Here is a 57671-nt window from a genome sequence, read left to right as displayed (position 1 = left end):
TATGGATTTGATCGCATCACCATGCTGCAGGGCCAAGGTGATCTTCAGTATAAAGATGTATCTGACAGCCTGTTTAAATTCGACAACAAAATAAACGACGTCACCTCCATTGCAGAGATTGATTTCGACAATGATGGCGATTTGGACCTTTATGTCACGCGTGCAAAAGACATCCCTCATGGCGCAACATTCTACGATAGTGAGAATAAGACATTGGCCTTTTATGCGCGCCGTGCACCTTTGCGTTTGGAAGATTTAGAATTGGGCGAAGTGCTCGATATTGAAAACTATCAAGCTGCTTGGCCAGACCTTCCTGTGTGGGTTGGCGAATCTGGGTATCAGCTTAAATTCGAGGGAGAAACTCATAGCGGTCAGGACATTCACATTGTCAGTAGTGACGCGCTTGGTTGGCCTGATAAACAAGACAAACAAGGTCTACACTTTGGCTATATCGGTAATAACAAATGGCGCATAGAAACGCGCTCAAATCCTATCATGACAGGTGTAATCCACAACGTACCTTCTTATCCTGAGTATGAATTTGAAGCAGGTCCACAAGATTTGCTTTTGGAAAACACAGGAACAGGGTTTGTCGATATTACCCAGAAAAGCAATCTTGCCCGCAATGAACACACACGCAGCGTCGCTGTGGGGGATTATAATAATGATGGGTATCAAGATTTATTGATTGTACGCCAAGGAAACCCAGCCCAAGCAAACAAGTCATTGCTGTATTTCAACCAAGGCGATGGAACATTCAAAGAGAGTGACCACCACGGTGTTATATCCAATGAACTAGGTGCGACGGGCATCGGCGTCGAAACTTTTGACTATAATCAAGACGGCAAACTAGACCTAGTAATCAACAATGAACGCGGCAAATGGCACTTGTTTAAAAACAAATCTGCTCCTTCAAAAAATGCACATTTCATCACATTGAACATTGGTTCCTCCCCCAAAGGTAAAGCAAGCGCTCTTGGTGCTTCAGTCGTGGTACAAGCCTGTGGCCAAACGCGTATTCAGCGCGTTGGCGGCTCTTCATCCCCTTACTCTCAAAGCTTCAACACCCAATTACACTTTGGTTTGGGAAGTTGCACTCAAGACATATCTGCAAGTGTAAACTGGTCTGACGGCGCAGCAGAAACGCAGACTATATCTAAAGTCGACATGTCCCATTCAATTGGAATAATTACCCATAACTAACCCAAACAAAAACGGGCAGCGCTTTATAGCCCTGCCCGTTTTTATCACTTTGAATTGGAGAATTAAGAAGCGGCTTCTACGCTTATATTGTCGATAAACACTTTTGCCTGCTGCCCCTCTAGATCAACGTTTGAGGCTGAAATTGAAAAACCCGCCTTGGAACCAATCGTACCATCTGCTGAAAATGCATGTGAGACAGTCGTCCACTCTCCTTTTTCCAATTGCGTTAGATCAAACGCAATTGCTTTATCAAAACCAGCATAAAGCCTCTTCAATGTGTTTGAATCATCGACGCGGACATCCATTTTCAACACATAATCACCTGCTCCCAAAACAGCATCTCCTTTATGTGAGGAGGCACGCACATCTCCTGACTTAGAATTAGCCGGCACATTAATTAGCAAACTGCTTTTTCCACCCCGATATATATCATCTTGAATAGTGACATATTTTGAGGCTTCGTCACTTATCTTCCAAAAACGCTGTTTAGGTTTCACCAGCATATTCCCGCGCACATCTTGCGGCGGCTGCGGAAATGTTTTGTCCGTTATAGGCCCTTCAAATCCAAAGAATGCACGATCAAGTAAGTTCGCATTGGGCTTTTGCCAGACCCGCACATAATCAACTTCATAATCTGCTGGTAATTCTTCTGCATGCGGATAGCCCAGCCAATTGAAAATTTCTGAATCAAACCAAATTTCCAGAGGATTGGTTATTACCCACCCGTCTCCGATAGTCTCTCGCGAAGTTTCGTGGATAAGTTTGCCATCAAGATAGAATTTCAATCCCGCTTCACTCCATTCACATCCATAAACGTGAAAAGCATCAGCAGTTCGTGTTTTCATATCGTAGGCATTATGAAAGCTCTTATTATTGGCAAACTCGCCAGCTTGCGACCGTCCTGGTCGCCAATCATGAATGGCCGATGTATAATGGTCTTCACGAAAGCTACCATTCTTTACTTTCGGATTCCCAATTTGCTCATAAATATCAAGTTCAGATTGATACCCCAAAGTCCAAAATGCACTTGTCATGGCTGCATTCATGCTTTTAGAGCGCACTTCCATATAGCCGTGTAAAAACCGATTTTTACTGATAACAGCAGCTGCCGTCACGGGCGCGATATCATCTCCAAATTTACCACTCTTCGTCGTCTCATCGACAAATTCATAATCTGGTTCCCAACGTGAAGTCAGCTTCATCATCCCGTCTTCAACCCGCACATTGTGCGGCGCAAATTGAGAGGGTGCCCGCCCTTTCCAATGATAAAAATAGCCGTCTGTGCCATTCACATACCATTTTGACTCATCCAATTTATCCCCATTGAATTCGTCACTCAGCTTTGCATTCAGCACCCATCCTTCTGAATTTTCAGGATCATAACTTGGCGAAAATTGGTTTGGCTTTTCCGACCAAGTAGAGGCAACAGTTTCGGGCATATGCGAGGATGAATTTTGGGCACATCCTGCTGCCAAAGCAATTGCGATACACACCGTTGAAGCTGTCAATTTACAACTCGTTTTTAAGAATGCTGTCATGATAATTAGCCCTGAAATGATGATATTCTTGCTGGATATATGCACGTCTAAAGCGGGAAACACTCAGGCTGTACCTTCCCCGTTTGCAGAACATAAGCACTGCAATACCAAGTCAGAAGCATGGGCAATTCAGGTAGATACCAGACAGCCAGCAGACCTCTTGAATGTGTGTTGGAAAGTAGAATTTAGCGACCCAATTCATCCTATCAGGTCGCTAAATACCGTTCTAAATTGGCCTAAGAATTAAGCTCAATCAGTCTTTGAAGACGCGTCACAGAAGAGTCTTCAACTTCCACCAGACGCAACTCTAATCGCTTGCGCAATGACAATAATTTAGCTTTGTAATCAGGGTTATCAATCTGATTGACGATCTCACCTGGATCATTTTTCAAATCATATAGCTCATCGCGCTCATCACCCGGATTCCACACATATTTATAATCCTGTGTACGGATGGCACGCAGCCCAAACCATGCGCCATTATACCATTCATAGGCATATAGAGCATCATCTTCCGCATCAGTAATCGCCGAATCTCCCTTTAACATCAAGGGTGTAAGGCTATCGCCATCCACAGCACCATCTGGCTTAAGGTCCATCCATTCTGCCATAGTAACAGGGACATCCATCAACGAAACAATACGATTAACAACACGTGGCTCAACGTCAGGATCACGCACAAGCAGCGGGATACGCATCAATTCATCATACGCATAGGCAGATTTGTCATAAAGACCATGCTCACCAATCATACTGCCCTGATCACCAATGAAAACAATGTGTAAGTCATCCCACATGCCTTCATCTTTCGCCGTTTGGATTATTTCACCTACAGCGCGGTCAAGCATCGCAATCGCACCATAATAATGCGCCCGTGACTCTCTCCAGTCATTGTCCGTCATGTGAGACACTTCATGCCAAGGCCACCAAGGAATCTCTTGGCTCAAAGGCTTATTCACCCTTTTCGCCATGTAGTTTGCCGGTTCATCAATTTCATCGACAGGAAACATGCTCGCATAAGGCTCTGGTACGCGGTAAGGTGGGTGCGGCTGACTGAAACTAATCACACCGAAGAATGGACGATCTTCTTTAGCAGCTGACTTGATCATTTCTTGACCAGCACGCACTTTTTGCGCGGCTTGAGTGTCATCATAATCACCTTTAAGTGTCAGGTAATATTGATTTTTTTCGCCATTCTCGTCTCGTTCACCTGCAAGATATCTCTTAGTTTGAGCCATACGCCCATAGGGGGCCCCTTGGCGCTCATGTTCTTCAAGTTCTTTCTTGTATGTGTCCACAAATTCAGCACCGCGCTTAGCCATCCCATTGGGGCCAAGATGCCATTTACCGACATACCCAACATAATATCCCGCATCAGATGCGCGCTTTATGATACCGCCTTCTTCATCTTTAAGGCCGGTTTGCCGTGAATGCCAAAGCGCCACATTGTCGTCTAGACCAGTCCTGTGCCCCCAACGTCCCGTAAAAAACGCCGCACGTGAAGGCGAACACAAACCTGTTGTCGTCATAGCCATATCAAAGCGAGTGGATTGTGCCGCCAACGCATCAATGTTTGGTGTTGGAACAGGCCCGCCCCGATAAGAGAATGTATCAAAGCGCATGTCATCAAACATCAGCACAAGCACATTTGGCTTATCAGCCACATTTTGCGTTGATGCTGAAGTTGCAGCTTCTTTCAGCGCCACAGGCTGCAATCCACCCTCTTCTACACTCTGACTAGAGCAAGCAGCCCCCAATAGACAGGTTACCGCGAGAATAGCCCCAAAACCTTTTTTCACGACGAAAGCTCCTGCACTACTGGCATTGGTAATGTCATTTATTTTTAGCATGACTATTTTTCTCCACTTTCTTTTTTGGGCCACTCATTCCACAACGAAATGCTAAGCTCCCCCATTTCGTCATTCCAAGCCTTAAACTCTTCTTCTAACGCTTTGGCCTCACGTGGATTTTTTTCTAGAAGATTAGATTGTTCGCCCTTATCTGAGGCAAGATCAAACAACATTTCTTCTTCTTTTACGGTTACGCGTTTGTCTTTCCCGTCCAGAATAGCCGTCTTCCAATTGTCATTTCCATGATCATACACATACCGCCAAAACAGCTTATCATGTGGCATTTGAGAGAAAGCCTCATCTTGTAGATAAGGAATTAAGTTCACGCCGTCTAAAGGCTTGTTTTCACTCACATCCATCTCGTTGACACCCACAATCGTCGACAAAATATCAAGCGAACTAACAGGGTGTGGATAGTCAATACCAGCCGGTATTATGCCTGGCCAACGGATCGCATACGGGACACGGACGCCGCCTTCAAACAAATCCCCTTTACCGCCACGCAACGGCAAATTCACAGACCCATTTTTAGCGCGCACCAAAGGCCCACCATTATCAGATAAGAAGAATACAATCGTGTTGTCCGCCAAATCCAGCTCATCCAGCGTATCAAGTACGCGCCCCACACCGTCATCTACAGCTTTCACCATTCCAGCGTAGACTTGGCGTTTTTTATCTTTGATATGCGGGAAGCTATCCTTGTAGCGCTCAGGCGCCTGAATGGGATAATGAGGTGCGTTGTAAGCTAAATATAAGAAAAATGGCGTATCTTTCTTACGTTGAATAAAATCAACAGCATCTTCAGACAGAAGGTCCGTAAGATACCCGCTTGTCTTCACCTTCTCATGATCACGCAATAATAAGGTCTGATATAATTGTGCGGAGGTTTTCACACTGCTCATATCCAAATCACGATATTGATCAGCATAGTAATTATGACCACCGTTTAAAAAACCGAAAAACTCATCAAACCCACGTTCAAGCGGGTGAAATGATGGATGGTTTCCCATATGCCACTTGCCAATAATTTTACTCGTATACCCTGCTGGTTTGAGCACTTCGGCAATCATTTTTTCTGAAAGAGGCAAACCAGCATTGGGATCATCTGGATTTTCGCTCGCGTTGAGATCATAGCCAAAACGAGATTGGTATCGACCAGTCAAAAGCCCTGCACGGCTAGGCCCACAAACAGGAAATGACACATACCCCTGATCAAAACGTGCGCCCTCATGTGCTATTCGGTCGATATGAGGCGTGAGAATATCTTCGCTGCCATTGAAACTCACATCCGAATAACCTTGGTCATCCGTAAGAATAACTATGACATTGGGAGTTGATTGCTCAACCCTCTCAATCACCGCATTGGATGCTTGCTTGCCAGCAATCTCCTTTGCGGATATTTTTTGCGCCTGCTCTTGTTCGGGCGCATTCACACATGCCGCCAGCAGAAACGACAATGTTAAACAAGACAGCATGTTGAGCTTCATATTTTACACCTAAATCAATGAATTAGCAGACCAAAATACAAAGTTGAGCAGAACGAGACCCCGTTCTGCTCAACTCATTTTTCCAGCTCTAAAGCTTAGAATTCATAACGCAGACCTACACGGAAAATACGGCCTGTGTTGTGAAGGTGTTGAGTACGCCCCGTCGGTGCATCTCCCAAACCAAGAGCTTCTCCCGGCAAGGCGTTTGGAACATCTGCATCCACCTCAAGTACAGCATAGTTACGTGTCACTGTATCTAGGAGGTTTACCGCTTGGAAACTCAAACGAAGGTTGTCGGTAATATCGAAGCCACCAGAAGCATCCAGTGTATCGAAGCCTTCACCGTAGACCCGCGTTCCACCTTGCAAGGTTGCAGAAGAAATCAAGAAATCAGAACGGTTGTTATATGCCAAACGGAGCAATGTTCCGTCTTTTTCATAAAACACTGTCGTGTTGAATGTGTGCAATGAAGTATTTGGCAGAGGAGCCGCACGGAATTTAGTTTCATCTCCAAGCACATCCACAATTGTTTGCGCTTCAACTTCTGAATCTGAGTAAGTGTAGTTGGCAGTAAAACCAAATCCACTCCAAATACCAGGCAAATTGTCAAAGTTGTGTTGAACACCAATTTCCATACCACGCACATATGCGCTTGCAGCATTAATTGGCTGATTCACCTGAACAACTTCACACTCACGCACACCATCGATCAACGTTAGATCCAGAACGCGATTAGGCAAACAGATATCCAAGGGCTGAGCACCCGGCGTTAACGGCAACAACAAGCTTGCCTGAGACGGTACAAACCCTGGCTCTCCAATTGCGGATCCAAATTGAGATGGATCTTGAATAGCTAGACCATTTTCATCGAAGAGAATGTCACGGAAGTCTCTTAGGTAGAATGACTGCGACACCTGACGTACAGAATCTTTTAGCTGTTTATCAAATAGTGCAAATGAGAAGAGCGACCCCTCATCAAAATACCACTCATATGAAAGGTCCAAATTGTTGGACAAGAATGGGTTCAGTCTTGGGTTTCCACCTACAGCAAACGAATTAGAAAATGTATTCTCTGTCAAAGTGAAGTTTGGACGCGTGAAGTCAATATTTGGACGCGCCATTGTTTGCGACGCGGCGAAACGCAAAATCATGTCATCTTGAATTTGGTAATTTACGTTCAAAGACGGCAAGAAGTTATCATAGCTGTAAGTATCAGCTACAGGCGACCCAATTGGCTGCAAGAAGGCTGGGTCAATACGGGCAACCAAATCATCTCCAAATATGGCGTTGATTTGAGCGGTTGCCTCCGCAAGCGTCGCTGTATTTGTAGGGTCACCTACCCCATTATAACCGAAAAACGCTAAATTTTCAGGACGCGCATTAAATTGCTCGAAACTCGGCGTTGCAACAGCTCCACCACCCACAGAAACGTCTGTGGAAGCATACCGGCCACCGATATCACCGCGGATGCGACCATCCATGAATTCAAAATTCGCTTTTAGATATGCACCATAAACAGTGTTCTCTAAGTCACGGAAGTCCCGAATTGCAGGTGTCGTCGTTCCAACATTTGGATTTACTGATTGGGCCAATTCACGCATGGCCACAGGGTCCCAAGCAACAATACCGTCAGTAATGCTGTCTCTTGGCAAACCAATACCTTCACCAAAACCATTTGAAAGGCCCTGCTCAGCCACAGCAAAATCAACTATGTTTCGACGCTCAAGGCCAGGAAATCCGAAACGCGAAATGAATGAGTTTGTTTGGCGTTGAATCTTTTGACGTTTTGAGTATTTTGCACCCACTTCAATCTTTGTAATTGGGCCAAATTGGTGATCCCAATCGACATCAAAAAATAGACTTGAGGATTTGTCATCAACCTTACGGTCACGGGATGCAATGCTTCCGATATCAAACTCAAAATGATCATCAACGATAGCTAAGTTTGGATTTGCTCCATTTGTGCCACCTGCTGTTCTGTTTGGAACAGTGTCGCTGAAGAAGATCGAACAAATGCCATCATTTTCACAATCATACCCTTGAACCAATCCAGGACGGTTATCAAATCCACCGAAACCATTATCGTGATTGAGCGGACCACCAAGAGATTGGTTTTCAATCTGAGCTGTTGAATCGATAAATTCATCATCTTTAGCAGTACTTCGTGACGTTCCACCACTTAAGTTGAATGTAAATTCACCCGCTACGTGCTCCAAATCCATACCAAGGATGATGGTTTTCTCTTTTATCCCCTGCAACCCTTGTGACGGGCGCACATAAGCGATGTTTGCATGACTTCCAGGCACGCCAGGAATACCATTTCCTGCGAGTGCTGGGTCATTTGTAGGGTTGGCGCTCGCATTAGCATTCAGCACTTCTTTTCTGAAACTGGTGATAGTTCCAGTTGCTGGGTCAATGAAGATGTCATTCCCCTGATGGAATGGGAAGAATTGCGGCACAGGACGCACTGAGAACGCAGATCGGCGCTGACGACGATCAACCTCTGTATATGTACCATCAAACTGCAGGTCCGTGTTATCTGTCGGACGCCATTGAATTGTAGCCGACAAATTATCACGCTTTAATTCGTTTTGCGTCTGCTCATAGGTCACCTCAAATGGGGACAATCCACGCAGTCTTTGCTCTGGAATTACAGCGCCTGTTTCATCGCGTGGGTTGGAAATTAGTTCGCCTGTGTTTACATCTGTAAATCCGCCAGGAAGAAGTCCGTTCACCGTCGGGTTTGTAACCACACCCAAATTAGTAATACCTGCACCATTGGATGCATTTGCCGCTTCCCAACGCTGAATATTCATTGCGTCTCGGCGCGTGCTAGTCTCCTCACTCGTCGCAACAAAACCAACACCAAGCGTGTCATTTAGAAACTTCTCAGACAACGACACATTGAAACGGGAATCACCGCCAAATATATCATTTAGCCCTAATTCATTTTCATCCGCCAGGTCATTATAGCGCGTTTGCACTTCAAAGATACGGCGATCTTTACGGGCATCTAGTGGCTTGAAAGAATTCAATATAATTGAAGCACCCAAGCTACCTTCATCATGGTCGGCACTTGGTGTTTTCACCACTTCAATTTGAGACAAAATATCAGAGGAAAAAGCACTAAAGTCTACAGCACTGCTGGAGTCACCACCACGCACATCACCACTTGCAGTCGTGACAGTCACACCATTTAGAGTAACATTGTTCAAGTTCGCGTTTATACCGCGCACTGTAACACTCGTACCCTCACCATTTTGACGATTGATTGAAACACCAGTCACACGCTGCAGTGCTTCAGCAATATTGGAGTCAGCAGATTTACCGATATCTTCCGCAGAAATACCGTCTGTCACATTGCCTGAATCACGCTTGGATGCGATCGCATCAGCAAGAGATTTTTTAAACCCTGTCACAACAATTGTGTCGAGAGTCTTGGTGCTATCTTCATTCGCCGCAGCATCACTTTGCGTTGTTGCGACTGTCTCTTGCGCCACTGCTACTTGCGCAAATGACAACATCCCGACAACCGACGCGGCCCCCAATAGCGATTGGGTAAAACCTACCTTCTTGAATCCACTCATAAATCGTCCTCCCTATTGTCGAATTCCGGCGTTCTGATCGCTCTATCTGGAAATCGACACTCTCCTGCTTTGAACCGCTGAACGGCCCGGCTTTCACTGTTTAAACAGTCTTTATTCAGATCGATCGTTATCCCTTGATCGAACTGGAATACTTCGTTGGTGAGTAACCCTTCTGGGAACTCATAATTTCTAACAAAACATCATATGTTTGTTTGGGGCTTAAAAAAAAAGGCATCGCCTTCGACATGCAAAATGTGCGCATTTGCAGTTTATCTCGGCTGTAAGTTTTAGAAACACATACAAAACTGTGCCCCAACACATATTTAGACCAGCGAGATAGTATTGAATTTAAATAAGATATTCTCATTCTACGCCTCCCAAGTCGTATGATTTACAGTCGAGCTTCTTAAATTGAGCTCTTATTGCCCATTAAAACTATGATATCAAACATCATATGTAAACGAAAACCTATGTTTTTTTTGCTATCTTCATGACAATCTTAAATTTTTGAAACAAAAACAAGGTATTGTAGCGAGACACGCTATGCGTGCATCTCAAGTATGACATTCATTCGACCCATCATTACAGCTAAGGTGTGTAAATTTCACACACTAAAAAGGCCATCGAGAATATCTCGATGGCCTTTTTTAAGATATGCTTTCGCTCTGCATGTGGACAGCTCTCATGCTGTTACCCCGTCGCTTTAGCAAAGCTTGCGCACTGCTTAGGGACTGATGGTCACCAGAGTTAAAGCTGCCCTGCCTGTATTAAATCAGCAGCATAATTTGCAGCCCTTGCCGAAAACGCCATATAGGTCAGCGATGGATTTTGACACCCAGCAGAAGTCATGAATGACCCATCTGTGACAAACAGATTCGGGATATCATGCGCCTGACACCACCCATTGAGAACAGACGTTTTAGGGTCTCTTCCCATACGGGCAGTTCCCATTTCGTGAATTCTGTTACCCATTGGTGTAAGCTCTACTTCAGGTGCAGAAATAGACGTACACCCAGCAGCCTCAAGCATCGCAATTCCGTCCTTGCGAGCCTCTTCCATCATGATACGTTCATTTTCGCCCATTTTGGCGTCGAAGACAGCAATCGGAAGTCCCCACTTATCCTTTTTAGTTGGGTGTAGATACATTTTGTTAGATGCATTTGGAAGAACTTCACCGAAGGAATAGAGACCAATATGCCATGCACTTTGCGCCTTATGTCCTTCCTTAAATGATTCCCCAATGCCGGCACCATTCATAAATCCGTGAGACAGCGGGTTTGATCCACCTTGGAATCCAAATCCACGAATATAAGGTTTGTCATTCTCCGTCACATTTGCGTAACGCGGTATGTAAATACCACCCGGACGACGCCCATAAACGGTCTTGTTCTCAAAATCATGTAAGACACCCGAAATTGGCGGGCCACTAACATGATCCATAAGGTTCAAACCAAGCTGTCCAGAAGAGTTTGCAAGCCCATTGGGGAAGGCTTCAGATTGGGATTGCAACATTATCATTGTTGACCCAATCGTTGAGGCATTCAGGAAAATAACTTTCGCAGTATACCGTGATTTTTGTTTCGTGTTTTGATCAATCACATTGACCGCAGAAATACGTTTTTCTTTCGGGTCATACTCAAGTGACTCCACTATGGCGTCATTTTTTATCGTGCAGTTATTTGTATTCATTGCAGCAGGCAAAGTTGCATGCAGCGACGAGAAATAAGCTTTAAAACTACACCCTTGCGCACACTGATTGCGGACCTGACACGGCCCTCTCCCAAGCTCCATTTGCTCTTCTGTTGGGTCTGTAAGGTGCGCCACGCGTGCATTGATGACATTCCGGCCTGGGAATTTATCTGCCACCGACGATTTTAGGTGTTTTTCAGGACATGTCAGCTCAAAAGGAGGCTGAAATATTCCATCTGGAAGCTGAGGCAAATTCTCTTTTGCGCCCGAAATACCAGCAAATTTTTCAACATGATCATACCATGGAGCGATATCTTCATAACGCACTGGCCAGTCTACACCGTGACCATCTTTGGCATTCGCCTCAAAATCCATCGGAGATAATCGATAAGATTGGCGTCCCCATGTCACTGAGCGCCCACCCGTGTGATATCCACGCAGCCAGTGAAAGTCAGTCCCCTCCGCCTTCTCGTATGGATGCTCATCATCGCGCACCCAATATTGATTACCAGCTGCATTTCTTGGGTGTGGAACACCTTTGATCTGTTGGTAATAGTGTTTTTCAATTTCCTCTTCAGGAACGCGATCCAAGTTTGGTCTCTCCCACGGAGCCGCCAAATCTTTATAATCGCGCGCAGGATCAATCTCTTTCCCGCGCTCCAAGACCAAAACCTTCAATCCGCGCTCTGCCAATTCTTTTGCAGACCACCCACCGCTCATTCCAGAGCCTATAACAATCGCGTCAAAATCCGCCATATCTCAAGCTCCTTCTATATTGTTTCTTTTTCAGCGCACGGGTCCCAATATCCGGGCACGGGCTGATAATCGAGCTCTAGAGTCGCACCATCTTCGGTTTGAAAATAAATAGTCGCGATCATTTTTTTCAATCCGCGATAACCGGGCACGCCTTTGCCTTCTCCAAAGCTTGCCGCATCCACAGCGCTCAGTGCCGCAACAGCCTTTTCCTCGGTCGCTTTCACAAACTCACCTTCAACCAATTCATCGAGCGCAAGCTGGAGCGCCGCAATTGTATTGCGGTGCTGCTCTTTCGTCTTGGCACTTGCCCAATCAGCCATTAGCCCATCAAAATAAGCCGGAACTTTAACATCCAGCGCGCCGGGCGTATGTGTGCGAGGAATGATAAGGTCACTTACGCGGCTTAGGAGTTGAATTTCAGATGCATTAAAAAAACGTCCATCTGTATTCTCAACCAACGGGGTAACAGCAATTTCAGGATCATGCCCACATGCAGCTAAGAGGGATGCCCCACCAACGGAGACAATCATTCCCTGCAGGAACTTACGACGGTCTGTACTCATCTCTATTTCCTCTATCTACTAGCTCAAAGCAGGCATTTTAATTTTCGCATTCTTCAGGAATGTGAAACTTTCCGAAATTGAAGCAATTGGGTCTGTGGCTCTGTCATGCTCAACATAAGCGTGGCGCAAACCAGCCGTTCCAGCCGCAGCAAACACAGCCGCAAAATCGACTGTTCCCTGTCCTACTGGAACTAGCGTTCCGTCCGCTGTGATGTCTTTCACATGAAAGAGCGGGAAACGGCCTGGATTTGCATTTATGTATTCAACCGCACTTTTGCCTGCTGCATGAACCCAACAAAGATCCAATTCCATCTTCACAAGGTCAGCATCCGTTTGAGTTAGCAAAATATCATAGGGAATTTCTCCCTCTAACTCTATGAATTCAAACTCATGATTGTGATAAGCAAACCCAATTCCGGCGGCGCGGCATGTCTCAGCTATCTTAGATAAATTAGCTGCAACTTCCCGATAATCATCAAGGCTTTGACGGTCACCTTCCACAAGGTAGGGTACAACAAGATATTTATGATTTAGGATTTGAGCAGCATTAATGCCTTCTTCCAGTTTATCTTGCTGCAAGCACTCCTGATAACTCAAATGAAAGCTAGGTGCTTTGAGCCCTTCTCCGTTTAGAATGGACTTATATTCTTGCGGTGTCTTGTCAAAATAACCTGCAAACTCAACCTCACGATATCCCGCGGCCGCGACACTTTTTAGAGACAATGTCGGATTTTCCGCCATCATTTCTTTCAGTGTATATAACTGCACTCCACCTCGGCTAGACCAGTTTTGATCAGACTTTGTCTGGCTTGAATGTGTTGAACACGCACTTGCTAAACCGCTTGTGGCGAGCGCACCCACTAAAAACTCTCTACGTCCTAAAAACATATCTTAATGCCCTCCCGCATTATCGGTATCTAGTCTCATAAGCTGAATGTTGCGAAACTCTACTGGTGCGCTTTCTGCTTGTAGCGCGATATATCCATCGGAGATCGCCAAACCATTCTCCATCATGGCATTTGCATTTTTAAGGTCTGTGAGACGCTTATCAGAGGGGTCATATTGTGCACCGCTGAATTCAAATGTCGGTTGACCATTTACCAATTGCTTGATTGTGCCATTGCCTAAAACTTCGACTTCATATTGCACCCACTCCCCTAAAGGGCGAACAGGTATTGCGGTCTGTATGCAATGCTCCGTTTCAATCTTTCCATCCACCACAACATTGGTACCTGGTGTACAAACATTTGCTGTTGTGCGCGGAGAATTATCTGGCAACACGCCAAGAAATTGACCTTCGACTGAAATCGGGAATTTTTGATCTAGCTCAATACTTTCAGGCGATTGAGAATGAAGCATCACGCCTGAATTTACATTGGCCCAACTGGCTCCACCAACCAACTGCTCACCAAAAAAGCGGTATTCCAGCTTTAGGCGGTAATGCGACAGCTTATCTTTATAGAATAAGTGGCCAAAGCGGTCGCCAAATTCATCATACCCCTCATATGAAACACGGATCGTGCCATCGACGACTTCAAACGTTTTATCCTTGTCTTGGCCTACTGGTTCCATACTTATTTTCGGTGTCCACCCATTTAAGGTTTTGCCGTCAAAAATGGATTCCCATTCTGGCTCTGCACCTGCTGTTGCGGATACGTCAGTCTTTCCCTGACACCCAGCAATCATGAGAAGCGCAACACCTCCCACAAGCCACGTTTTATGCGATACTCTCATTCCTTACCTCCCAGCAGAATGCGATAATCGCTTTGTCTGTACGATTATAAATACAGACAAAGCGACCTTAAATTAGACCTCGGATGGTTTTTTGCTCTCTTTAAATGTCAGCATGAAAATGACAGCCACCACGACAGACAATCCAGCAGGTATGAGCCACAAGTTTTGCCAATCTATTTGCCCTGCGACAGTGTTTGTATTGGCAACCCAGTTGGACAACTCTCCCCCAATGAATGTTCCCAAACCAAGAGTTACAAAAGACAAAAAGGACTGCGCACGACTACGCGCTTCTTTAGGTAATTTTGTGTCGACAAAGATTTGTCCTGCGACGAAAAACAAGTCGTAACAAAGCCCATGAAGTAAAATACCCACAAGCGCCATTGTGAAAATAATGCTTCCATCTTCAAACCCGTAGGCAAACATCACATAGCGAATTGCCCAACATACCATCCCTACAAGGAGGGTGATTTTGAAGCCCACGCGTACAAGGATAAGGGGCAATAAAAGCATAAATACAATCTCGGACATTTGCCCCAGAGATTGTAGCGCAACCGCATTCGGTGCCTTCATTTCGACGAGGAATGCATTCGTATACCCGTAGTAAAACGCAAGTGGGATACAGATGAGCAAGGAACATGCGATAAAGACCCAGAAGGATGGCTCTTTTACTTTGCCCATCACATCAAGACCAAGCAGCGCAAACAAGCCTTGAACCTTTTGCCCCTTTGCTGCTGGTGGTGTGCTTGGCAAGAAAAAGCCCCCCACTCCCAAAATCAACGCACCAATGGCAGCGAGCTTCATTGGGAAAGCTGTTTGCTCAACAGTAAGACCCGCACCTTCTGGTATGAACATTTTCGCGATGATGAAACTCAAAGCTAAACCAGCGGCAATCCATCCAATCGTGCCAAACACACGGATACCCGCAAACTGCTTCTGCGTATCCGTCACGGCGTTCATCGCGATGGAATTTGATAGCGCCAAGGTCGGCATATATGAAAGCATATAAGCGAGCGTAACGATGTAGAATAATGATTTATCACCCGTGATTGTCGATAGAAACCACATCAGCGCCGCACCGATTAAGTGCAAAATAGCATAGACTTTTTGCGCGGAGAAAAACCGATCTGCGATCATCCCCACAAAGAGCGGTGCTATAATCGCCGCCAAGCCCTGCGTAGAGAACGCACGACCGATAATGTCACCAAAACCAAGCTTCGCCATGTATGACCCTAGAGTCACGAACCACGCTCCCCAGACGAAATACTGGAGAAACATCATGGCAGATAATTGTATCCGTAGAACCGAATTCATGGACGTTTCCTCTAATTATTATTTTAGGCCGCCCTTATTTGGACAGTCCTAAGATTTTTCTGTTCATACTCAAATCACTGTCACCGCCAGCAAAATCATCAAAGGCTTTATCTGCCGGTTTGATAATGTGTTTAGCGACAAATTCTGCACCTTCACGTGCGCCATCAGCGGAATTTTTAATACAACATTCCCACTCAACAACGGCCCAGCCGTCGAAGTTTGCACATGTCAATTTGCTGAAAATACCACCAAAATCGATCTGCCCATCGCCAAGCGATCTAAATCGGCCCGGACGATCCGCCCAAGACTGATATCCGCCATACACGCCCGAGCGCCCATTGGGTCTAAACTCGGCATCTTTAACGTGGAACATTTTGATGCGGTCGCCATAATGATCAATGAAGCTCAAATAGTCTAAAAGCTGCAAATGCAAATGGCTCGGGTCATACAAAATATTTGCACGCGTATGCCCATCGACGGCCTCAAGGAAACGTTCAAATGTAACACCATCATGCAGATCTTCGCCCGGGTGCAATTCATAACAAACATCTACACCAGAGGCGTCAAACGCGTTCAAAATTGGCTTCCAACGCCGTGCTAATTCAGCAAATCCTTCTTCAACCAATCCCGCAGGACGTTGAGGCCAAGGATACATTGTGTGCCACATAAGCGCGCCAGAAAAACTCGCATGTGCATTCAAACCTAAATGCTCACTAGCTTTCGCGGCCATCAATAATTGTTGGTGCGCCCATTCATGATATGCTTTGACATCGCCCTTTATGCCTTCAGGCGCAAAGCCCGCAAACATATCAGCATAGGCAGGATGTACAGCTAATAATTGCCCCTGAAGATGTGTTGAAAGCTCGGTGATCTCTACGCCATGCTTGGCACATACGCCTTTGATCTCATCACAATACGTCTTGCTTTCAGCAGCCTGCTTTAGATCAAAATATTTGCTATCCCACGTCGGGATCTGCACGCCTTTATATCCAAGACTTGCAGCCCAACCGACAATATTATCAAGCGTATCAAAAGGTGCTTCATCACCCAAAAATTGGGCTAAAAACAAAGCTGGGCCTTTAATCATTTTCATTTCAGAAACCTTTTCTCTGCGATCTCGTTGAGCAGTTCTCACCGCCTAAGCAGCCTATTTGACTCTAAACGAGCGGGGTCCATTTTTGATCTGATTTCGCACTTGCCAAAACTGTCTCGATAAACCGCATCGAGCGTACACCGTCGGCTACGCCAAACCCTTCATCCACTTGCGTGTGCGCCAAATCTACAAGCTCAGAAAAACGCTGATAAATATTGGCAAAGGCCTCAAGATATCCTTCTGGATGTCCTGCTGGCGTCCGGCACATATTCAATGTTGATGGGTGAAGATACGCATTATTAGATCCTGCGCGCAGCACTTTATCTGGACCGTTCTGATCTAACTCAATCAGTGTATTTGGCGTCACATGACTCCAGCGATAGCCGCCCTTTTCGCCATAAACGGAAATCGTAATTCCATTCTCTTCTCCAGCGGAGATTTGACTCGCCATCAAAACGCCATTGGCACCCTGATCAAATTTTAAAAGCACAGACACATCATCATCAAGACGACGATGTTCCACAGCTGTATTCAGATCGGCACATACATGCGTCACACGCTGACCACTAATATATTCTGCAAGGGAATGAGCGTGCGAACCAATATCCCCTAAACATCCCGCTGGGCCGGATTTTTCAGGGTCTGTACGCCATGAAGCCTGCTTGTTTCCACTCTCTTCAATGGGTTGTGACAACCATCCTTGTGGATAATTCACGACCACTTTGCGCACTTTACCTATCGCACCAGAAGCCACACGTTGACGCGCTTCATTGACCATTGGATACCCAAGATAGGTAAATGTCAGCGCGTATAATAATCCTGACTGAGCCGCCAATTGTTGAAGCGTTTCAACTTCCGCTAAAGATAAAGTTGGCGGCTTATCACACACAACATGAAAGCCATTTTTCAAAGCATCACTTGCTGCACCAAAATGTTGGTAATTGGGCGTTACGATAGACGCAAACTGCATCCGCTCTTCAACTGGCAAACGCTTTTCTGCCTCAAACATTTCCTCGTGTGAGCGGTAAGCCCTTGAGGCTGGAATACCCAATTGAGCCGCCATAGTCTGGGTACGCTCCCAATCACGACTAAAAACACCACAGACGAGTTGGACATCGCCATCAAGATTTGCTGCTAGGCGATGAATTTCTCCAATGAAAGCCCCTGGGCCTCCACCAATCATCCCCATACGAATAGCACGATGAGTACTGATAATCTTTCCTCCAAATCATATGGCGCTAAGCTTGGTGATGAATGCCAGCCTGCTTATCCTATTTATTACATTCTCTTCACTGTAAACGATTACAAAGTTATTGGCAATATTGAACTTCCCCCATTATTGACCGGAGAATTTATCTGGATACGATCACGCACTATTCAAAAAAACAATCTGAGAAACGGGGCCTAAATGGCGGGTATAAAAGACGTAGCCACTCTAGCAGGCGTATCAGTGGCCACGGTTTCCAGAACCATAAATGAACCTGATAAAGTCACGGAACAGACCAGAATAACTGTTCAAAAGGCGATCAAAAAGCTCAATTACCATCCCAACGTCCTCGCGCGTGATTTTCGCACTCGTCGAACCTCTCGGATAATTGTATTGGTTCCTGATATTTCAAATACGTTTTTCTCTAACGTTATCAGAGGCATACAAAGACAGGCGAAGGGGCTAAAATACGCCGTTCTCCTCGGAGAAACGCGCAATGACAAAGGCATAGAGCGCGAATACGCCTCAATGGTGCTGTCTCGTCAAGCAGACGGAATCATCCAATTTAGCCCCAGTAATCCATTCCTAGATCTTGCCAAAGACAATGATCCGCTAACTGACTTTTGGGTCAATGCATGTGAATGCATATCCGACACGACGACCCCAAAAATCAGAATAGACAATACCAAAGCGATGGAAACAATTGCGAATCAAGTCTTGGAGATGGGACATAAAAAAATCAGTGTACTGCTGGGTCCAGCTGATAGCCCCCTCACAATATCACGCCTTTCTGGTGTATATGCCGCCTTAGAAAAAAAGAAAATCGACCCTAAATCCCTCACTAAAATAGAAGGCGACTTCTCTGCTCGCTCGGGCACACAAGCGGCTCTTGATTTGCTTAAAATAAAAACAAAACCAACTGCTGTATTATGCTTCAATGATGAAATGGCATTTGGCTTAATTCACGGCCTTAAACAATCGGGTTTATCCATTCCAGAAGATATGTCTGTTACTGGGTTTGACGATATTGAGCTTGCTCAATATTGCGATCCACCTCTCTCAACAATTTCTCAACCCGCAATGCAAATTGGCTCAACTGCGATGACGGCCTTGCATAAAAAAATCAACGGGAAATTCAATTCAGACTTAGAGCATATTCTACCTGCGGACCTGATCGTGCGCAGCAGTATTGCAGCCCCTCGTCAGCGTCAGATCAGTTAGGCATCATCGCTAAAGCAGGCTGATACCACACACCGACCTGCCCGCATGATTAAGCAGACATAGGAGCATCTAGCTCCATACAGGTTTGAATACTTTTCATCGCAGACGCTTTGGAGCGTTGAGTTGGAGCATTTGTATTTTGACCCGAGAAATGACTTAGCCCGATAATCGCATCAGGATTAGCCTGCCTCATCGCCTCAACAATCTTGCCATAGCTCAACTCAACACTCCCCAATGAGCCATCTAAAGACGGCCCACCAATTTGATAATATCCTGTGTGAACCTTCGCCTGCTCTATATTCGCAATGATATTACCGCCCGCTGCTTGCTGGTGGTTCACATCAAAAAGCACTGCACAAGCGGGATGATCAACAGCGGCACAAATTTCATACGCTTCAGGAATGGACTTTAGAAAAACAGCTTGAGATTGGCGAGCAAGCGGCTGAATAAGAAGCGTTTTTCCTTTCGCCGCAGCAATGTCCGATGCTTTGCGCAAAGCATCTACAGCATATGCTTTTTGGTAATTGAGATGCAGATTCCCAGTTTTTGTACCCGAAACAAGAGATATAAACTCTCCATCGCCACGTTGGGCCACATCGACTGCTTGGGATATTTTTGCAAGATAAGATGCAATCCCCTCTCCGCTCGTCAAAGTGTTTTGAGTTGCATCACCGATACCTACAAACACACCCATTCTCATGCCTAGGCCGTTTATATGCTGCCCGTATTTTTCTTGGTCCTGCGCTGTATGCTGCGCAAATTCAGCATCTTCCCAAACCCTAAAACCATTGGCATGGGCAAAATTTAACTGCGCTATGTAATCAGCCCCTACAATTGGCTCAAACAAACCAGGAAAGGCTGCAAAATTTGAATTAAAAGCAGATGCTTGTGTTGATTGCTTCATACCCAAACTCTGGCATCCCACCGTGCTTACAATTGCAGTTCCCGCCGACATAACGATCATGGATCTTCTGGACATTTCAAAATTACGAACAACCATATCAGCCAGCCACTTTCCTAGTAAAAATCATCAACGGGTGGCGGCGCAAGGCTCAACACGCCCCACACAATCAGAACTGAGACAGCAACCACACACAACGCAATGAACAAGCGAGAGCTTTTTATAGCCTCATCATCAGGCACGACATCTTTGGACTTACGCCCTGTAATCATTGGTAAGATCAGGTTTTGCTTTTTCTTAAATAGATAGATTAGCACCGCAGAGATGTGCGCAAAAATCAGAAACAAAATCACATCAAAATTGAAGTTATGCAGTCGCGTTATCGTTTCAGATAATTTCCCGTCAACAAGGCTGTTAAACGGACCACTGAACAAAATATCATCGGATGCAAAAAGTCCCGTCACCACCTGCGCACCGACAATCGCCAAAATGGCAAACACCATCAAGGCACCCATGGGATTGTGACCAACAGCTTGTTTTCCATGGCCTTTTAAAAATCCGCGCAAGTACAAAAACACAGATTTCACAGATGGGATGAAACTAGCAAAACGCGCATGCTTTGGCCCAACAAAGCCCCAGATAAGTCTAAATACCAAGAGCCCCGCAGTCCAATAGCCAAGCAAAAAATGTATTTCCGTCCACTCAACGCCAGCCTTCGCCGTCGCCCAAGAGGCTGCAATACTTAACACCAATAACCAATGGAATAAGCGCAATGGCAAATCCCAAACGAGCCGTTTAGAGCCCTTCTTGTTGGTTACTTCTTCTGTGCTTTTTTGCTTGTCTATTTGGTCATGCATCGCGTTTTATCTACTCAGTTCTGTATTCAGTGTGACAAGACTTACAAGTTTGTCCCACACCCACGATAGCTTTCTTGATGCCGCCAGCGTCACCAGCAACTCCAGCCGCCTCAAGCACACCAGAAGCTTGCGTCAAAGCATCTATTTTTGCAGTAAAGTCATCCATGGAAGACCAAATTTTAGCATCAGAGCGGTTCTCAATATCAAAGCCAGATGTGTCTACTTCAAACATCTCATGTAAGCTTGCAGATACAGTAGCCATTTGAGCGGCATTTTTAGCAACAAGACCTGCATCCATATCGACTTTACCACGCGCCATTCCGCCCAGCGGTGCCATTAAGTCTTTCAGCTCTTCAAACGCATCTTGGCGAGCTGTTACAACAGCTTTTGCCTGCGCTTTATCAAGGCTAGTTTCGTCAGCCATCGCTCCCATAGCGCCAGCAGAAAGCCCAATAGTCGCTGCAATAATCGCGGTTTTAATTGATACAAGTTTCATCATAAAAATACCTTTCTTTTACATCTACTTAAGCACATTCGACTTGAAGCAGACATGAACATTAAAGCCCCCAAGGCTAGGTGTTCAGAACATCTCGAACCACATGACCATGCACATTAGTCAATCGTCGCTCAAGTCCATTATAATAATAACTTAGTCTTTCGTGGTCTAAACCGAGCAAATGAAGGATTGTCGCGTTGAAATCATAGACTTCTGTCATGTTCTCAACTGTTTCAAAGCCAAGCTCATCACTTCTGCCATGTGAATAGCCCTTCTTAACGCCCGCCCCCATCATGAATGTCGTGAACGCACCCGGATTGTGATCTCTTCCCGTTCCATTCGCTTGAAGGAAAGGCGCACGACCAAATTCTGTACACCAAACAACGAGAGTATTATCGAGCAATCCGCGACGTTTCATATCTGTGATCATGGCCGCTGTAGGCTGGTCCATAATCTCAGCCTGCATCCCGTGCGTACTCTCTAAATCGCTGTGTGAATCCCAATTGTTAATCCCATTGTCTGCACTTGCACCGTTAAACAAATGCACGACACGTACGCCCTTCTCGATCAAACGGCGCGCAAGCAAACAGTTTTTAGCATAGGCTGACTTGACCTTATTCGGGCTATTAATTCCATATTCTTCAAGGATGTATTCAGGTTCATTATCAATGTTTGTCACTTCCGGCACAGACATTTGCATACGTCCCGCAAGCTCATAACTCGCAACTCGCGCCGCCAATTCTGTATCATCAGGATAAGCTTCCATGTGACGCTCATTCATTCTTGCAAGCTCTGCGATCATGCGATCATTGCTGCCCGCCCCAATAGATTCTGGCGTGTAAATATTTGGTGGCGGATTAGCGCCGCTAATCTCAGTGCCTTGGAAAGACGCCGGAAGGAAACCATTTCCCCAATTGTTTTTACCCTGACGCGGCGTTCCCCTCGGATCACTAATGGCAACAAATGCTGGCAAATCTTTATTGTCTGACCCCAGCGCATAAGTTGCCCACGCCCCTATCGAAGGAAACCCGTTAAAGGTGAAGCCTGTATTCATGAAATTCTCAGCTGGCGGGTGCGCACTGGAGGACGTCTTCATGCCATGGAAAAAGCACATATCATCAGCCAAACCACCCAAATGCGGCAATAGATCAGAGATCATTTTCCCGCTTTCACCGCGCGGACTAAAATCCCAGAATGGTCGGTGAATATTTCCCGACGGCCCTTCAAATGTCACTTCTGGCAACCCCGGTGGCTTTGTGCCGTGAAATTTAAACAAGTCAGGCTTGTAATCAAAAGTATCTATATGACTCACAGCCCCCGCACAGAAGATAATCAAAACCTGTGTCGCCGCGGGTTTAAAATGCGGTGGACGCGGCGCATATGGATTTCCAACCGGTATATTGGGTCGGATAGGCGTCTTATCGCTAGATAATCCACTCTTACTTTCAGCAAGAGCCTTCTCTTGTGCCAACAGAGATACAAGGCCAAGGCTTCCCAATGCACCTGATGTTTGACTTAGGAATGAACGGCGGTCCAGCAAGCCACGGCCGACAGGAGATATTTTAGTTGGGTCTTTTGTCATTTTCATTCTCCTATTGTATGTATCTGAATTCATTAAGGTTATACAAAAGTCGCGCTACAAGCATAAGGTCATCAGACTTGGCCAATTGCGTGAGCTCTTGAATGTCTTGCTCATCTGGCTCACGTCCCAATACCAGCACAAACATACGTGCGACTTGGTCAGATACATCCTCCCCAGCTTCACGCTTTGCGCGTTCCACTAGCTTTTCAGACACTGCCAATGTGAAATCACTATTGAGCAAGTTAAATGCTTGAAGCGGCGTTGTTGAACGTGGACGATCATGCGTCATCTGCCCATGCCCGGGTAAATCAAATGCCGTGAACAAATTATCATCTACCGCACGGATATGCTCTTGATAGATTGTCCGGCGCCATGTCTTCTCGCTCCAGTTATCCACCACTTGCCATTGATCATACCGACGCTTAGGTGCAAGAATTCTAAAGCTTTCTCCGCCTAATTGGTCATTTAGAATACCCGCCGAAGCCAACATGCTATCGCGAATAATCTCCCCTTCAGCCCAACGCGGCGCAAATCTCCAAAGATAGATATTGCTGGCGTCCTCTTTAAAGGCGTGTGGCTCAGGCTTACTTGACCGCTTAAAGGCATCCGTCTCAACCATTTTACGCAAAATGGTTTTCATCGACCAATCGTCCTCAACAAATTCAGAGGCTAACCAGTCCAACAACTCTGGATGCGAGGGTGTACCGCCTGCAAAACCAAAGTCACCCGGTGAATTTACAATCCCCTCACCAAAGACAAGAGACCAAAGTCGGTTCGCCATAACTCGAGATGTCAGCGGGTTCTCAGGTGCAACAAGCCATTCCGCCATAGCCATTCTACGTTCCGGCCCAGAAGAATTACTATCCAAACCAAAGTCAGCTTTCAAAACTTCAAACCCACGCGGCATCACTTCTTCGCGCGGCGTTTCTGGGCTCCCGCGATAGAGAACATGCGTCACGGCAGGCTCTATAAGCTGCCCCATGAACATCATTTGACGCCCTTCTTTTTCTCTTTTCAGAGATAAGTCTTTGACCTTTTTCAGCAGCTCTTTTTCAACATCAATTTCAGAATCAGGTGCCCAATTGGCAACTTCTTTCCAGTCACCATTTTCATCCAAGACTTCAATCAAATATGGCACAGGTTCAGGCGCATAAGGACTATTCTTGTTAAGCATGAAATCTGTGCCGTAATAATCCCAGCGGCTACGACTAAATTCCATACGCTCTAATAAAATGTCGTCCTCAAATTCAAATAATAGCCAAGGTTCTCCATCACTATCGCCCTTATTGTGGCCCCATCCATTCATACGCGTGTAAATACCGTTCACGAGGTTTGAAGGCGGACGTCCATTCTTCCCGCGTTTACGAGATTCCGTAACTTTAGGCGTATGCGTAATTGCAAGATTATCTAATGACGAAAAGTCATCGAAGAATGCAATTTCATCGAATGTGAATTCATTCATCTCGTTTCCACCCGGGAAACGCACGCGCACAGTGTCTGTTTTTACAACATCCCCAAAGTGCACTTTTACATGGTCAGTCCATTCTTCGCGCCAGTCTCCCGCTTTATCAGCTAGGAATTCGCGGATTTCATTTATCTGGCCGTCCAAGCGTTTTTCAGCCTGCATACGCGGATCCGTGTCCGGCAAGTTTGGCAAACGTGAGTCATATTCAATATCCTGAAAGATCGCCGCCATGGCATAGTAATCTTTAATGGAAATCGGATCGAACTTATGGCTGTGACAGCGTGCACATGTCACTGTCATCCCCATCACACCACTACTCACCGTTTGCACGATTTCATCGAGACGATCAAAACGCGCTTGACGAATAGCAGATGCTTCTTGCCCAACGGTCTGATCAGGCACATGCGGCCCCGCAACTAGGAAACCTGTTGCAATATCTACACCCAACACGTCCCCAGCCATTTGTTCTTTCAGGAACAAATCATAAGGTTTATCATCGTTAAATGCGTTGATCAGATAATCACGATATTGCCACGCATTCTTGCGGAACTCATTCGCCTCAGACCCATTTGATTCTGACCAACGAACAACATCAATCCAATGCTGTGCCCACCGCTCCCCAAAGTGTTTCGATGCAAACAATTCATCCAAATACGCAGAATATGCTGCGTCGGGATCTTTATTCCATGCGTCAATAAATTCGCTCACGCGCGAGGCTTTGGGAGGAAGCCCAGTCAGCACGAGGGATGCGCGGCGCGCGAGCGTTTGAGGCTCCGCAGCCCCAACTGGTGAAAGACCTTTTTCGTCTAATGCTTCGATTAAAAACGCATCAATCGGGCTAGCACCTTCAATAGCTGGCACATCCGGACGTTCAATCGGCTGCATAGACCATAAATCGGTCGTAACTTCATATTCGGTTGCGTCCATCTGGCCTGGCCAGTTTGCACCTTCGGAAATCCACGTTGTCAGTAGATGAATTTGTTCTTCTGAAAGAGGGTCCCCTTCACGCGGCATGCGGAAAGCAGCATCTTCGCTCGTCACGCGTTGAATGAGTGCGCTTCCAACAGGGTCTCCCGCAACAATAGATGGATGCCCAGAATCGCCACCCTTCAACAGTGAAGCGCGTTTAAGGATATCCATGCCAGATTCAGGACTGCTCCCAGCATGACAACTCGCACAATTTTCTTTTAAGATCGGCTCGATTTGTGTAGCAAAATCAACCGTATAAACCTTAGGTGCCGGACCTTCTGCGCCCTCGGCAATCCAATTGCGCAATTGGTCTACCTGCTCAGGTGTTAGTTTTTTACCTTCACTTGGCATTTGCTCAATGAATGGGTCATCACCCAACACCAAATCAATAAGCATGCTTTCTTCTGGCTTATGTGGGGTTACAAAAACAACCCCACTATCACCTGCACGCATCATGTTTTCATAGGTATCTAATCTGAAACCAGCTTCCTGCTTTTTAGGGCCGTGACATGACACACAGCTCGCCTCAAACATTGGCATAATTTCTGTGTCAAAAAGCGTCGCCTCACCTGAAACAGCCGAGACGGGCTGCATTTTAGCTTCAACACTGGCAACATCAGATGTCGCCTGATCTGAAGCCAAATTGTCAGATGCAAACACACCCGAAAAACAGCCGCTCGTTGCCAAAATGGCCAAAACGCCCACAACACTACCATACAAACGTCCACGCACGCCCAACGGGCTTATGAATGAAGTGCGCTGCGTCACGCCCGCTTGAGCAGTCTCTGACTTATGCAAAAAAGGTTTCAAGATCAGAACTCCCAGAATATACTATTAAGCGTCAAATGCGTCGCATTGGCGGTACGCATCAATAACAGCTTGTTCACCCGCTTTGCCGGGTTTTGAATTGCCATGCTCCATTCCCAAAATACCTTTGAAGCCTTTGGAATGAATGTGCTTGAAAATGCCGCGATAATTCATTTCACCCGTTGTCGGCTCTTTGCGGCCGGGGGTGTCACCGATTTGGAAATACCCAATCTCGCTCCATGCAAGATCAATATTTTGGATGATATTCCCTTCCTGAATCTGTTGGTGGTACATATCGTACAATACCTTGCAGGCGGGACTATTGACTGCGCGACAGATCATATACCCCTGCGCCACAGTGCTTAAAAACAAATTGGGATGGTTCACATAATGGTTGAGCGGTTCCAACACCATTGTCAGCCCATGTGGCTCAAGAATATCGGAAGCACGACGCAAAGCATCAACAACATTCGCTGTCTGATAGCTCTCATGAAGCGACGGCACGATATTTCCCGGCACAACAGTCATCCACTTTGCATTGAACCGTTTGGCTAGCTCTACAGAATCACGAATTTGAGCCAGAAAATTATCAACAATATCAGGATCACCCGCCCCCAACTCATTGCCCGGCGCAAGGAAATGACCATTCCATTTCATAGAGTGCGCAACAAACACACCCATACGAATGTTTAGCTTTTCCATTTCTGCTGCAAGCTGGTTTTGCGTCTCTGGAGACCGCCCTTTTAGGCCATTATCTTCCCATGCACGAAACCCTTGATCGGCTGCAAATCGCAACTGCTCTACTAAGCTGTCTCCAGCACTCTCTTTAAACATCCCAAAGTGGGGTGCGTAATCTAAGTTAAACGTCATTGTGACACCTCCCTCTTTTGGTCTAATTATTGGCTTTTAGGTTGAGTTCTCGGATCCAGATATTGCGAAAAGACACTGCGCTATCATGGTCTTGAATATGGAGAGGCGCTTTAGGCCCATGCACTTCGTCATAATTGCTAACAGCTCTCCAAGCTGCTTTGCCTAAGAAAGGCTGCGCGTTTTGAACAAGCACACCATTATGGAAAACTGTGGCACGAGCTTTCTTCATCAACTCGCCAGCATCATTCCAGCGCGGAGCTTCAAATACGATGTCATATGATTGCCATTGCCCAGCCGGCACCGATGCATTCACCAATGGCGGCTTCCAACCATAAAGAGAAGCAGCTTGCCCATCGGCATAAGTGTCGTTGCAATGAGAGTCCAAAACCTGAACCTCATAACGTCCCATGAAAATTATACCGCTATTGCCGCGCCATTGAGAATTTGACTTGCGCTCAGGCGGCGCTCGCCACTCCACGTGCAATTGCACATCACCAAACTCCTGCTTGGTTTGAATAGTTGAGTTTTTATGATCTGGCTTTTTCTGACCATCGTCCTGCAGATCATCAGGGATAGTCGCCACTCCCTGCGACACGCTCCAATCCACATCACCACCAGCAACACTGCGCCAAGCAGACATGTCATCACCAAGCAGTATGATTGCATCAGACGGAGGGGCAGCAGACACTGCACGCGCGCCTACCACCTCAGGCTTCGGGCGATCAATATCGTGCACGCGCCACTTTGTTCCAGGAACGAGCGGTGTATCCCGATACCCCGTCGCCTGCGCATCCTCGCCCAATTGTTCAGCTTCACAGGCTTCCGGCGCAGCAGTGCGCTCCATAACATTGTGAGCCTCTTGGGAGTGCGCCGACACACACGCACTTAACGCTGTTGCACACACTAACGGCGCTCCAGCTACAGCAAAACGCTGCCAAAATGACATTTTAAATAACTTAGACATGACTTCCTCCGATGAATGACACCCTCTCTCGGGGTACCTATTCGATATTATTATATTGAAGATATAATCTATGTAAACGTTTTCATTACAAAATGTTTATCTCCATGCATTTAGCTCCTAAAAGGTGAAGCTACAAAGCTTATTTCAGTATCACTTCTGCGCGCTTCCTCAGCGGCCAACAAAGACTATAAGCGGTTAATCTCAACAAACCTCCATTCAAATCTGCAATTAGTTTTTACTTTCTCAACCGCATTCTCTGAGTTTACACTTTCAAACATATGATGTTACTATAGATGCAACCTACATAGAAACACTATCTCGTTATGAAAATTATCCCATCAAAAAAGGTGATTTATCGAGATATCGCCCAACAGATTATCGCCGCTAAACGTCAGAGTCCTTTATGTCGCCGTCGCTCACAAAAATTCTTCCAGACACAATTGACGATACCCCGTGCGGACTAGGGGAAAGCCCCCTATGGCACCCCTCACGTGAAGAGCTTTTCTGGGTAGATTTACCAAGCCACACGCTTCACCAAAAAAGTGACACAAGCAAACAAAATTGGACCTTTGAAGAAATGATCTCAGCAATAGGATGGATTGATGAAAATCATCTCCTACTTGCTGGAGAATCAGGGCTTTGGAAGTTTGAGATTTCAACAGCAAACAAGGAACTTATTTGCCCAATAGAAGCGAACCTGACCGACAAACGCAGCAATGATGGCCGCGCAGACCCGTGGGGCGGCTTTTGGGTTAGCACAATGAGCAAAGAAGCTGAACACCAAGCCGGCGCTATCTATCGTTGGTATAAAGGTGAGCTTCGCAAAGTAACAGACGGCATAACAATCCCCAATGGAATTTGCTTCGATAAGGATAGATCAATCGGATATTTTGCAGATTCTGCAATTCGCAAAATATCAAAAATATCACTCGATCCAATTGACGGGTGGCCGAATGGCTCACCTGAAAATTTCCTAGATATTTCAAAGCAAAACCTAGAAATAGACGGTGCTATCATCGACACTGAGGGTTATATGTGGACCGCAGTATGGGATGGGTCGGCTCTTTATCGGATATCCCCACAGGCAGAATTTGTCGAAAAAATAGAGACTTCCATTCCACGCCCAACCTGCCCTGCATTTGGTGGAATTACCTTCACAGATTTGTACGTAACCTCGGCTGCAATTGGCCTTGAGAGTGAGGTGAAAAATGGCGCACCACATGGACATACAATGCGTTTTTCGGGTGCCGGAAAAGGTCTCCCTGAACCACGCGTATTAATTGAAATTTGAGACTAGCAAGCCCCGGAGATGACACGTAGACTGCAAGTTTATTCAAATATCACGTTTAGGTTTATACTATGAGCGAACTCGTTTACTATGATCTGAAGCAAACAGCGAATATGACTCCCAGCCTCCCTGTGCAGTTAGCAAGGGAACTTGGTCGAAGAATAGTCGCAGGCACGTTAAAAACCGACAGCATTATAGATGATGAAACCTCTCTTGCTGAACGCTACAAAGTCAGCCGTATCGTCGTACGTGAAGCGGTTAAAATTCTCGTCGGAAAAGGCATGTTGGACGTTCGCAGAGGGATAGGTACACGTGTACTTCCCCGCAATCGCTGGACCTTGCTCGATGATGATGTGCTTGCTTGGCATCTATCCGCGCCTCCTCGTCCAGAATTTCTCGCGCAATTAATGGAAATTCGATTAGCTGTCGAACCCAAAGCATCTCGCTGGGCAGCTGAACGCGCTACGGTTGATGATATCGCTGAGATCAAAAAAGCTTGCGATCTAATGAACGCAAAAAAAGGCGATGCGGAAGGCTTCATCATAGCAGATGCTCTTTTTCATAAAGCCGTTCTAAAAGCAGCGCATAATGAATTTCTAGCTGGATTTGAAGGCGTAATATATTCCGCTCTCCTCGTAAGCGTTCGTATTACGAATAAAGACCCTGTTGAAAATGGCGCGTCCGTACCATTCCACCGCGATGTCTACCAAGCCATTGTTGATCGTGATGGTGACCGCGCCGAAGCACTCACCGAAAAACTCCTGAGCGACGCCAGCCGCCGCCTTAGATCTGAAATAGGTCAGGGAGACCCCACCTAAACCTGAGCCAATCGTAAGGCCGCTATCTCATATTTAGCGGCAAAACGATTTCAATCGAAAGTCCCGAACTATGAAATTAAAACTACCTCTCTTCCTTCTGGCTTTGTTTTTACCCATAACAGCCTGCGCACAAACAGACACAAGCCAGAAGACAGACATATCGGGCAAGCAACCAAATATAGTCCTCCTCTTCTCGGATGATGCTGGCTATGCAGATTTTGGTTTTCAAGGCAGCAGCCTTATGAAAACCCCAAACCTTGATAAACTCGCAGAGCAAGGCGTCGTTTTCTCACAAGGTTACGTCACTGATTCAACATGCGGACCTTCACGCGCAGGCTTGATGACCGGACGCTATCAGCAAAAATTTGGCTACCAAGAAATCAACGTGCCAGGATATATGAGCCCCTCTTCCAAATTATTGGGGGATGAAATGGGACTGCCAACAACTGAAGTCACAATGGCAGATCGCCTAAAATCGCTCGGTTATAAAACAGCAATTTTTGGTAAATGGCACTTGGGTGATGCTGACCGTTACCACCCTCTAAATCGTGGTTTTGATGAATTTTATGGCTTCCGTGGCGGAGACCGCAGCTATTTTCCCTATGATAAAAAACCGGCCCAGCATGACCAACGCCTTGAGCGCAATATGGGGCATTTTGAAGAACACGAAGGTTACCTCACTGATACACTCGGCGAGGAAGCAGCAGCATTTATTGATCGCAACCAAGATCAACCTTTCTTTTTTATGCTTTCGTTCAACGCTGTTCACACCCCAATGGACGCAAAGCCAGAAGACCTTGCACAATTTCCACAACTTGAAGGCCACCGCCAAAAAGTTGCTGCAATGACACTCGCAATGGACCGCGCTGTTGGAACTGTTGTCGACAAGCTTGAAAGCTTGGGCCTTTCAGAGAATACGCTCATTGTGTTCACCAATGATAATGGCGGCCCGACAGACAAAAACGCTTCCAATAACTACCCCCTAAGCGGCACGAAATCCAACCACCTTGAAGGCGGTATCCGTATGCCATTCTTGGCGAGTTGGCCGCAAAAAATCAAAGCCGGTAGCACTTACAACTACCCTGTCAGCACGATGGACCTTGTACCAACATTTTTCGCAGCAGGTGGCGGCGACGCATCTAGCATCGAAAAAACCGACGGTGTCGACATCCTGCCTTACATCACCGGCAAAAACAAAACACGCCCGCACCAGACGTTATTTTGGAAAAAGGATGTACGTGCAGCCGTCAGAGATGGCGACTGGAAACTTATTCGCATGCCTGACCGTCCTGCTGAATTGTACAATATCGAAAACGATATCGCAGAGCAGAACAATCTCGCCGATGCACATCCTGAAAAAGTCAAAGAGCTCTATAAGAAAATATATGAATGGGAGCTCACTCATGAACGTCCACTTTGGACGCTCCAGCAAAAATTTGAAAAATACGACATTGACCGCATGGATACATATAGGAAACCACCGGCAAGCCCAAACCAGTAAACTGAATTAGCACAAGAAAAAGGGCTTGCAGATATGTAAACTGCAAGCCCTTTTTTATTCCTTTAAAGAGGAGTGCTTAATCGTGATAAACGCAGGTACGGCCACCATCTACAATCAAGCTTTGCCCCGTCATAAAGCTTGATTCTGGTCCAGCTAAAAACAAAGCTGGATAAGCTATTTCTTCTAGGCTTCCATTGCGTCTTAACGGATGCAAATCCGCTATTGCTTTTCGTCCCGCAACTGGGTCCGGCATGCTATCCCACCACTTAAATGCGTTCGGCGTTTCAATCATTCCCGGCACAAGCGCATTTACGCGGATATTATAATCACCATATTCCACAGCCAAATTCTTAGTAAGGCCATTCACAGCATGCTTGGTTACTGCGTAAGGAAAATGCCCGCGCACAATCTTAAAGCCATGCACAGACCCCACATTCACAATGCTGCCGCCACGCGCCTTCTTCATATAAGGCAGGACTTCACGTGCGCAATTCCACATACCTTCGACATTGACACCAAAGCTTTTATTCCATTGTGCCTGCGTCGTTTCCAATAGATCTTTATTTTCCCAGATCACGCCTGCATTATTGATTAGAATAGTTGGCTCACCCAAGGTCTCAACGGTCTTTTTAACCATCGCGGCGACCGATTCAGAGGAAACAATATCTGTTTTCGCAAAAACAGCTTCATGCCCCTTCTCCCGTAATTGCACCACAAGCGCTTCACCGAAGGATTCATTCACATCCGCCACGCACACTTTTGCGCCCTGTTTGCAAAACAGCTCCACAATCGCACGCCCAATACCGTCAGCTCCGCCGGTAACAATAGCAATTTGGTTTTCTAAACTGGCAGGCATAATATTTCTCTTTATCTACTTACGCTTCAGACTAATCAAAAAGACGAAATGCTCAAAACCTAAGCTTTGAGCATCTCCAAAATCTGTATAAATTCGGTATCAGGATTTAACCAATTGATCCTCAATCTCCTCAAGAGATTTCCCTTTGGTCTCGGGAAGAATGAAAAACAAGATCACCCCTCCCACCAGCGCAACTAGGCCATAACTAAAGAAAATATCGGCAGCCCCCATATTCTTTAATTGCCATGGGAATAATTGCTGAATAGCGACAGCAGAAATACTCTGAATCAATGCCACAAACGGAATAGCAACAGCACGCACATTATTGGCAAATATCTCAGAAAACACGACCCACATTATCGGCCCAATAGTCAAGAAGAACGCACCCAAGAACAAGAATATACCGATCAAAACGAAGGTCGCATTTATCGTAATTGTTTCGTTGATAATTGTACCACTTACCAATGGTATTTCTTTTAAATCATACACTTGAGACAAGTCCGCCTTCAGCGCGACATCCGTATCATATACTGTCCCGACAAACTGAGATAATTTGGATGCATCAACACCCTGCTCCTCTATGGCCACAATGGCGGCTTCATCCAGATTGTAAGTCGCAGTGCTAAAGCTATACCAGCTAAGTCCATGCGCAATGACGATTAGTACAAGCCCACCTATTGTTAGCAAACGGCGACCAATTTTTTCAATAAACATGATCGACAAAACAGCCCCGATCACACCAATCAAACCAATACCAATCGTTTGTTTGAATGTATCTTTCAGGCCCATGCCCACTTGCTCAAATACTTGCGGCGCAAACGCATTCACAGCATTCATGCCTGATGCGCCCTGCGTAATCGCGTAAACGATCGCAATCGCTAGCACCCACACCATACGCTTACTAAACAGAATACCGATCTGCTCTTTCAATCCATTCTTGCCATCTTCATCAAGGCTTTCCTTTACCTCAGAGACGGTTGTTTCAATCTCATCTGATGAAATTGTTCTGGCGAGCACATCGCGCGCCTCGTCTACAAACCCCTTCTTCAACAACCAGCGGGGTGAGCGCGGGATAATCAGTAGTGCGGAAACCCAAATTACATTCGCAACAAGCTCTGATCCCAGCATAACGCGCCAGATATTTTCATTATTCAGCCATGAGGATGTGTCCATTGCTTGAACGAGAAAATAATTGACCAAGAAAGCGACCAGTGTGCCTATCGCGATCATTAGCTGCTGAATACCAACAAAGCTTCCTCGCTTCTCTTTAGGAGCAATTTCCCCAATATACATCGCCGACACTGTGAGGGACGCAAACGCGAGCCCACCAATCATCCGACCAAATACCAGCATTTCAAAACTAATGGCCGTCGCCGAGATTATAGAAGATAAAGAGTATAGACTCGCAATAACGAGTAGAACCGCACGCCGCCCCAGCCAGTCACACAATGGGCCGGTAAATAAGAGCGCAATCAACACTCCAATGATAGCACTACTACCCACTAACCCGATTTGAACTTCATTTAATTCAAATTGGGAACTTACAAATCGGATTGCTCCAGAAAGATTTACGATATCCAATCCAAAAACGAACCCGCCAAAAGCGGCAATGATCGCATATAAAGTGACATTTCTGTCGGTAGCGGTGTTCAGCAACTCAATTTCCAATCATACTCTTGGCACGATGTGCATATGCAAATTCAAATTATGCGCCTGAAGGGCACGCGCCAGATTCGCAAATGATATGAGGTGATTGATTGCAAGACATAAAAGAACTCAGCCCTTATGCGTATGCCCGTTTCCATGCTAATCTGCTTTTCAATGTGAAGCGCAGATACCCCATTATCTTTTTTGCTCTAGGCTTTGCATTACAGTAGCATTCTCATTATATTTATGCAAACATATTATCTTTAAGCCATTTGGGGCGATACAACATTAGATTAATCTCACTTGCTCAACATTAGGCAAAATGCAACAACACCTAATTAGCATATAAATACCCAAACCGTAGGAGCCCCCTCATGACGACAGACCGTCCTTTTATTGGTGTGGACTGGGGAACCAGTCGAATGCGCGCCATGCTATGCGCCCCCAACAAACCCGCCCCGACTAAAGACGAACTGGTGTTTTCTGACGGTATTGCGAAGCTAAAAAAACCTGTCGCAGACACACTGTTTGACGCTATCGCACCTTGGGTCGAACAATATGGCAAACTCGATATTGTCATGGCCGGAATGGTTGGCTCCAACATTGGCTGGAAATCAACGCCTTATCTCACCTGCCCCGCTGAGCTGAGCGAATTACGCTCTCTTGCAACGAAATTTGAGGAAAACGGCCACACAATTACAATTCTGCCCGGCGCGCGTGGTACGAATGCAATGGGCCAACCCGATCTAATGCGCGGTGAGGAACTGCAAATTCTAGGATGGATGGCTGGCCACCCTGATGTCTCACACGAAGACAGGCTCATTTGCCTACCCGGTACGCACACCAAATGGGCACGTTTACAGGATGGACGTCTTGAATCTTTCGCAACATCCCTCACGGGAGAGTTATTCGCTATTTTGAAAGATCACAGCATTTTGGTTCCGAAGTTAACATCAGAAACAGCCACGGGGTTTCAGAATGCAAGCTTTCTAAAAGGTGCCAAACTTGCCGACCAGCAACCCAATGGCCTGCTGCACATTCTCTTTTCTACACGCACCCGCTACATCACAAACCCTGATGAATTGGGAGATCCAGCGAGCTTTCTTTCCGGACTACTAATTGGGTCCGATGTGAAAACTGCCATTGATAATTGCGCCAAACCCAATGTGATCGTCGAAGTTATCGGAGACCCAGCTTTAGGTGACAAATACGCGCTTGCGATCGAAAACCTAGGTCACACTTGCAATTTCACAGATGGAAATGACGCCATTTATTCCGGCTTCCTTGCAGTCTAACGCCCAGTTTTAAAGGACGACATAATGTTATCGAAAATTCTTGAGGGCATCCCTCTTATCGCCATCCTTCGCGGGATTAAACCAGAAGAAGCTGAAGCCATTGGCAAGGTGCTCTATGCACGCGGACTGCGTTGTATCGAAGTTCCGCTCAACTCCCCAAAGCCGTTTGACAGCATCAAAATACTTGCAGACACATTGCCCGATGATTGCCTTGTTGGGGCTGGCACAGTTGTCTTTCCAGAAGACGTTCAGAAAGTTTATGATGCAGGCGGTCGCATCATCGTGACACCCAACACCAACGCAGACGTCATCAAAGCAGCACTCGCCCTGAACATGGATGTCACACCGGGTATCGCGACCATAACAGATGCCTTCACCGCCGTACACGCAGGGGCAACACACCTCAAGATCTTCCCTGCCAGCACTTATGGTGTCGGGCACGTCAAAGCCATTTCTGCGGTATTGCCACCCGAAACAAAACTTCTCGCAGTTGGCGGTGTGGGAGCTTCTAACATGGCAGAATGGACACAAGCAGGCTGTGTCGGCTTTGGAATAGCTTCCGAATTGTACAAAGCTGGCGACAGCGCCGAAGCTGTTGATGCCAAAGCAGCAAAACTTGTAGCAGCACTTTAACGCACTATAAAATAAGGTTATTTCTATGAAAATCACGGATGTTAAAGCATATCCTGCTTGGGTAGGTCACCGCAATTTATGCATGGTGAAGGTGGAAACAGACGCTGGCATTTTCGGATGGGGTGAATCTGGCCTCTCTAGCCGTGAACTCGCCGTGGCCGGTGCCGTGAACCATTTCAAAGAATTCCTTATTGGCAAAGATGCCACTCAAATCGGTGCCTTATGGCAAGAAATGTATCGCGGCCAATATTTTGAAGGTGGCCGCGTACTCACCGCAGCTATTTCAGCAATAGATATCGCCCTTTGGGATATTGCTGGTAAAGCGCTAAATGCGCCCATTCACCGCCTATTGGGCGGCAAGCAACGCAATAAAGTCCCGTGCTTCATCACCACAATAAAACCACATGACGAAACCTTGATCGAAGAAGCTAAAATGTTCGTCAAGGATGGCTGGACCGTCATACGCACAGCAGCTGGCGACCTTGGCACAACCGAGCGCCCTTCAACGGTAGATATTCGTAAATCTATAGCAGAAGCTGCGGAAATTCTGACAGAGTTACGCCGCCAAGTCGGCAATGAAATCGTCATCGGTATTGATTACCATCACCGTTTATCTGTTGCTGAAGCAGCCTCATTTTGTCAGATGATGCCCACAGGCACTTTAGACTTCCTCGAAGAGCCCATTCGCGCGGAAACACCTGAAGCATACGCAACATTGCGTCAAATGACAGATGTCCCTTTCGCGATCGGTGAAGAGTTTTCGAGCAAATGGATTTTCCGTCCCTTTATCGAGCATGGGCTAACCAATTTCGCACGCATTGATGTATGTAATGTTGGCGGCATCACCGAAGCGATGAAAGTCGCGGCAATGGCTGAAACACATTATATCGACGTTATGCCTCATGACCCGCTTGGCCCAGTTTGTACCGCCGCAACGTTGCAAATGTCAGCAGTTGTGCCCAATTTTTCATGGTATGAAGTCCCGCCCTATGGCCGTGTAGAAACAGCAGACATCGGCTCATTCTTTGAAAATGCCCCCTCTCCCAATGCTGGTTTCTTTGAAATTAGTGATCTTCCTGGACACGGTGTCATTGTCAATGAAGAAGCCCTAAAGGCAAATGCATTTAAATTCTGGGAAGCCCCGCGGATGCAAAAGCCTGACGGCTCTTTCACAAACTGGTAGGTGAGACAATCGCTAGACAGGCATTTGTAAACAAATTCACTTTTGTCTGTTTTAAATGGGCAAACTCCCTATATTGTATTCATCCCACACAATATTTGGAGTCCCCACCATGAAAACACGCGCCGCTGTCGCTTTTGAAGCCAAAAAGCCCCTCGAAATCGTAGAGCTGGACCTTGAAGGCCCCAAAGACGGTGAAGTGCTGGTGGAGATTATGGCCACTGGTATCTGTCACACAGATGCCTACACGCTAGATGGCCTAGACTCCGAAGGCCTTTTCCCATCCATTCTCGGGCACGAAGGCGCAGGTATTGTGCGTGAGGTCGGCAAAGGCGTCACATCGGTAAAACCGGGCGACCACGTTATTCCGCTCTACACACCAGAGTGTCGACAATGTAAATCCTGCCTGTCGGGTAAAACAAACCTGTGTACAGCCATACGCGCCACCCAAGGTAAAGGCGTTATGCCAGACGGAACATCGCGTTTCAGCTATAAAGGCCAAACAATTTATCACTATATGGGCTGCTCAACCTTCTCTAACTTCACAGTGTTGCCAGATATCGCACTTGCTAAAATCCGCACAGACGCCCCTTTTGATAAATCCTGCTATATAGGTTGTGGTGTCACTACAGGTGTGGGCGCAGTTACCAACACAGCTAAAGTGCAAGCGGGTGATAATGTTATCGTTTTCGGACTTGGTGGTATCGGACTAAACGTTTTGCAAGCCGCACGCATGGTTGGTGCAAACAAGATTATTGGTGTGGACATCAATAATGACAAAGAAGAATGGGGCCGCAAATTTGGCATGACCCATTTTGTCAATCCAAACGAAATTGAAGGCGATATCGTTCAGCACCTTGTTGAACTTACTGATGGCGGCGCTGACTACACATTCGATTGTACAGGCAACACCGTCGTAATGCGCCAAGCCCTTGAAGCGTGTCACCGCGGTTGGGGTGTATCTGTCGTTATTGGTGTCGCTGAAGCAGGCAAAGAAATTTCCACCCGCCCCTTCCAACTCGTTACGGGCCGCGTATGGAAAGGTTCCGCTTTTGGTGGCGCTAAAGGCCGTACCGATGTTCCCAAAATAGTGGATTGGTACATGAACGGTAAAATCGAAATCGATTCCATGATCACTCACACATTGACATTGGACGAAATAAATAAAGGCTTCGACCTAATGCACGCTGGTAAATCCATCCGTTCAGTCGTCATATTTTAGGAGCCTTATATTGAAACCTCTTCGTCTTTTAGCCTTTTCACTGCTCATGACGACTTCCGCATGGGCACAAGAGACAACACCCCAAGGCACAATGCTAATGGGTGCGGATATTGTAGACGTCATCAAAGGCAAGCTTGTCAAAGATCAGACGATCACAGTCGAAGAGGGAAAAATAACCTATATCGGCAAGGCCGACAAAGCGCCTGATGGGAATTGGGATAAGATTGATTTGTCTGGCACAACACTCTTGCCCGGCCTATCCGATAGCCATGTTCATTTGACAAGCAATGCAGACGATCACGGCTATCGCAGCCTCACAATAACGCCTGCGCGTTCAGCCATTAATGGTGTCGCAAACGCTGAAAAAACGTTGATGGCGGGCTTTACAACAGTGCGCAACTTAGGTGCTGAAGGGTATGCTGACATTGCACTGCGTGATGCAATCAATGATGATACTGTTATCGGACCTCGCGTCCTCGCCTCAGGTCCATCTCTCGGCATTACTGGTGGACATTGCGACTCCAATCTTCTCCCATTTGAATACCAACAAAAATCTGAAGGCGTGGCAGATGGACCTTGGGCTGTGCGCACAAAAGTACGCCAGAACAATAAATACGGTGTCGATGTAATCAAATTTTGTGGCACAGGCGGCGTGTTGTCCAAGGGCACGAAGCTAGGCGCACAACAATACACACTCGAAGAAATGTCTGCCCTCGTCGATGAAGCACATCTACTGGGTTTGAAAGTTGCCGTACACGCCCACGGAATTGACGGCATCGCGACCGCACTTAAAGCTGGCGTGGACTCGGTGGAACACTCCAGCATGATTACTGATCGTGAAATTGCAATCGCCAACGAAAAAGGCGTGTATCTTTCAATGGATATTTATGTATCAGACTACATCCTCGAAGAAGGTGAAGCTGCTGGTATTTTAGAAGAATCCCTTGCTAAAGAACGCACTGTTGGACGCTTGCAGCGCGAACGCTTTCAAGCTGCCGTTGAAGCAGGTGCCAAAATTGCCTTTGGAACAGATGCAGGTGTCTACCCACATGGCCAAAACGCCCGTCAGTTCAAAAAAATGACACAGTGGGGCATGACACCCATGCAAGCTATTCAAGCCGCAACAATTGAGAATGCCACCCTATTCGGCATTGAAACAGAAATTGGCTCAATTGAAGTTGGCAAAGCTGCAGACCTAATCGCGGTATCTGCAAACCCGCTGAAAAATATAGAAGAATTGGAAGATGTGGATTTTGTCATGAAGAACGGCAAAATATACAAAAACAAGCTCGGCGAATAAGCTATTTTACTAGGGAATCCCTAAATGTTCAGTCACATGATGGTCGGCAGTAATGATCTGCAAAAATCCAAGATTTTTTATGATGCACTATTTGATGTGCTTGGTGCCAAGGAAGGCATCATGGACCCAAAGGGACGCCTCGTCTATATTCATGACGGCGCAGTATTTCTCGTGACACGACCAATAGATGGTGAAGCTGCAACATGCGGCAATGGAATGACTGTCGGTTTTTCTGTCAAATCCCCAGAACAAGCCCAAGCTTGGCATAAAGCCGGAATAGATGCTGGCGGAACAGCGATTGAAGACCCTCCCGGCTGGAGAGACGGTCCAACTGGCCGCCTACACCTTTCTTACCTTCGTGACCCTGACGGCAACAAACTCTGTTCATTGCTTCGCGGATAAACTACAACACAAAAAAAGCCCGCCCTTCAGAAATGAAAGACGGGCTTTTTCTTAGGTTATTTCTTCAAAGCTTAATCGCCCCAGCCTGGTCCACCTTCGCCTTTTTGCAAAGTGCGCACTTCTTCAACACTTGCTGGCGGTTTGAGCCAGTTTGGTTGAGACTCTTTTGCCCATTTCAAAATTTCTTCTGGGAATTGGTCATGGCTTTCAACGCGCCATGACAATAAGCGCACAATACCGGGCTGTCCGCCTGCCCAACTAGGAAGGGCACCATAACGCTGCCAAGCCATTTGGTGTGGCTCTTCTAAGCTACCTTCAGGGTGGAAGAAGAAATCATAATTTTCCCAAGCTTCGTATTTGCCACCTGTTGGAAGATCAATATCAAGGAAAACCGCTGCGTTATACACATAAGTATCGCCCACTTTTTCAAACGGAATACCTTCATCCGCCTTGATAATACGAACTTTATCACCAACACCCTGTTCTACATCACCATAGATACGGTCATTCTCAAGACGGTATGTAATCATCTGATATGGGTAAGCGATTGGCGCAACTTTATTGCCATTATATTCAGTCAACACTTCGCCTGTATCTGGATCTGTGTAGGCAAATGTCTTGCGAGTCAGGTGAATAATCTCACCCCCCTCTTCCTCTGGCCAGATAACAGTCGAACTATCAAATCCGATCATACCAAACATTTTCTTACCCGACGGATATTCATATACGCCGCCTTCGGCAATCCAGTGAACTGGCGCGCCTGTCCCAGCGCGGCCATCAACCCATTTTTGCAATGGTTCAGGTGCAGCTAAGTAAGAAGCAGGCCGTGTCGATGTCTCAACCATAGGTGCAACAACTTGAGCTACCTGTTGCTCAACGGACTGCGCTGCGTCTGTTGTTGTTTGCGCGTTTGATGTCGCACATCCCAATAATGCCAAAGGGGCTACCAACCCAATAAATGCCTTCATAAGTATCCTCCATTTTTATAAAAGCACACAGCGTCAAACACCCCGTGCCTATTGCGGTACACATAAATGATATATCATTACGGAAAATTGTACACACTAAGTGCGTAAAGCTTGCGATTATCTCCCCAAAACATAATGTGAGCCTGCATCCTACCCACCCATGCTAGTTGATAAGGCACCCCATGACCCTCGAAACAATTTCAACCAATAAAAGTCATGAAGGCGTTCAAGGCGTTTATTCTCATGCGTCCACATCCACGCATACAAATATGACATTTTCCGTATTTATTCCCCCCCACAAAGAGGGTGAGAAACTTCCTGTCATTTGGTATCTATCTGGTCTGACATGCACGCATGCTAATGTCACAGACAAAGGCGAATTTAGAAAAGCGTGTGCAGAGTTGGGTTTCATTTTCGTCGCACCAGACACCTCCCCTCGTGGCCCAGATTTGGAGGGCAATAGCGTTCCCGATGATCCCAATGCCGCTTATGATTTTGGATTGGGTGCCGGCTTCTACGTCAACGCCACCAAAGCGCCTTTTGATAAGCATTACAAAATGCGCGATTATATAGAAAAAGAACTGCCAGAAATAATCAGCGCAAATTTTCCGGCTGATATGTCTCGTCAATCCATTATGGGGCACTCCATGGGCGGACATGGTGCCTTAACAATCGCACTTCGAAATCCTGATCGTTTCAAGTCTGTGTCCGCTTTTGCACCAATCGTATCTCCGCTCAATTGTCCTTGGGGTGAAAAAGCGCTTTCAGGGTATATTGGAGACGATAAATCCAGCTGGCGAGAGTATGACACATGCGCACTCATAGCAGACGGCGCGCGAACACCCAGCATACGGGTAGATCAAGGGGAAGCAGACGCCTTCCTCACAGAGCAGCTCAAGCCAAGCATGCTAGAAGCAGCCTGCAAGCAGGCAGGTGTCAGTCTCACGCTAAATATGCATGAAGGCTATGATCATTCTTATTATTTCATATCAACCTTTATGGCTGACCACCTGAACTGGCACGCCAAATACCTTTAATTGAATGCAAAAAGGGCCAGCAATGCTGGCCCTTTTCTCTAAAAGATATGGGAGGAGTATATCTCTTTAAGAAGCAGCGTTTAAAATGCTGCGCGGAAGTTCACACCAAAGTAGCGATCTGCTTCACGTGGGATTTGATAACGGAAAGTATCACCAGAATTTGTCGTTACAAACGACTCATCGAGCAAGTTTTTCGCAATGAAAGTCACACGATAATTATCGTTAAACTCAACACCAAAACTCATGTCCAAAAGGTTATAGTCAGGCAAAAGTCCTTCAGCACCAATAGGATATGGGTTTATCGTTGGGTCTGGATTTCCACCTGGCAAGAAGCTCTCTTGCTCATCAACATGAGAGAAAGTCGTGTTTAGGTAGAATTTTGAAGTCGCCGTAAGTGGCATTTCAAAGTCTGCACCAAATGAATAATTCAAGTCAGGAGAGAATAAGAGGTCCTGCCCACTAAAGATACCACCTGGGAAATCTGGTTCACCCGTTGTTGGGTTGATCGGCGAGTTAAATCGCACGATTTCCGCTTCATTCAACGCAACAGAACCATTCAGCGTGAGATAGTCATTCACTGCCCAGCTACCATCAAGCTCCACACCACGTGTCCGCACATCACCCGCATTTGTAAGACGCGTAATGGTTACACCTGTAGAATTGTCAAACGCATTCGCTTGAAACCCTGTAATATCAGTGTTGTAGACAGCAAGGTTTAGCGCAACATTTGAAAGCGCAATCTTATAACCAATTTCATAATGGTCAGATTCTTCCGCTCCAATTGGCGCAGTATCATTTGTACCTTGGTTAAAGAATACGTTGAATGCAGGCCCTTTATATCCTTGCGAATATACAAAGTAAGCATTCCCCAAATTATGGTCGCTTCTAAATAGAACACCCAAATCGGAGTTTATACCTGCTTTCACTGAGAAGTTCGTTTCTGAAGCATCGCCTTGGAAAGCTGGAACATCAACCAAAATAGGGTTGCCTAAATTATCTGTTTCGCCTGTTGGCACATCCCGTGCGGGGTTTGAATACCCACCAGAAGCAAAGTTAAACTGACCATTTGGCAAGTGTGGACGCACCCCAACACCTTGACGACCGAATGGGTCATTATTGATACGCGAGTTGATAAATGACACATCATCTTGCGTATAACGACCACCAAGAACAACATTCAAACCTGGAATGATGTCATAGTCAGCCTGCCCAAATAACGCGAGGTTATCAAACTCTACATTCGCGAAATTCGTACCAGAAACAAGATCATTCGCATTACAAGTCAAACCAGGATTTGCATCCAAAATAGCTTGGTTTTGACCGCCGTTATTTTGACAGCTTGCGAGACGTGTAAAGTCTGATTCAATTTGTAAGTTAAAGTAGTAAGCTCCTACTTGATAATTCACCGGCGAATCCGTAGGGGATTGAATCCGTAATTCTTGACTGAATTGACTGTTGTCACGTGTACCATTGTCGTGAAGTAGAAAATTGACATCGCCAAAGTTCACAGGCTCATCCGCATACCCTTCAGATGATGTAAAATCACCCTCACGGAATTCTGAGTTTTCCCAACTACGGAATGAACTGATTGATGTCAGTGTGTGCCCACCAAACGCATCTTTATTCAAGGTAAGTGAAAAAGCATCAAAGCTATTTGTGGTGCGTGTTTCAAAGTCTTGGTCAATCACGCGTGTATCGAGTTGAATATCCGCAACGGGACGCCCAGACCCATTGGCCACAAGCCCCGCCCCGCCCGGAGCAGCTTGAGAATTTGCAAAACGCGCTGCATTTGCATTCAGCGCTGGGATATCGGCACAACAATCATCGTCACTTTCAGCATGTTCATATGTAAAAAGTCCGCTGAAATCATCTGATGGCTCAAACGCCAACTGGAAACGACCACCAAAACGGTCATACCCATTTACATCTTGGTTGTTGTAAAGGTTGCGAATATACCCATCAAAACCACTTTTGCTAAGTGTCAAACTCGCCGCGACATTATCATTAATCGGGCCTGTGAGGCGCGCTTTAACTTGATATTCTTGATCTTGAAAATAAGAAGCTGAAACATATCCAGCAAGCTCATCCTTGTTCGGTCCAGATGTGACGATATTCACAACACCGGCAGAAGCATTTTTACCAAACAAAGTACCCTGTGGCCCGCGCAAAACCTCGATACGCTCAATGTCGAATAGATCACCAAAAGCCTGCCCAGAACGCCCGAGCACCACACCATCCACAACTGTCGCAACACTAGGTTCGGCAGCGTCAGAGAATGAGATTGTACCTATACCGCGAATTGTGATCGCAGAGTTAGCGTTCGTACTTCCCTTACGAAAACTAACAGATGGAACAAGCGTTGTAAGACTTTCAAGATTGCTACTTGCAAACGCATTGTTTACAGCGTCAGCTCCGATGACGGAGAGCGCGACTGGCACTTCCTGCAAAGTCTGTTCTGTTTTCTGTGCTGTAACGACAATGCTATCGAGACGACGATTTGTGTCGACGTTTTCTGCTTTATCTACTGTTTCGTTTTGAGTGCTTGTTGTATCTACTTGAGCGCAAGCTGTACTTGCTACTCCTAAGTTCAATGCAAGCAAACTGACGGATGACACGGCCAGTGTTTTCAACATGTATTTCTCCCTAGTCGCCGTATTATATTTATTGGCTACCGAACCTTTGCAGTTTTTTTGTCCGCGGTCCACAAAATGAATGAATGGTGCATCAATTTGAAATAACTAGCGCATTCGCGCCGGAAAAACGGACTAAAAATGCAAGGTGCTTATGTCACAGTGCATTGTATTATAATAAATTATTGAAATTTTCTGTCGCAATTTTTAGAGTTTTGGAATTGCATAGCTAGCTGCCCAATTACACAGAGCAGAAAACTCAAAATAATTTTCTGATCAATATGTATCCTTCAAGACACACTTTGCGATCAGATAGGAACGAACTGCAATCCAAACAGAATAATCAGCGCAAGGAATACTGTTTGCGCAACGACAAGCGCAATTGCGCTATACCCTACTTTTATTATGTCTAGGAGTGATGTTTTTATACCCACTGCCGAAATTGCGATAAGGAGCGACCATTTAGATACTACGCTTGCAATCTCTCTTATGGGTTCGGACAAAAGCCCAAATGAATTTAAAACTGCTAGACACAAAAACCCAATAACAAAGGCGGGTATAAGGACAGGTTTTGACGTTTCCCCACTCTCCGCCACGCTTTTGCGGAAAAGCAATGACAGCACTATCACCACAGGCGCGAGGAATGTAACTCGAATTAGTTTTACTAAAGTAGCGATTTCCCCTGCTTCGTTGGAAATCGAGAAACCTGCGCCCACAACTTGCGCGACATCATGCACAGTCGCACCAATAAAAGCTCCCGCGCGAATATCGTCAAAATGCATTAAGCGGAGCAGTACAGGGTAAAACACCATTGCAAGCGTCGATAAAAGCGTCACGCTTAAAACAGTGAATAGCAGATCTTTTTCGGATTCTTTTGTTTTAGGCAGCACAGCCGCAATTGCCAGTGCGGCCGAGGCCCCACATATAGACACCGCCCCAGCAGTTAAAACCGCAAAAGCAGCCGATTTTCCAAACAATTTACGAACAGAAAACCCAACAAAAATAGTTGTTGCCACCGCTAGCAGAAGCAACACCACCATCTCCCACCCCAGAGACACGAGTACATCGACACTAATCCGAGCACCCAACAGCACGACACCAAATTTCAAGATAGATTTGGCCGAAAACATAATTCCTGAAGATAAAACGGAACCATTCTCATGCACAGAACTCAACGCCATGCCAAATAGCAACGCCATCAACATGGAAGGCGCGCCTGTATGTTCAGCCATAAATTGCGCAGCCATCGCCACCAGAGATGCTAAAAGCAGCCCTGGCAGGAATGATTTCATTTTGCTCACATACGCACTGGAACGGGCAGATATGGTCGACATACTATACACTCTCAGTGCAAACTATTTCCACACAACTGGTTTTCGAGACCAATTACAGCTCCACAACACGGTGTTCAGTTGCCGACAATTGCGCGGCTAGGCCCATCGCAACAGCTTTCGCGCCATCAGATATGGAGACCTCAGGTGTGCCCACCCCTTTCACGACTTCAAGGAAACGCTGGTGCTGATAGAATGTCGATCCATGATGATCCCCAATCATAAGCAAGCTGTGGTCAATTGGGATATCTTTCGTCTGCGGATTCTTTGGTGAGCGAGGACTTAGCGTCAATTGCGGCGCAGGTGGCACGCCCAGTTCTTCAGGCCAGAAACGGTTTGGCCCCGGCAAACGGCATTCAATTTTACCCTTAGCTCCGACAGCTGAAATCTCTTCATTCCACATGGTACCATCTGCAAACATACACAATTCAAGCATTGCACGTTTGCCGTTGGCAAAGTCAAAAATCACATAACCGCCATCCCAAATGTCAGGCGTTTTCCCATCATATTTCTCATCCAAATGGTTCGCGATCTGTCCAGCACTCGCCATAACCCGCACAGGCTCAGACTTCATAATCAAGCGCATCAAGTCAAAGAAGTGACAGCATTTTTCAACCAATGTGCCCCCTGTATTTGCATTGAAACGGTTCCAGTCACCAATCTTTGGCAAGAACGCAAAACGGTGCTCACGAATGGTCAGCATTTCCACTCCACCCGTAGCCGTATCAGCTTGCTCGATAAGTGCCGCAATTGGTGGCATATAGCGATATTCCATCGCCACCCAGATTGGGGACTTATAAGTCTGTTTGAGCTTTTCAATCCGCGCAGCATCATCTGGTTTGGTATAAAGAGGCTTTTCACACAAAATCGGAATGTCGCGTGTCGCAGCGATTTGCTCCAACTGCTCAACATGGCAAAAATTTGGGCTCACAATCACTATGGCATCAAGCTCTGGACGTGTAATCAACTCATCAATTGATGCAGCGATATATGCGCCACCAGCTGCCACTGAAGCTTGCTGAGCTAAATCATCAACTGGATCATAGACAGCTGTAATTTGCGCACCATCTAACACACCAATGTTTCTGACATGCTCCATCCCCATCATGCCACAGCCGATCAAACCGTAATTTTTTGTCATAACTATCTCTATTATTGAAGGCGCATTACAAAGCGCGCCAATTTTGGATCGAACCACGTTTTTGAGAATTCAGCAGGGTCTCCATTCTGGTCCCAACCAATCCTCTCGATATAGCCAGCAGCCTCACCTGCCTTCATACCGAATTCTTCAACTGTCCACTCAGGAACGGCATCAACACTCACACCATCCTCGATACGTGAAATGACAAGATCGAGAGACTCCTTGTAAAAAAGATACAAAGAATCAACGAGATCATCTTTTTTAATGCGATCTATAAACCGTGCATCCAGCCATATCTCTTCAACAGCGATGGGCTTATCCGCCAAATAACGAAGCCTACGAATACGGTGGGCTGTTTGAGATTCACCAAAGTCTGGTGCTCCCTCTGGCTTAGCCAATTTCAGTACATCAAGCACTTTGGCAGTTGGCAAACCGCCACCGCGTAAAAGCTCAAGACGAAAGAATGAATACACACTCTCCACCATCGGCTTAGCACGCACATAATTGCCCGAGCCCTGCACGCGCTCTAGCAAACCTTTTTCTTGAAGAGTAGCCAACGCTTTCCGAAGCGTTCGAACCGCAACGCCAAGGTCAGCAGCCATCTGCCGCTCAGTCGGCAACCGCGCACCATCCGCCAAATGACCCGCAACGATTTCACGGATCAGCATCTCACTTAACTGGACACTTTTAGGAAGAGTACGTGTGCTGGTCATAACAAAACAAGGCCTCAAACGAATAATTGATACACCATTGATATACATCGTTTCTGGTGATATGCAAGAGAAAATACGCATTTCGCAATTTGTTAAAAAGAGGTTCCTTATGACCGTTGTACCTGTGAAGTCAGCCGATCTGGATGCACTTGAAGTGTCATGGTTTTCAGCGCTCTGTTCTGACGACTATGAATTTCTTGGCGTGCCAGATGGTAAGCTAAGATCTAGCTGGGAACACTGCCGCGACATCCTTTTGGAAGCTGAAAAACAGGGATTTCGCAACATATTATGTCCCTCTTCCTACCAGCCAGGCCAAGACACACTAAGCTTCGTTGCCGCAGGTGCGCCTTTAACGGAAAAGATTAATATGCTCGCCGCCATTCGTTGCGGTGAAATGCAGCCCATCATGCTCGCACGCACCGTGGCAACGCTTGACCACATGATGAAAGGTCGCCTGACTCTCAACGTGATTAGTTCAGATTTTCCCGGCGAAGTGGCGGAAAGCTCATACCGCTATAAGCGTTCTCGCGAAGTCGTACAGATATTGAAGCAAGCTTGGACCCAAGATGAAATCAATCATAACGGCGAAATCTATCAATTTAAGAACGTTCCAACCGGGCCCGCAAAGCCTTACCAAACAGGCGGTCCACTTCTTTACTTTGGTGGTTATTCACCAGACGCATTAGACCTATGCGGGGAATATTGCGACGTGTATCTAATGTGGCCAGAGATTAAATCTCAGCTTGAAGAGCGTATGCGAGCAGCAAACGCCGCCGCTGAGAAATATGGACGCACAATTGATTATGGCTTACGCGTACACGTTATTGTTCGTGACACAGAGCAAGAAGCGCGTGAATACGCAGAACACCTTACAAGCAAGCTAGATGATGAATATGGTCGCCTGATCCGTGACCGTAGCCATGATAGCATCAGCCTTGGTGTGGCCCACCAGGCTAAAGCACGTGAACTCGCGGACCAATTTGGATATATTGAGCCAAATCTTTGGACAGGTGTGGGCCGCGCGCGCTCAGGATGTGGTGCCGCATTGGTTGGCTCATCAGATCAAGTGCTTTCTGCGCTTCACGATTATCAGAAAATGGGAATCCGCGCCTTTATCCTATCTGGCTACCCACACATTGATGAATGTAAGTCATTTGGTCAGCGCGTATTGCCTCACCTTAAAACATGCTCTCTACCAGAAGCATATGGTCGCGTACCAAGCGAAACACCCCTTACACCGCTCGGCGCAGGAGAACGCACATGAGCCACCGCATCAAACTCGCCCCAAATCTTGAACTCTCTCGCATAGTCTATGGCATGTGGCGCGTTGGAGATGATAGCGACACATCACCCAAGCACATACAAGCAAAAATAGAGGCATGTCTCGAGCAAGGCATCACCTCGATGGACCTTGCCGATATTTACGGAGATTATGGCGCTGAAGAGCTTGTCGGCAACTGCCTAAAGCAAGCCCCCGGCCTTCGTGACAAAATCGAACTTATTTCCAAATGCGATATTGTTGCACCTTGTGGAAAATACTCAGACCGCCGCGTCAAATATTATGACACAAGCTGGAAGCACATCACTGAATCTGTTGACGCATCCCTCTCTTATTTTGGCGTGGAGCAGATTGATCTCTTTTTAATCCACCGCCCAGATCCATTCATGGATCATGTTGAAACGGGAAGCACGCTAGATGAGATCATCAAATCGGGCAAAGTAAAAGCCTTTGGTGTATCCAACTTTAAGCCGCACGATTGGTCACTTCTTCAATCTGCAATGAACAACTCACTTGTTACGAACCAGATCGAAATCAGCCTCCTTGCACATGAAGCTTTTACCAATGGTGACATCGCATACCTACAAGAAAACGGTATCGCACCTATGGCTTGGTCGCCCCTTGGTGGAGGCTCTTTGTTTGACGGTAAAAATGTCGAGCTGACCAAACTACTAAACCGTATCGCAGAAGAACAGAATGTAACGACCTCATCTGTTGCAGTCGCTTGGTTGCTTGCACACCCTTCTGAAATCATGCCAATTCTTGGCACGAATAATCTGCAACGTTTAGCGCAAATGTCTCAAGCTTACGACGTTCAAATAGACCGTCAAACATGGTTTGAACTCTACACTGCAGCATTAGGGCGGGAGGTTGCGTAATGGCATCCTTTAAACCCGAAACAGATACCAAGGCATTTCGCAATGCCTTGGGACGTTTTGCAACTGGCGTCACGGTCATCACCGCCAATGGACCAGACGGACCAATCGGCATGACCGCCAACAGCTTCACAAGCCTCTCGCTTGAACCAGCGTTAGTGATGTGGTCACCCGCCAAAAAATCTTCTCGCTATGAAGCATTCGTCAACGCACCTCATTTTGCCATTCACATATTGGCCCACGATCAAAAAGAAATTTGCAACGCTTTCGCGCGTTCAAAATCAGCCTTTGATCAATTTGAGGTGACCCACAACCTTCACGACGTGCCTGTATTTTCAGGATGTCTCGCTGTGTTTGAGTGCAAACGTTTTGCAGTACATGATGCGGGCGATCATTCCATAATCGTCGGTGAAGTTGAATTTACGCAAGAAAGAGAAGGCACTGGCCTTGTCTTTTCTCAAGGGGCATTTGGGGCAATCAACCCTCTCCAAGCGTAGACACAAAACAATACCCCACGTCAGGACATAACTCCGCAAAAGAGAGTTAGCCGGCGATGGGTTCAGGTCCAGATAGGGAGGCAAAGCTGACTCATTCACAATTACTGGTGACTCTATTCACCTGCGTAGGATTCATGGCATTTGTTGCGTGGGTATCCTATCAGCGATCAAAGGGCGAAACTAATTCTAAGGACGGATATTTTCTGGCCGGACGAAACCTTGGTGGTATTTTCATTGCTGGTTCGCTTTTGCTCACCAACCTCTCTGCTGAACAACTCATTGGGCTAAACGGATCAGCCTATGGCTTCAACCTCTCCAGCATGGCATGGGAAGTTACCGCCGCCATTTCCACCGTTGCCATGGCAATGATATTCCTGCCGCGCTACCTATCAGGTGCCTTCACCACTCTCCCTGAATTTCTCAACAACCGCTATGACAAACAAGTCCAACGCATGACCGTTATTTTGTTCATGCTCGGCTATGGCTTGGTGACGATACCATCCGTTCTATATTCAGGCTCTGTTGCTGTTATAAAACTCTTTGATGTCCCGACCCTGCTTGGTGTTGGCCAATTTGAAGCCCTTTTGATAACTGTCGTAACCGTTGGCGTCATCGGTGCCATATATGCAGTATTTGGCGGCCTAAAAGCTGTTGCAGTATCAGACACGCTCAATGGCGTCGGCCTCCTAATCGTGGGGGCGCTTGTACCCATTCTCGGGTTAATCGCTCTGGGTAATGGTAGCTTTATGAGCGGCCTGTCCACCATTGCAACAACTCACACCGATAAACTAAACGCAATCGGCGGCCCTGCTGACCCCACCCCGTTTGGTACACTATTCACCGGTATGATTTTCGCCAATCTGTTTTACTGGTGTACCAACCAATATGTAATTCAGCGCACCCTTGCCGCGCGCAATCTTGCAGAAGGCCAAAAAGGGGTCTTACTCTCCGGCTTTTTCAAACTTCTCGTTCCCTTTTTCATGATGCTACCAGGTGTTATCGCTTTTCATCTTTATGGGCCAAGCCTCAGCTCAATTGATGAGGCATACCCGCACCTCATCAAAGATGTCTTCCCTATTTGGATGATGGGGTTCTTCCTCGCCGTATTGCTTGGCGCAGTGTTTAGCTCGTTCAACTCACTCCTCAATAGTGCCGCAACCCTGTTCTGTATCGACATTTACACCCCCCTTCGCGGCGGAAAAATCACGGACAAAGAAACTGTGCGCGTAGCCATGATTGCGAGTGTGGTAATCGCGCTTTTCTCATTTGTAGTCGCGCCATTATTATTCTTTGCCCCGCAAGGTTTGTGGCAAATCATCCGTATCTTTACTGGCTTCTACAATATCCCAATTGTCGCCATCGTAATCGTGGGATTATTCACCGCAAACACACCCGCCCTCGGTGCAAAAATCGTAATTGCTTTCCACGTTATCGCTTATGGGCTGATCAAATTCGTCTTCGCAGAACAGGTCACACTTCATTTCCTACACCTATATGCCGTCCTATTTATAATCGAAGTTGGCATCATGTTAGTGGTAGGACACTATAAGCCTCGTCAAACACCTTATGTGTTTAAAAAGCAAAACCAAGTCGACCTCACACCTTGGAAATTGGCGACACCACTTGCCATTACGCTCTTATCCTTGGTTGTCGCTTTATATGTATTATTCTCACCCATAGGCATCGTAGGCGGCGCATTCAGCCCCTATTTCTATGTGGCGATGGCAGGTCTTCTTATCATTAATGTACTATCTTGGATGCGCGTGCGCCATATTCCAAGGCAGGCTTAATACTTCCTGCAAATCCAAATGAACATGCCCAAGGCAGCCTTTATGCTTGCCTTGGGCATGTTCATTCACTCATCAAATATTTTAATAACGCGCCAGTTTAAGACGTAGTTTCTGCAATGATTTGGGTGAGCAACCCACTAATTTTCATCACCACTGGATGATCTTCAGGTAAACCATTCTGTACCGCAATTTCTTGAATATTCGACACGGATACCACAACACCATTTGGGGTTTGACGCACTAAAGCTTTAAGTGGCAACTGCATTCCTAAAGCTGAATTTTCTTGCATCAGCAACGTGCCCGCTTTGGGATTTCCAAAAATATAAAGCGTGTTGGGTGCCAACTCCAACCCCGCCCCTTTAGCACCTGCGGCATGATCAATCACGGCAAATACCGTTAGCTTTCTTTTCTCAAAAGCAGCTTTGAGTTTTTGGTTAGTTTCTTCAAAATTACTAACACTCACCGTTCCTTGTATCTCGGATACAATGTGCTGATTATAATCTTGTGCATTTCCTGCACATCCAGATACCGCCACACCGCTCAATGCGACTCCAAGAACAATATTTTTCACGATCACATACCTTTACTAGAGAACCAATTCTGCAACTCAATTTGCTGCGCTTCATTCATACGCAGACCCAGCTTGCTACGTCTCCACAACACATCTTCAACGCGCGTCACAAATTCGTGTTCCACTAAATATTCAACTTCTTTAGCATATAACCCTTCGCCAAAATGCTGACCAAGGTCCGCGATCGAACTTGCTCCATTTAGTACCCGATCAATCCGGCTCCCATAACAGCGCAACATGCGACGCAAAACGTTCTGCTCCATCCAGCCATATTGGGCACGCATCCGCATTCCAAACGCTTCAAAATCTGCATTGGGAATATCACCCCCTGGCAGAGATTGCTCTTTTGTCCAATCCGCGCTCAGATTGGGGAATGCATCACTAATCGTTTTCATTACCCCTTCGGCTAATGTGCGATAGGTTGTGATTTTGCCTCCAAACACAGATAAGATAGGTGCTCCACCTTCTTTCTCGTATGCCAACACATAATCGCGTGTAACCTCAGAGACATTCTCATTCTGGTCATCATAAAGCGGTCGCACACCCGAATAGGTCGACACTATATCTTCACGCACAATCGCCTCTTTGAAATACTCATTAGCCCCTGAAATAAGATAATCAATCTCAGCTTCTGATATCTCAACTTTATCCTTATCCGCTGTATAGGGCTCGTCGGTTGTGCCGATGAGGGTAAGCCGCCCCTCCTGATAAGGAATAGCAAACATGATGCGACCATCACCATTCTGGAAGAAATAACTATGACTACCTTCAAACTTCTTCTCGATGATGATGTGCGATCCTTTTACCAGACGCACATGCTGCATATTGCGTCCCGGTTGAGCAATCTTCGCCACATCATCAACCCACGGTCCAGCGGCGTTAATCACAATTCGCGCTTCTACTTTTTGTATTTGCCCATCGGGCCTAGCGATATCAGCTTGCCACTGAGAATCTGAACGCGTTAGGCTTACACATTTACTTTGTGTCCACACATCAGCGCCCCGTTCTGCTGCATCAATTGCATTGAGTACAACAAGGCGTGCATCATCCACCCAACAGTCAGAATATTCGAAGGCAAATTTCAATTCAGGTTTTAAGGGATCAAATTTCTTACTTGATTTGCGACGCAAAACTTTCGTGGGTGGCAATAATTTTCTACCCCCCATATGGTCATACAAAAACAACCCAATGCGTACCAACCAAGCTGGGCGTTGTCCCTTCTGGTGCGGCAACACAAAACGCATCGGCCAAATAATGTGTGGTGCGGCTCGCAAAAGTACTTCACGCTCAGCAAGCGCTTTCCTCACAAGTGCAAAATCATAATGCTCAAGATAGCGCAAACCACCATGGATAAGTTTCGTGCTTGATGATGACGTGTGTTGTGCAAGGTCATCTTTCTCAACAAGCAAAACTTTCAAACCGCGACCAACAGCATCTCGCGCAATGCCCGCGCCGTTAATGCCGCCACCTACAATTAGCAAATCATATTTTTCTGTCGCGCGCGCCATATATCGGGCCTTCTGTCATATATACAATTCAGGGGGTATCAATAGTATATCAATCATAGTTCTATTGACGCTAAAGGCAAGCATTTACACCATAATAGTCTCAAACAGTGTGCATACGCCTACCTCGCTGCTTGATGTGGTGTATCAAAACCATATCTCAAGCCTCACACACCTAAACCACACACTAAACAGACGCTAACCTGCCCCCCTAGCAGACAGGTGTCTTATGACCTGCTTACGCCTATTTCGCGGTGTTTTCACCATGAAATAGCTCATCATATTGTGAAGCGACTTGGCCCAAATCAATCTCATTGAGAAAAGTGGAATAGGCCAAATAGGACAATAAATGCCGCATATCACTTACCCAAGGCGGCACAAAGCGCGGCTCATCTATCAGCTTGTTTGCAAGTAACATTTTCATCGCTTCAAGGTCGACAAGGTCAATTTTTCCTACAAATAACAAACGGATATAGGTCGCATCTCGCATCCTAACTGCTGTGCGTAAATAGTTGTGAACTTCTAATAATCCGCCCAGATAAATCGCATCTTTGGTGAAAGGCGCACCCCCTTCTACCATGCCCCCCCGCACAACTCGGCGCGCACTTTCAAATGCCTCAAACCGACGATCAGATGGATCACGTTCTCGAAAAAATTTATATAAATCAATAAAGTCCGCACCTTTTTCAGCCATATCAATGGCAATAACTCGATCCGATAATCGCTTTAATCGGGACGGGTCCAACGCTCCAGAGATAAATTCTGCAAACACCGCCAACCCTTCTTGGGTCCGTGAATTTCCAGGATGCCCTTCCCCTAAGAGTGGGAATTTAGCCTGTGATTGTCCATTGAAATTTGTCGCAATATGCACCAGCGCTTCATGCTGAAGAAGCTGAGTTACATCAAGGTCCGAGAACGAAGCATCTTCACGTAACTTTATATAATCACGTCCCGCTGCAGCCTTTCCAGAAACTTCATGCGTAACAATAACTTGGGGTGAATGCACACCAAAATATTTGGGCAGTTCTTCATCCAATAATTGCTTAAGCTTTTGTGCGGATATTTTGTCGGGTTTAACAAAATCATGCTGCCCCATATTAAAGTCATCCAACGTCTGATCCAAACGGTTTGCAAGCGCCAAAACAGCGCCATTTCGCCCCGCCACTGGCGATTCTGGGCCGCCATAAAGATCAAGAGAATGCTTATAAAAATCCTTTGTTCCAACTGCCGACATCATTGCAGCAGTCTGCTCAAACACACCCGCTAATCTATTGAGCCAATCATGAACAGGACTATCACCATCAACCAATTTACGCGCCGCCTTAATCCGCTCCAAAGACGGTTCAGGATCAATGCGCATATAAACTGGGCGCGGCAATTCCTTTTCACCACTCGCAAAAAACTGGTCTGCAAGTGAGCGGTTCCAACTCACGGTTTTCAAAACAGGTAAACGTTCTTCAGCTTCAAGCAATAGTGCCGCCGCCTGCTTCAATTTGATCAGCTCATTGCTAGAAATTTCAACCATATCAACCTGTCGTCACATTATTATGTTTAACTTATATCGAGCCTTTAGAAATCAAGTCCGTCAAGCTTAAACAATCACACCCCTAACGAAGCCTCTCCGAAATATCTTAGACCGCTTCTGATTGAAGATATCAGGGAACCTTTTATCGCTCAAAACAGTTAGGTTAACGCGAAAGTGATCATACCATACCGTACCTACTGACTTTTTTTGGTACATAGGAGTGCATATTGTAATTGAGACATGCCGTTATTCAGAAACCTGACAGGATAAGAACTTGCTTTCTGCCGATGCACACATAATCAACACGCCCTCCTCTTCCTTACAGGAAAAGTTTAACGATGTGAGGCAGCGCACGCTCGCTATATGCGAAACACTGTCTGATGCAGATGCAAATGCGCAATCCATGCCTGATGCCAGTCCTGCAAAGTGGCATCTAGCGCATACGAGTTGGTTTTTTGAAGAATTCATTTTGGTTCCCCATTTGGGAGACAGCATCCGTTTTGATCCAAATTTTGCTTTCCTCTTCAACTCCTATTACGAAGCAATCGGTACGCGGCAAGCTCGCGATAAACGTGGCCTTATTACGCGCCCAAGCTTAGATGAAGTGCGCAAATATCGCGCTTATGTCGATGGGAAAATCAATACCTTGTTTAAAGTTGGGGCTGTCAAAAGTGAACTAATCGCTTTGGGTATCGCGCACGAAGAACAACATCAGGAACTCATCCATACTGATATTTTGCACTTATTCTCTCACAGCCCACTTAAACCAGCCCTCCAACGCCCCTCACCTGAGATAAATAGCCAATCTCCATCACCGCTCACTTGGAAAGAATTTGAGCCAGAGCTAACCCATATTGGTATGTCAGCAGAACCAAATGACGCTTTTTCTTTCGACTGCGAATGCCCCGAACATAAAGTTTATATCGCACCATTTGCACTCGCCAATCGCGTAGTCACGAACGCAGAGTGGATAAAATTCATGGACGCAGGCGGGTATGAAAGCCCCCAATATTGGCTCTCCGATGGCTTCGCGACACTAAACTCACAACAATGGAAATCTCCCCTCTATTGGGAAAAGCATGATGGCCAATGGTGGACTATGACGCTGGAAGGCTTCCAACCAATTGATTTAAATGCACCTGTTTGCCACGTCAGCTTTTATGAAGCTGATGCATATGCAAGTTGGGCTGGCGCACGTCTCCCTACTGAAGCCGAATGGGAATACGCCGCCAAACAATCAAGCACCCAAAAAACATCGCTGGCCCCCACTCTAAAGCCAAAACCTCAAACGGGTGATGACCTCCTTGGCCTCTATTCTGACGTATGGGAATGGACGGGCAGCGCGTTCCTTCCCTATCCTGGGTTTCAGATAAATGACGGCGCGATTGGTGAATACAATGGCAAATTCATGAGTGGACAGATGGTTCTGCGTGGCGGCTCATGCGTCACTTCTCCAAACCACTCACGCGCCTCTTACCGCAATTTCTTTCATCCAGATAAACGTTGGCAATTTTCTG

The 57671-nt window shown here is 46.3% G+C and carries 45 protein-coding genes (2 of these 45 cut by a window edge); 17 read left to right on the top strand and 28 right to left on the bottom strand.

Annotated features, from left to right (window positions below; genetic code table 11):
- Positions 1-1203, top strand: partial view of a CRTAC1 family protein gene (locus ACFQS8_RS13500; protein ID WP_382168232.1) — the 3' portion only. 684 nt of this gene lie to the left of the window's left edge; only the last 1203 of its 1887 coding nucleotides appear in the window; its start codon lies beyond the left edge, outside the window; it ends in the stop codon at positions 1201-1203.
- Positions 1204-1265: 62 nt separating this feature from the next.
- Here ACFQS8_RS13500 and ACFQS8_RS13495 read toward each other — a convergent pair whose 3' ends face one another.
- The 11 genes from ACFQS8_RS13495 to ACFQS8_RS13445 form a co-directional block, all read right to left on the bottom strand.
- Positions 1266-2741, bottom strand: coding sequence for a family 16 glycosylhydrolase (locus tag ACFQS8_RS13495; RefSeq protein WP_382168230.1), 1476 nt, complete (start codon positions 2739-2741; stop codon positions 1266-1268).
- A 236-nt stretch (positions 2742-2977) separates the two neighbouring features.
- Positions 2978-4591, bottom strand: a complete 1614-nt coding sequence (locus ACFQS8_RS13490; protein ID WP_382168228.1) for a sulfatase-like hydrolase/transferase — start codon at positions 4589-4591, stop codon at positions 2978-2980.
- A 2-nt stretch (positions 4592-4593) separates the two neighbouring features.
- Positions 4594-6078: a sulfatase-like hydrolase/transferase gene (locus ACFQS8_RS13485; protein ID WP_382168226.1), complete on the bottom strand. Its 1485-nt coding sequence runs from the start codon at positions 6076-6078 to the stop codon at positions 4594-4596.
- Positions 6079-6173: 95 nt separating this feature from the next.
- On the bottom strand, positions 6174-9665 hold the full coding sequence (locus tag ACFQS8_RS13480; RefSeq protein ID WP_382168224.1) for a TonB-dependent receptor: 3492 nt from the start codon (positions 9663-9665) through the stop codon (positions 6174-6176).
- Between the two features lie 747 nt (positions 9666-10412).
- Positions 10413-12110, bottom strand: a complete 1698-nt coding sequence (locus ACFQS8_RS13475) for a GMC oxidoreductase (protein ID WP_382168222.1) — start codon at positions 12108-12110, stop codon at positions 10413-10415.
- A gap of 14 nt (positions 12111-12124) precedes the next feature.
- Positions 12125-12673 carry a gluconate 2-dehydrogenase subunit 3 family protein gene (locus ACFQS8_RS13470; RefSeq protein WP_382168220.1) on the bottom strand — a complete coding sequence of 183 codons (549 nt, stop codon included), beginning with the start codon at positions 12671-12673 and terminating at the stop codon, positions 12125-12127.
- An 18-nt stretch (positions 12674-12691) separates the two neighbouring features.
- Positions 12692-13561 (bottom strand): sugar phosphate isomerase/epimerase family protein, encoded by an 870-nt coding sequence (locus ACFQS8_RS13465; RefSeq protein ID WP_382168218.1) that lies wholly within the window; start codon positions 13559-13561, stop codon positions 12692-12694.
- A gap of 3 nt (positions 13562-13564) precedes the next feature.
- Complete coding sequence (locus tag ACFQS8_RS13460; RefSeq protein WP_382168216.1) at positions 13565-14407, bottom strand: 3-keto-disaccharide hydrolase; 843 nt, start codon at positions 14405-14407, stop codon at positions 13565-13567.
- A gap of 72 nt (positions 14408-14479) precedes the next feature.
- Entirely contained in the window at positions 14480-15718 is a 1239-nt protein-coding gene (locus ACFQS8_RS13455) for an MFS transporter (RefSeq protein ID WP_382168214.1), read from the bottom strand.
- Between the two features lie 34 nt (positions 15719-15752).
- Complete coding sequence (locus ACFQS8_RS13450) at positions 15753-16811, bottom strand: sugar phosphate isomerase/epimerase family protein (RefSeq protein ID WP_382168212.1); 1059 nt, start codon at positions 16809-16811, stop codon at positions 15753-15755.
- 64 nt (positions 16812-16875) lie between these two features.
- The gene (locus tag ACFQS8_RS13445) at positions 16876-18000 is read right to left on the bottom strand and encodes a Gfo/Idh/MocA family protein (protein WP_382168210.1); all 1125 of its coding nucleotides are present in this window, start codon (positions 17998-18000) and stop codon (positions 16876-16878) included.
- 219 nt (positions 18001-18219) lie between these two features.
- On the opposite strand from ACFQS8_RS13445, the gene ACFQS8_RS13440 reads away from it, so the two are divergent.
- Positions 18220-19239, top strand: a complete 1020-nt coding sequence (locus ACFQS8_RS13440; protein WP_382168208.1) for a LacI family DNA-binding transcriptional regulator — start codon at positions 18220-18222, stop codon at positions 19237-19239.
- Positions 19240-19288: 49 nt separating this feature from the next.
- Here the strand turns inward: ACFQS8_RS13440 and ACFQS8_RS13435 are convergent, their stop codons facing one another.
- The 7 genes from ACFQS8_RS13435 to ACFQS8_RS13405 form a co-directional block, all read right to left on the bottom strand.
- A complete protein-coding gene (locus ACFQS8_RS13435; protein WP_382168207.1) occupies positions 19289-20239 on the bottom strand; it encodes a TIM barrel protein in 951 nt (316 codons plus the stop codon).
- A 17-nt stretch (positions 20240-20256) separates the two neighbouring features.
- Positions 20257-20997, bottom strand: a complete 741-nt coding sequence (locus tag ACFQS8_RS13430) for a cytochrome b/b6 domain-containing protein (protein WP_382168205.1) — start codon at positions 20995-20997, stop codon at positions 20257-20259.
- Positions 20998-21007: 10 nt separating this feature from the next.
- Complete coding sequence (locus ACFQS8_RS13425; RefSeq protein ID WP_382168203.1) at positions 21008-21496, bottom strand: c-type cytochrome; 489 nt, start codon at positions 21494-21496, stop codon at positions 21008-21010.
- A gap of 73 nt (positions 21497-21569) precedes the next feature.
- Positions 21570-23075 (bottom strand): DUF1501 domain-containing protein, encoded by a 1506-nt coding sequence (locus tag ACFQS8_RS13420; RefSeq protein WP_382168202.1) that lies wholly within the window; start codon positions 23073-23075, stop codon positions 21570-21572.
- Between the two features lie 10 nt (positions 23076-23085).
- Positions 23086-26319: a PSD1 and planctomycete cytochrome C domain-containing protein gene (locus ACFQS8_RS13415; protein WP_382168200.1), complete on the bottom strand. Its 3234-nt coding sequence runs from the start codon at positions 26317-26319 to the stop codon at positions 23086-23088.
- Positions 26320-26343: 24 nt separating this feature from the next.
- Positions 26344-27186: a hydroxypyruvate isomerase family protein gene (locus ACFQS8_RS13410; protein WP_382168198.1), complete on the bottom strand. Its 843-nt coding sequence runs from the start codon at positions 27184-27186 to the stop codon at positions 26344-26346.
- Positions 27187-27208: 22 nt separating this feature from the next.
- The gene (locus tag ACFQS8_RS13405; RefSeq protein ID WP_382168196.1) at positions 27209-28150 is read right to left on the bottom strand and encodes a 3-keto-disaccharide hydrolase; all 942 of its coding nucleotides are present in this window, start codon (positions 28148-28150) and stop codon (positions 27209-27211) included.
- A 403-nt stretch (positions 28151-28553) separates the two neighbouring features.
- Here ACFQS8_RS13405 and ACFQS8_RS13400 point away from each other — a divergent pair, with 403 nt between their 5' ends.
- From ACFQS8_RS13400 to ACFQS8_RS13390, 3 genes are all read left to right on the top strand, one after another.
- Positions 28554-29441 (top strand): SMP-30/gluconolactonase/LRE family protein, encoded by an 888-nt coding sequence (locus ACFQS8_RS13400; protein ID WP_382168194.1) that lies wholly within the window; start codon positions 28554-28556, stop codon positions 29439-29441.
- A 68-nt stretch (positions 29442-29509) separates the two neighbouring features.
- Positions 29510-30256, top strand: coding sequence for a FadR/GntR family transcriptional regulator (locus ACFQS8_RS13395; protein WP_382168193.1), 747 nt, complete (start codon positions 29510-29512; stop codon positions 30254-30256).
- Positions 30257-30326: 70 nt separating this feature from the next.
- Complete coding sequence (locus tag ACFQS8_RS13390; RefSeq protein ID WP_382168191.1) at positions 30327-31757, top strand: sulfatase; 1431 nt, start codon at positions 30327-30329, stop codon at positions 31755-31757.
- A 76-nt stretch (positions 31758-31833) separates the two neighbouring features.
- Here ACFQS8_RS13390 and ACFQS8_RS13385 read toward each other — a convergent pair whose 3' ends face one another.
- Positions 31834-32613, bottom strand: a complete 780-nt coding sequence (locus tag ACFQS8_RS13385) for an SDR family NAD(P)-dependent oxidoreductase (protein ID WP_382168189.1) — start codon at positions 32611-32613, stop codon at positions 31834-31836.
- A 99-nt stretch (positions 32614-32712) separates the two neighbouring features.
- Entirely contained in the window at positions 32713-34269 is a 1557-nt protein-coding gene (locus tag ACFQS8_RS13380; protein ID WP_382168187.1) for an MFS transporter, read from the bottom strand.
- Positions 34270-34634: 365 nt separating this feature from the next.
- On the opposite strand from ACFQS8_RS13380, the gene ACFQS8_RS13375 reads away from it, so the two are divergent.
- The 6 genes from ACFQS8_RS13375 (at position 34635) to ACFQS8_RS13350 (ending at position 40292) form a co-directional block, all read left to right on the top strand.
- A complete protein-coding gene (locus ACFQS8_RS13375; RefSeq protein ID WP_382168185.1) occupies positions 34635-35555 on the top strand; it encodes a 2-dehydro-3-deoxygalactonokinase in 921 nt (306 codons plus the stop codon).
- Positions 35556-35579: 24 nt separating this feature from the next.
- Positions 35580-36188 (top strand): 2-dehydro-3-deoxy-6-phosphogalactonate aldolase, encoded by a 609-nt coding sequence (locus ACFQS8_RS13370; RefSeq protein WP_382168183.1) that lies wholly within the window; start codon positions 35580-35582, stop codon positions 36186-36188.
- Positions 36189-36213: 25 nt separating this feature from the next.
- Positions 36214-37371, top strand: a complete 1158-nt coding sequence (locus tag ACFQS8_RS13365; protein WP_382168181.1) for a mandelate racemase/muconate lactonizing enzyme family protein — start codon at positions 36214-36216, stop codon at positions 37369-37371.
- Positions 37372-37480: 109 nt separating this feature from the next.
- Positions 37481-38590: an S-(hydroxymethyl)glutathione dehydrogenase/class III alcohol dehydrogenase gene (locus ACFQS8_RS13360; protein ID WP_382168179.1), complete on the top strand. Its 1110-nt coding sequence runs from the start codon at positions 37481-37483 to the stop codon at positions 38588-38590.
- A gap of 46 nt (positions 38591-38636) precedes the next feature.
- The gene (locus ACFQS8_RS13355) at positions 38637-39890 is read left to right on the top strand and encodes a Xaa-Pro dipeptidase (RefSeq protein ID WP_382168639.1); all 1254 of its coding nucleotides are present in this window, start codon (positions 38637-38639) and stop codon (positions 39888-39890) included.
- A 24-nt stretch (positions 39891-39914) separates the two neighbouring features.
- Complete coding sequence (locus tag ACFQS8_RS13350; protein ID WP_382168177.1) at positions 39915-40292, top strand: VOC family protein; 378 nt, start codon at positions 39915-39917, stop codon at positions 40290-40292.
- Between the two features lie 71 nt (positions 40293-40363).
- On the opposite strand, the gene ACFQS8_RS13345 is transcribed toward ACFQS8_RS13350, so the two are convergent.
- Positions 40364-41260, bottom strand: a complete 897-nt coding sequence (locus ACFQS8_RS13345) for a hypothetical protein (RefSeq protein WP_382168176.1) — start codon at positions 41258-41260, stop codon at positions 40364-40366.
- Positions 41261-41442: 182 nt separating this feature from the next.
- Here ACFQS8_RS13345 and fghA point away from each other — a divergent pair, with 182 nt between their 5' ends.
- Positions 41443-42297, top strand: coding sequence for an S-formylglutathione hydrolase (gene fghA / locus ACFQS8_RS13340; protein ID WP_382168174.1), 855 nt, complete (start codon positions 41443-41445; stop codon positions 42295-42297).
- A gap of 80 nt (positions 42298-42377) precedes the next feature.
- On the opposite strand, the gene ACFQS8_RS13335 is transcribed toward fghA, so the two are convergent.
- The 4 genes from ACFQS8_RS13335 to ACFQS8_RS13320 form a co-directional block, all read right to left on the bottom strand.
- A complete protein-coding gene (locus ACFQS8_RS13335; RefSeq protein WP_382168173.1) occupies positions 42378-44930 on the bottom strand; it encodes a TonB-dependent receptor in 2553 nt (850 codons plus the stop codon).
- A gap of 305 nt (positions 44931-45235) precedes the next feature.
- Positions 45236-46261, bottom strand: a complete 1026-nt coding sequence (locus ACFQS8_RS13330; RefSeq protein WP_382168171.1) for a YeiH family protein — start codon at positions 46259-46261, stop codon at positions 45236-45238.
- Positions 46262-46313: 52 nt separating this feature from the next.
- Complete coding sequence (locus ACFQS8_RS13325) at positions 46314-47399, bottom strand: Gfo/Idh/MocA family protein (RefSeq protein ID WP_382168169.1); 1086 nt, start codon at positions 47397-47399, stop codon at positions 46314-46316.
- An 11-nt stretch (positions 47400-47410) separates the two neighbouring features.
- Entirely contained in the window at positions 47411-48112 is a 702-nt protein-coding gene (locus tag ACFQS8_RS13320; protein ID WP_382168168.1) for a GntR family transcriptional regulator, read from the bottom strand.
- Between the two features lie 109 nt (positions 48113-48221).
- On the opposite strand from ACFQS8_RS13320, the gene ACFQS8_RS13315 reads away from it, so the two are divergent.
- Genes ACFQS8_RS13315 through ACFQS8_RS13300 form a run of 4 tightly spaced genes read left to right on the top strand, consistent with a single transcriptional unit; the run spans position 48222 to position 52553 of the window.
- Complete coding sequence (locus tag ACFQS8_RS13315; RefSeq protein ID WP_382168166.1) at positions 48222-49376, top strand: LLM class flavin-dependent oxidoreductase; 1155 nt, start codon at positions 48222-48224, stop codon at positions 49374-49376.
- Positions 49373-50269 (top strand): aldo/keto reductase, encoded by an 897-nt coding sequence (locus ACFQS8_RS13310; RefSeq protein ID WP_382168164.1) that lies wholly within the window; start codon positions 49373-49375, stop codon positions 50267-50269. Before ACFQS8_RS13315 ends, ACFQS8_RS13310 begins: the two co-directional genes overlap by 4 nt.
- The gene (locus tag ACFQS8_RS13305) at positions 50269-50763 is read left to right on the top strand and encodes a flavin reductase family protein (protein WP_382168162.1); all 495 of its coding nucleotides are present in this window, start codon (positions 50269-50271) and stop codon (positions 50761-50763) included. Before ACFQS8_RS13310 ends, ACFQS8_RS13305 begins: the two co-directional genes overlap by 1 nt.
- 56 nt (positions 50764-50819) lie before the next feature.
- Positions 50820-52553, top strand: coding sequence for a solute:sodium symporter family transporter (locus ACFQS8_RS13300; protein WP_382168160.1), 1734 nt, complete (start codon positions 50820-50822; stop codon positions 52551-52553).
- A 97-nt stretch (positions 52554-52650) separates the two neighbouring features.
- On the opposite strand, the gene ACFQS8_RS13295 is transcribed toward ACFQS8_RS13300, so the two are convergent.
- The 3 genes from ACFQS8_RS13295 to ACFQS8_RS13285 all read right to left on the bottom strand — a co-directional run bounded on the left by ACFQS8_RS13295 (position 52651) and on the right by ACFQS8_RS13285 (position 56154).
- Positions 52651-53124: a DUF302 domain-containing protein gene (locus ACFQS8_RS13295; RefSeq protein ID WP_382168158.1), complete on the bottom strand. Its 474-nt coding sequence runs from the start codon at positions 53122-53124 to the stop codon at positions 52651-52653.
- Positions 53125-53126: 2 nt separating this feature from the next.
- Complete coding sequence (locus tag ACFQS8_RS13290; RefSeq protein WP_382168156.1) at positions 53127-54632, bottom strand: glycerol-3-phosphate dehydrogenase; 1506 nt, start codon at positions 54630-54632, stop codon at positions 53127-53129.
- Positions 54633-54873: 241 nt separating this feature from the next.
- Positions 54874-56154 (bottom strand): flavohemoglobin expression-modulating QEGLA motif protein, encoded by a 1281-nt coding sequence (locus tag ACFQS8_RS13285; RefSeq protein WP_382168155.1) that lies wholly within the window; start codon positions 56152-56154, stop codon positions 54874-54876.
- A gap of 274 nt (positions 56155-56428) precedes the next feature.
- Here ACFQS8_RS13285 and egtB point away from each other — a divergent pair, with 274 nt between their 5' ends.
- Positions 56429-57671, top strand: the 5' portion of a protein-coding gene (egtB, locus tag ACFQS8_RS13280) for an ergothioneine biosynthesis protein EgtB (protein WP_382168153.1). The gene runs 29 nt beyond the window's last position; the window shows 1243 of its 1272 coding nt (coding positions 1-1243); the start codon lies at positions 56429-56431; its stop codon lies beyond the right edge, outside the window.

The sequence above is a fragment of the Hirschia litorea genome (genome assembly GCF_042665075.1).
Lineage (GTDB): Bacteria > Pseudomonadota > Alphaproteobacteria > Caulobacterales > Hyphomonadaceae > Hirschia > Hirschia litorea.
The sequence above is the reverse complement of the archived record's forward strand: the minus strand, read 5'-3'. Positions and strand labels throughout refer to the sequence as shown.

Coding starts and splice junctions, on each gene's coding strand:
- ACFQS8_RS13435 (WP_382168207.1), bottom strand. CDS start 20,239: ATGGTTGTTCGTAATTTTGAAATGTCCAGAAGATCCATGATCGTTATG.
- ACFQS8_RS13365 (WP_382168181.1), top strand. CDS start 36,214: ATGAAAATCACGGATGTTAAAGCATATCCTGCTTGGGTAGGTCACCGC.
- ACFQS8_RS13465 (WP_382168218.1), bottom strand. CDS start 13,561: ATGTTTTTAGGACGTAGAGAGTTTTTAGTGGGTGCGCTCGCCACAAGC.
- ACFQS8_RS13290 (WP_382168156.1), bottom strand. CDS start 54,632: ATGGCGCGCGCGACAGAAAAATATGATTTGCTAATTGTAGGTGGCGGC.
- ACFQS8_RS13395 (WP_382168193.1), top strand. CDS start 29,510: ATGAGCGAACTCGTTTACTATGATCTGAAGCAAACAGCGAATATGACT.
- ACFQS8_RS13470 (WP_382168220.1), bottom strand. CDS start 12,673: ATGAGTACAGACCGTCGTAAGTTCCTGCAGGGAATGATTGTCTCCGTT.
- ACFQS8_RS13445 (WP_382168210.1), bottom strand. CDS start 18,000: ATGGGGATGATTGGTGGAGGCCCAGGGGCTTTCATTGGAGAAATTCAT.
- ACFQS8_RS13360 (WP_382168179.1), top strand. CDS start 37,481: ATGAAAACACGCGCCGCTGTCGCTTTTGAAGCCAAAAAGCCCCTCGAA.
- ACFQS8_RS13460 (WP_382168216.1), bottom strand. CDS start 14,407: ATGAGAGTATCGCATAAAACGTGGCTTGTGGGAGGTGTTGCGCTTCTC.
- ACFQS8_RS13330 (WP_382168171.1), bottom strand. CDS start 46,261: ATGTCGACCATATCTGCCCGTTCCAGTGCGTATGTGAGCAAAATGAAA.
- ACFQS8_RS13375 (WP_382168185.1), top strand. CDS start 34,635: ATGACGACAGACCGTCCTTTTATTGGTGTGGACTGGGGAACCAGTCGA.
- ACFQS8_RS13450 (WP_382168212.1), bottom strand. CDS start 16,811: ATGAAAATGATTAAAGGCCCAGCTTTGTTTTTAGCCCAATTTTTGGGT.
- ACFQS8_RS13495 (WP_382168230.1), bottom strand. CDS start 2,741: ATGACAGCATTCTTAAAAACGAGTTGTAAATTGACAGCTTCAACGGTG.
- ACFQS8_RS13440 (WP_382168208.1), top strand. CDS start 18,220: ATGGCGGGTATAAAAGACGTAGCCACTCTAGCAGGCGTATCAGTGGCC.
- ACFQS8_RS13400 (WP_382168194.1), top strand. CDS start 28,554: ATGTCGCCGTCGCTCACAAAAATTCTTCCAGACACAATTGACGATACC.
- ACFQS8_RS13350 (WP_382168177.1), top strand. CDS start 39,915: ATGTTCAGTCACATGATGGTCGGCAGTAATGATCTGCAAAAATCCAAG.
- fghA (WP_382168174.1), top strand. CDS start 41,443: ATGACCCTCGAAACAATTTCAACCAATAAAAGTCATGAAGGCGTTCAA.
- ACFQS8_RS13315 (WP_382168166.1), top strand. CDS start 48,222: ATGACCGTTGTACCTGTGAAGTCAGCCGATCTGGATGCACTTGAAGTG.
- ACFQS8_RS13455 (WP_382168214.1), bottom strand. CDS start 15,718: ATGAATTCGGTTCTACGGATACAATTATCTGCCATGATGTTTCTCCAG.
- ACFQS8_RS13405 (WP_382168196.1), bottom strand. CDS start 28,150: ATGTCTAAGTTATTTAAAATGTCATTTTGGCAGCGTTTTGCTGTAGCT.
- ACFQS8_RS13430 (WP_382168205.1), bottom strand. CDS start 20,997: ATGCATGACCAAATAGACAAGCAAAAAAGCACAGAAGAAGTAACCAAC.
- ACFQS8_RS13490 (WP_382168228.1), bottom strand. CDS start 4,591: ATGCTAAAAATAAATGACATTACCAATGCCAGTAGTGCAGGAGCTTTC.
- ACFQS8_RS13300 (WP_382168160.1), top strand. CDS start 50,820: ATGGGTTCAGGTCCAGATAGGGAGGCAAAGCTGACTCATTCACAATTA.
- ACFQS8_RS13485 (WP_382168226.1), bottom strand. CDS start 6,078: ATGAAGCTCAACATGCTGTCTTGTTTAACATTGTCGTTTCTGCTGGCG.
- ACFQS8_RS13305 (WP_382168162.1), top strand. CDS start 50,269: ATGGCATCCTTTAAACCCGAAACAGATACCAAGGCATTTCGCAATGCC.
- ACFQS8_RS13370 (WP_382168183.1), top strand. CDS start 35,580: ATGTTATCGAAAATTCTTGAGGGCATCCCTCTTATCGCCATCCTTCGC.
- ACFQS8_RS13320 (WP_382168168.1), bottom strand. CDS start 48,112: ATGACCAGCACACGTACTCTTCCTAAAAGTGTCCAGTTAAGTGAGATG.
- ACFQS8_RS13480 (WP_382168224.1), bottom strand. CDS start 9,665: ATGAGTGGATTCAAGAAGGTAGGTTTTACCCAATCGCTATTGGGGGCC.
- ACFQS8_RS13420 (WP_382168202.1), bottom strand. CDS start 23,075: ATGACAAAAGACCCAACTAAAATATCTCCTGTCGGCCGTGGCTTGCTG.
- ACFQS8_RS13285 (WP_382168155.1), bottom strand. CDS start 56,154: ATGGTTGAAATTTCTAGCAATGAGCTGATCAAATTGAAGCAGGCGGCG.
- ACFQS8_RS13425 (WP_382168203.1), bottom strand. CDS start 21,496: ATGATGAAACTTGTATCAATTAAAACCGCGATTATTGCAGCGACTATT.
- ACFQS8_RS13390 (WP_382168191.1), top strand. CDS start 30,327: ATGAAATTAAAACTACCTCTCTTCCTTCTGGCTTTGTTTTTACCCATA.
- ACFQS8_RS13385 (WP_382168189.1), bottom strand. CDS start 32,613: ATGCCTGCCAGTTTAGAAAACCAAATTGCTATTGTTACCGGCGGAGCT.
- ACFQS8_RS13310 (WP_382168164.1), top strand. CDS start 49,373: ATGAGCCACCGCATCAAACTCGCCCCAAATCTTGAACTCTCTCGCATA.
- ACFQS8_RS13335 (WP_382168173.1), bottom strand. CDS start 44,930: ATGTTGAAAACACTGGCCGTGTCATCCGTCAGTTTGCTTGCATTGAAC.
- ACFQS8_RS13355 (WP_382168639.1), top strand. CDS start 38,637: ATGACGACTTCCGCATGGGCACAAGAGACAACACCCCAAGGCACAATG.
- ACFQS8_RS13325 (WP_382168169.1), bottom strand. CDS start 47,399: ATGACAAAAAATTACGGTTTGATCGGCTGTGGCATGATGGGGATGGAG.
- ACFQS8_RS13345 (WP_382168176.1), bottom strand. CDS start 41,260: ATGAAGGCATTTATTGGGTTGGTAGCCCCTTTGGCATTATTGGGATGT.
- ACFQS8_RS13410 (WP_382168198.1), bottom strand. CDS start 27,186: ATGACGTTTAACTTAGATTACGCACCCCACTTTGGGATGTTTAAAGAG.
- ACFQS8_RS13475 (WP_382168222.1), bottom strand. CDS start 12,110: ATGGCGGATTTTGACGCGATTGTTATAGGCTCTGGAATGAGCGGTGGG.